The organism is Nonomuraea sp. NPDC049378, from assembly GCF_055586745.1.
Window position 1 is genome coordinate 259815 of sequence record NZ_JBVJHP010000005.1, and the last position, 55938, is coordinate 315752.

51 protein-coding genes and 3 pseudogenes (1 of these 54 cut by a window edge) are annotated in these 55938 nt (G+C 71.0%); 25 read left to right on the top strand and 29 right to left on the bottom strand.

Annotated elements, in window-relative coordinates; translation table 11 throughout:
- Positions 1-132: 132 nt before the first annotated feature.
- Positions 133-1491 (bottom strand): S8 family serine peptidase, encoded by a 1359-nt coding sequence (locus ACZ6SA_RS13300; RefSeq protein ID WP_347647322.1) that lies wholly within the window; start codon positions 1489-1491, stop codon positions 133-135.
- A gap of 240 nt (positions 1492-1731) precedes the next feature.
- Between ACZ6SA_RS13300 and ACZ6SA_RS13305 the strand changes: the two genes are divergently transcribed.
- The 5 genes from ACZ6SA_RS13305 to ACZ6SA_RS13325 all read left to right on the top strand — a co-directional run bounded on the left by ACZ6SA_RS13305 (position 1732) and on the right by ACZ6SA_RS13325 (position 8101).
- The gene (locus tag ACZ6SA_RS13305; RefSeq protein ID WP_465828059.1) at positions 1732-3714 is read left to right on the top strand and encodes a spermine/spermidine synthase domain-containing protein; all 1983 of its coding nucleotides are present in this window, start codon (positions 1732-1734) and stop codon (positions 3712-3714) included.
- 130 nt (positions 3715-3844) lie between these two features.
- Entirely contained in the window at positions 3845-4087 is a 243-nt protein-coding gene (locus ACZ6SA_RS13310) for a hypothetical protein (RefSeq protein WP_347647324.1), read from the top strand.
- Positions 4084-6186, top strand: coding sequence for a hypothetical protein (locus tag ACZ6SA_RS13315; RefSeq protein WP_465828060.1), 2103 nt, complete (start codon positions 4084-4086; stop codon positions 6184-6186). Before ACZ6SA_RS13310 ends, ACZ6SA_RS13315 begins: the two co-directional genes overlap by 4 nt.
- A gap of 9 nt (positions 6187-6195) precedes the next feature.
- The gene (locus ACZ6SA_RS13320) at positions 6196-6774 is read left to right on the top strand and encodes a hypothetical protein (RefSeq protein WP_465828062.1); all 579 of its coding nucleotides are present in this window, start codon (positions 6196-6198) and stop codon (positions 6772-6774) included.
- A 109-nt stretch (positions 6775-6883) separates the two neighbouring features.
- Complete coding sequence (locus ACZ6SA_RS13325) at positions 6884-8101, top strand: cytochrome P450 family protein (RefSeq protein WP_465828063.1); 1218 nt, start codon at positions 6884-6886, stop codon at positions 8099-8101.
- A 19-nt stretch (positions 8102-8120) separates the two neighbouring features.
- On the opposite strand, the gene ACZ6SA_RS13330 is transcribed toward ACZ6SA_RS13325, so the two are convergent.
- Both ACZ6SA_RS13330 and ACZ6SA_RS13335 read right to left on the bottom strand, forming a co-directional pair.
- Positions 8121-9527 carry an LCP family protein gene (locus tag ACZ6SA_RS13330; protein WP_465828064.1) on the bottom strand — a complete coding sequence of 469 codons (1407 nt, stop codon included), beginning with the start codon at positions 9525-9527 and terminating at the stop codon, positions 8121-8123.
- Between the two features lie 310 nt (positions 9528-9837).
- Positions 9838-10860 (bottom strand): neutral zinc metallopeptidase, encoded by a 1023-nt coding sequence (locus ACZ6SA_RS13335; RefSeq protein WP_465828066.1) that lies wholly within the window; start codon positions 10858-10860, stop codon positions 9838-9840.
- 619 nt (positions 10861-11479) lie between these two features.
- Between ACZ6SA_RS13335 and ACZ6SA_RS13340 the strand changes: the two genes are divergently transcribed.
- Positions 11480-12349, top strand: coding sequence for a LysR family transcriptional regulator (locus ACZ6SA_RS13340; protein WP_347647331.1), 870 nt, complete (start codon positions 11480-11482; stop codon positions 12347-12349).
- A 341-nt stretch (positions 12350-12690) separates the two neighbouring features.
- Here ACZ6SA_RS13340 and ACZ6SA_RS13345 read toward each other — a convergent pair whose 3' ends face one another.
- Together ACZ6SA_RS13345 and ACZ6SA_RS13350 are read right to left on the bottom strand one after the other, a co-directional pair.
- Positions 12691-14037 (bottom strand): sensor histidine kinase, encoded by a 1347-nt coding sequence (locus tag ACZ6SA_RS13345; RefSeq protein ID WP_347647332.1) that lies wholly within the window; start codon positions 14035-14037, stop codon positions 12691-12693.
- Positions 14030-14704, bottom strand: coding sequence for a response regulator transcription factor (locus ACZ6SA_RS13350; RefSeq protein WP_347619003.1), 675 nt, complete (start codon positions 14702-14704; stop codon positions 14030-14032). Before ACZ6SA_RS13350 ends, ACZ6SA_RS13345 begins: the two co-directional genes overlap by 8 nt.
- 126 nt (positions 14705-14830) lie before the next feature.
- Between ACZ6SA_RS13350 and ACZ6SA_RS13355 the strand changes: the two genes are divergently transcribed.
- Genes ACZ6SA_RS13355 through ACZ6SA_RS13365 form a run of 3 tightly spaced genes read left to right on the top strand, consistent with a single transcriptional unit; the run spans position 14831 to position 17962 of the window.
- The gene (locus tag ACZ6SA_RS13355; protein WP_465828067.1) at positions 14831-15997 is read left to right on the top strand and encodes a LolA family protein; all 1167 of its coding nucleotides are present in this window, start codon (positions 14831-14833) and stop codon (positions 15995-15997) included.
- Entirely contained in the window at positions 15994-16980 is a 987-nt protein-coding gene (locus ACZ6SA_RS13360; protein ID WP_465828068.1) for an ABC transporter ATP-binding protein, read from the top strand. The genes ACZ6SA_RS13355 and ACZ6SA_RS13360 overlap by 4 nt, the downstream gene beginning before the upstream one ends.
- Positions 16967-17962, top strand: a complete 996-nt coding sequence (locus tag ACZ6SA_RS13365; protein WP_465828070.1) for an ABC transporter permease — start codon at positions 16967-16969, stop codon at positions 17960-17962. Before ACZ6SA_RS13360 ends, ACZ6SA_RS13365 begins: the two co-directional genes overlap by 14 nt.
- A 113-nt stretch (positions 17963-18075) precedes the next feature.
- On the opposite strand, the gene ACZ6SA_RS13370 is transcribed toward ACZ6SA_RS13365, so the two are convergent.
- Together ACZ6SA_RS13370 and ACZ6SA_RS13375 are read right to left on the bottom strand one after the other, a co-directional pair.
- Positions 18076-18804, bottom strand: coding sequence for a YcnI family copper-binding membrane protein (locus tag ACZ6SA_RS13370; RefSeq protein WP_465828071.1), 729 nt, complete (start codon positions 18802-18804; stop codon positions 18076-18078).
- A gap of 43 nt (positions 18805-18847) precedes the next feature.
- A complete protein-coding gene (locus ACZ6SA_RS13375; RefSeq protein ID WP_347647338.1) occupies positions 18848-19387 on the bottom strand; it encodes an MFS transporter in 540 nt (179 codons plus the stop codon).
- Between the two features lie 130 nt (positions 19388-19517).
- Between ACZ6SA_RS13375 and ACZ6SA_RS13380 the strand changes: the two genes are divergently transcribed.
- Positions 19518-19991 carry a hypothetical protein gene (locus ACZ6SA_RS13380; RefSeq protein ID WP_347647339.1) on the top strand — a complete coding sequence of 158 codons (474 nt, stop codon included), beginning with the start codon at positions 19518-19520 and terminating at the stop codon, positions 19989-19991.
- Here ACZ6SA_RS13380 and ACZ6SA_RS13385 read toward each other — a convergent pair.
- The 3 genes from ACZ6SA_RS13385 to ACZ6SA_RS13395 are packed head-to-tail and all read right to left on the bottom strand — an operon-like array spanning position 19988 to position 22345.
- Entirely contained in the window at positions 19988-20737 is a 750-nt protein-coding gene (locus ACZ6SA_RS13385) for an ABC transporter ATP-binding protein (RefSeq protein ID WP_347647340.1), read from the bottom strand. The two genes, ACZ6SA_RS13380 and ACZ6SA_RS13385, sit on opposite strands and share 4 nt — an antisense overlap.
- A 2-nt stretch (positions 20738-20739) precedes the next feature.
- Entirely contained in the window at positions 20740-21528 is a 789-nt protein-coding gene (locus ACZ6SA_RS13390; RefSeq protein ID WP_465828073.1) for an ABC transporter permease, read from the bottom strand.
- On the bottom strand, positions 21521-22345 hold the full coding sequence (locus tag ACZ6SA_RS13395) for an ABC transporter permease (protein WP_465828074.1): 825 nt from the start codon (positions 22343-22345) through the stop codon (positions 21521-21523). Before ACZ6SA_RS13395 ends, ACZ6SA_RS13390 begins: the two co-directional genes overlap by 8 nt.
- Before the next feature lie 157 nt (positions 22346-22502).
- On the opposite strand from ACZ6SA_RS13395, the gene ACZ6SA_RS13400 reads away from it, so the two are divergent.
- The 3 genes from ACZ6SA_RS13400 to ACZ6SA_RS13410 all read left to right on the top strand — a co-directional run bounded on the left by ACZ6SA_RS13400 (position 22503) and on the right by ACZ6SA_RS13410 (position 26152).
- Positions 22503-23480, top strand: coding sequence for an alpha/beta hydrolase (locus tag ACZ6SA_RS13400; RefSeq protein ID WP_347647344.1), 978 nt, complete (start codon positions 22503-22505; stop codon positions 23478-23480).
- A gap of 95 nt (positions 23481-23575) precedes the next feature.
- The gene (locus ACZ6SA_RS13405) at positions 23576-24412 is read left to right on the top strand and encodes a siderophore-interacting protein (RefSeq protein WP_465828076.1); all 837 of its coding nucleotides are present in this window, start codon (positions 23576-23578) and stop codon (positions 24410-24412) included.
- A gap of 192 nt (positions 24413-24604) precedes the next feature.
- Positions 24605-26152, top strand: a complete 1548-nt coding sequence (locus ACZ6SA_RS13410; protein WP_465828077.1) for a serine/threonine-protein kinase — start codon at positions 24605-24607, stop codon at positions 26150-26152.
- Between the two features lie 100 nt (positions 26153-26252).
- On the opposite strand, the gene aceA is transcribed toward ACZ6SA_RS13410, so the two are convergent.
- Positions 26253-27536: an isocitrate lyase gene (gene aceA / locus ACZ6SA_RS13415; RefSeq protein WP_443155047.1), complete on the bottom strand. Its 1284-nt coding sequence runs from the start codon at positions 27534-27536 to the stop codon at positions 26253-26255.
- Positions 27537-27796: 260 nt separating this feature from the next.
- Positions 27797-29734 (bottom strand): ligand-binding sensor domain-containing protein, encoded by a 1938-nt coding sequence (locus ACZ6SA_RS13420; RefSeq protein WP_347647348.1) that lies wholly within the window; start codon positions 29732-29734, stop codon positions 27797-27799.
- Positions 29735-30129: 395 nt separating this feature from the next.
- On the opposite strand from ACZ6SA_RS13420, the gene ACZ6SA_RS13425 reads away from it, so the two are divergent.
- The 5 genes from ACZ6SA_RS13425 (at position 30130) to ACZ6SA_RS13445 (ending at position 36672) form a co-directional block, all read left to right on the top strand.
- On the top strand, positions 30130-32124 hold the full coding sequence (locus ACZ6SA_RS13425) for a YncE family protein (RefSeq protein WP_465828078.1): 1995 nt from the start codon (positions 30130-30132) through the stop codon (positions 32122-32124).
- Positions 32125-32271: 147 nt separating this feature from the next.
- A complete protein-coding gene (locus ACZ6SA_RS13430; protein WP_443155044.1) occupies positions 32272-33744 on the top strand; it encodes a helix-turn-helix domain-containing protein in 1473 nt (490 codons plus the stop codon).
- Between the two features lie 33 nt (positions 33745-33777).
- On the top strand, positions 33778-34704 hold the full coding sequence (locus ACZ6SA_RS13435; RefSeq protein WP_347647350.1) for a glucosyl-3-phosphoglycerate synthase: 927 nt from the start codon (positions 33778-33780) through the stop codon (positions 34702-34704).
- Between the two features lie 76 nt (positions 34705-34780).
- Positions 34781-35989 carry an acyl-CoA dehydrogenase family protein gene (locus ACZ6SA_RS13440; RefSeq protein WP_465828080.1) on the top strand — a complete coding sequence of 403 codons (1209 nt, stop codon included), beginning with the start codon at positions 34781-34783 and terminating at the stop codon, positions 35987-35989.
- Between the two features lie 518 nt (positions 35990-36507).
- Positions 36508-36672, top strand: a complete 165-nt coding sequence (locus tag ACZ6SA_RS13445; protein ID WP_347647352.1) for a hypothetical protein — start codon at positions 36508-36510, stop codon at positions 36670-36672.
- Between the two features lie 267 nt (positions 36673-36939).
- Here the strand turns inward: ACZ6SA_RS13445 and ACZ6SA_RS13450 are convergent, their stop codons facing one another.
- On the bottom strand, positions 36940-37416 hold the full coding sequence (locus tag ACZ6SA_RS13450) for a CHRD domain-containing protein (RefSeq protein ID WP_347647353.1): 477 nt from the start codon (positions 37414-37416) through the stop codon (positions 36940-36942).
- A gap of 164 nt (positions 37417-37580) precedes the next feature.
- Between ACZ6SA_RS13450 and ACZ6SA_RS13455 the strand changes: the two genes are divergently transcribed.
- Entirely contained in the window at positions 37581-37844 is a 264-nt protein-coding gene (locus ACZ6SA_RS13455) for a transposase (protein ID WP_347647354.1), read from the top strand.
- 203 nt (positions 37845-38047) lie between these two features.
- Here ACZ6SA_RS13455 and ACZ6SA_RS13460 read toward each other — a convergent pair whose 3' ends face one another.
- The 3 genes and pseudogenes from ACZ6SA_RS13460 to ACZ6SA_RS13470 form a co-directional block, all read right to left on the bottom strand.
- Positions 38048-38338, bottom strand: a complete 291-nt coding sequence (locus tag ACZ6SA_RS13460) for a hypothetical protein (RefSeq protein ID WP_465828211.1) — start codon at positions 38336-38338, stop codon at positions 38048-38050.
- Positions 38339-38445: 107 nt separating this feature from the next.
- Positions 38446-38631, bottom strand: a pseudogene (locus ACZ6SA_RS13465) (helix-turn-helix domain-containing protein); the annotation flags it as partial.
- Between the two features lie 575 nt (positions 38632-39206).
- A pseudogene (locus ACZ6SA_RS13470) lies at positions 39207-40192 on the bottom strand (IS5 family transposase).
- 172 nt (positions 40193-40364) lie between these two features.
- Between ACZ6SA_RS13470 and ACZ6SA_RS13475 the strand changes: the two are divergent.
- Positions 40365-41468 (top strand): annotated as a pseudogene (locus ACZ6SA_RS13475) (IS701 family transposase); the annotation flags it as partial.
- Positions 41469-41953: 485 nt separating this feature from the next.
- Here the strand turns inward: ACZ6SA_RS13475 and ACZ6SA_RS13480 are convergent.
- On the bottom strand, positions 41954-42127 hold the full coding sequence (locus ACZ6SA_RS13480) for a UTRA domain-containing protein (RefSeq protein WP_465828081.1): 174 nt from the start codon (positions 42125-42127) through the stop codon (positions 41954-41956).
- Between the two features lie 231 nt (positions 42128-42358).
- Positions 42359-42505 carry a hypothetical protein gene (locus tag ACZ6SA_RS13485; protein WP_465828082.1) on the bottom strand — a complete coding sequence of 49 codons (147 nt, stop codon included), beginning with the start codon at positions 42503-42505 and terminating at the stop codon, positions 42359-42361.
- Between the two features lie 29 nt (positions 42506-42534).
- Between ACZ6SA_RS13485 and ACZ6SA_RS13490 the strand changes: the two genes are divergently transcribed.
- Positions 42535-42858: a hypothetical protein gene (locus ACZ6SA_RS13490; protein ID WP_465828084.1), complete on the top strand. Its 324-nt coding sequence runs from the start codon at positions 42535-42537 to the stop codon at positions 42856-42858.
- 309 nt (positions 42859-43167) lie between these two features.
- On the opposite strand, the gene ACZ6SA_RS13495 is transcribed toward ACZ6SA_RS13490, so the two are convergent.
- The 4 genes from ACZ6SA_RS13495 to ACZ6SA_RS13510 form a co-directional block, all read right to left on the bottom strand.
- Entirely contained in the window at positions 43168-43743 is a 576-nt protein-coding gene (locus ACZ6SA_RS13495; protein ID WP_347647358.1) for a hypothetical protein, read from the bottom strand.
- Between the two features lie 580 nt (positions 43744-44323).
- On the bottom strand, positions 44324-44872 hold the full coding sequence (locus ACZ6SA_RS13500; protein ID WP_465828085.1) for a hypothetical protein: 549 nt from the start codon (positions 44870-44872) through the stop codon (positions 44324-44326).
- Between the two features lie 112 nt (positions 44873-44984).
- Entirely contained in the window at positions 44985-45605 is a 621-nt protein-coding gene (locus tag ACZ6SA_RS13505) for a TetR/AcrR family transcriptional regulator (protein ID WP_347647360.1), read from the bottom strand.
- 4 nt (positions 45606-45609) lie between these two features.
- Positions 45610-46593, bottom strand: a complete 984-nt coding sequence (locus ACZ6SA_RS13510; protein WP_347647361.1) for an aldo/keto reductase — start codon at positions 46591-46593, stop codon at positions 45610-45612.
- A 147-nt stretch (positions 46594-46740) separates the two neighbouring features.
- Between ACZ6SA_RS13510 and ACZ6SA_RS13515 the strand changes: the two genes are divergently transcribed.
- On the top strand, positions 46741-47271 hold the full coding sequence (locus tag ACZ6SA_RS13515) for a pyridoxamine 5'-phosphate oxidase family protein (protein WP_347647362.1): 531 nt from the start codon (positions 46741-46743) through the stop codon (positions 47269-47271).
- Between the two features lie 22 nt (positions 47272-47293).
- Here ACZ6SA_RS13515 and ACZ6SA_RS13520 read toward each other — a convergent pair whose 3' ends face one another.
- The 7 genes from ACZ6SA_RS13520 to ACZ6SA_RS13550 all read right to left on the bottom strand — a co-directional run bounded on the left by ACZ6SA_RS13520 (position 47294) and on the right by ACZ6SA_RS13550 (position 54552).
- Positions 47294-48286, bottom strand: coding sequence for a magnesium and cobalt transport protein CorA (locus ACZ6SA_RS13520; protein WP_347647363.1), 993 nt, complete (start codon positions 48284-48286; stop codon positions 47294-47296).
- Positions 48287-48304: 18 nt separating this feature from the next.
- Positions 48305-49309, bottom strand: a complete 1005-nt coding sequence (locus ACZ6SA_RS13525; RefSeq protein ID WP_347647364.1) for an NAD-dependent epimerase/dehydratase family protein — start codon at positions 49307-49309, stop codon at positions 48305-48307.
- Between the two features lie 89 nt (positions 49310-49398).
- Positions 49399-50070: a response regulator transcription factor gene (locus tag ACZ6SA_RS13530; protein WP_347647365.1), complete on the bottom strand. Its 672-nt coding sequence runs from the start codon at positions 50068-50070 to the stop codon at positions 49399-49401.
- Positions 50067-51452 carry a sensor histidine kinase gene (locus ACZ6SA_RS13535; protein ID WP_347647366.1) on the bottom strand — a complete coding sequence of 462 codons (1386 nt, stop codon included), beginning with the start codon at positions 51450-51452 and terminating at the stop codon, positions 50067-50069. Before ACZ6SA_RS13535 ends, ACZ6SA_RS13530 begins: the two co-directional genes overlap by 4 nt.
- On the bottom strand, positions 51436-52608 hold the full coding sequence (locus ACZ6SA_RS13540) for an acyltransferase family protein (RefSeq protein ID WP_465828088.1): 1173 nt from the start codon (positions 52606-52608) through the stop codon (positions 51436-51438). The genes ACZ6SA_RS13535 and ACZ6SA_RS13540 overlap by 17 nt, the downstream gene beginning before the upstream one ends.
- 37 nt (positions 52609-52645) lie before the next feature.
- Complete coding sequence (locus tag ACZ6SA_RS13545; protein ID WP_347647368.1) at positions 52646-53599, bottom strand: alpha/beta hydrolase; 954 nt, start codon at positions 53597-53599, stop codon at positions 52646-52648.
- A 140-nt stretch (positions 53600-53739) separates the two neighbouring features.
- Positions 53740-54552, bottom strand: coding sequence for a M23 family metallopeptidase (locus ACZ6SA_RS13550; RefSeq protein WP_347647369.1), 813 nt, complete (start codon positions 54550-54552; stop codon positions 53740-53742).
- Between the two features lie 238 nt (positions 54553-54790).
- Between ACZ6SA_RS13550 and ACZ6SA_RS13555 the strand changes: the two genes are divergently transcribed.
- The 3 genes in view from ACZ6SA_RS13555 to ACZ6SA_RS13565 are tightly spaced (each overlapping or abutting the next) and all read left to right on the top strand, a layout consistent with a single transcriptional unit that may run on beyond the window.
- Positions 54791-55327 carry a phosphoheptose isomerase gene (locus tag ACZ6SA_RS13555; protein WP_347647370.1) on the top strand — a complete coding sequence of 179 codons (537 nt, stop codon included), beginning with the start codon at positions 54791-54793 and terminating at the stop codon, positions 55325-55327.
- A complete protein-coding gene (locus ACZ6SA_RS13560; protein ID WP_465828090.1) occupies positions 55324-55629 on the top strand; it encodes a HypC/HybG/HupF family hydrogenase formation chaperone in 306 nt (101 codons plus the stop codon). The genes ACZ6SA_RS13555 and ACZ6SA_RS13560 overlap by 4 nt, the downstream gene beginning before the upstream one ends.
- Positions 55626-55938: the 5' portion of a D-sedoheptulose-7-phosphate isomerase gene (locus ACZ6SA_RS13565; RefSeq protein ID WP_443155025.1), read on the top strand. Its footprint extends 287 nt past the window's final position; only the first 313 of its 600 coding nucleotides appear in the window; the start codon lies at positions 55626-55628; the stop codon falls past the right edge of the window. The genes ACZ6SA_RS13560 and ACZ6SA_RS13565 overlap by 4 nt, the downstream gene beginning before the upstream one ends.

Here is a 55938-nt window from a genome sequence, read left to right on the forward strand (position 1 = left end):
GTGGGTAGGCGGGGTGGCGGCAGGCTGTGCGCCGGTGCGTTACCCCACCGCGGAACCACCGTCTCGCCAACGGGGGAGGGGGGGGGGGGGGCGGGGTGCCCCCCCCCCCCCCCCCCCCACGCCCGCGAGGGGTCAGGCCGCGCTTCTGGCGCGGCGCTGAAGGGCCGCGATGACACCCGCCGGGTCCACGATGCCGTAGCCGTAGCCGTAGTCGAACCCCACCTCGCTGCGGTCCTCCGCGGTGCGCCGCAGCAGCGCGCGCAGCTGGGCGGGCGACAGCCTGTCCGCCGGCCACATGGTGCGCACCGCCGCCACGAGCCCCGCCGCCACCGGCGCCGCCGCCGACGTGCCCGAGTCGGGCGAGCCGGGGCCCAGCGCCTGGGACCCGGAGAAATGCGTGTACGCGCAGAGGTCCGGCTTGCGGGCGGTCAGCCGTCCCGGCCCCTGCGAGGAGTAGCCCACCCGCTCGCCGTTGACGTCGATGCCGCCGATCGACAGGGCCTTCGGATGGGAGTTGGCGCCCACGATCGGCCGGGAGGGGAAGGCGCACCGGCCGTCGGGGCACTCGCGGCCGCAGTTGCCCGCCGCGAACAACACGTCCGCGCCCGCCCGGTCCAGGCCGGCCACCATCAGGTTGAACGGGTGGGCGGCGTTGTCGGAGTAGTTGCCGGGATGCCCGACGGGAAAGTCCCACTCGGGCGAGAACGATCCCCACGAGTTGCTCACCACCAGCGCCCTGGACCCCGCGGGCTGGGCGTCGAGCACGTTGCGCAGGTGCGCGAAGGCCGACACCGCGTCCGACAGCAGCCCGTCCATCGCCGAGCCGCCAGGCCGGGTGGACAGCAGCACCGGGATGTCGATGAGCGACGCGTGAGGGGCCGCGATGAGGGCGTCGAAGGCGCACATCGTGCCGTGGTCCACCTCGAACTCGCCCGGCGCGCCCGACACTCCCGGCGGGCTCCAGGAACGCTCGGCGTCCAGCGTGACGGCCCTGCCGAGCTGCCTGGCCGTGTGGGCGGCGTTGATGCCGTTGTCGAGCACGGCCAGCGCGACCCCGGCGCCGTCGAGGCCCTCGGCGTGCAGCCCGGGGACGTGCAGCAGGCGTTCGACGTCGTGCCAGTCGCCGGCCGGCGGATCGCCCCCGCACACCGGCGCCGACCCGATGACCGGATCGGCGAAGATGCCGACCACGTCGGTCCTGATGCCGGGAAGCAGTGTGACCCTGGAGGCCAGCTCGTCGTCGGAGATCGTCCCCCGGACCAGGACCGACGCGTCCTCGGCGGCCAGCGAGAAGTCGAGCGGCTGGTTGAGCGAGAGAGGGTCGCCGCCGGTCGAGGGGACGGGCCTCGGCACGGCCACGGGCACGAACGCCGAGTCGAGCTCGACTCCGGGCAGCCCGTCGGCGACGTCGGCCGTGCTGGCGGCCTGGCCGGGGTCGGCGACGGCCGCGACCAGGTCGGGAGAGGGACGGAGCTGGATCAGGACCCGCATGTGTCACCACCAACGTGTGTGGGGGAGCGAACGTCCCAACATTCCTGCATCCGCCCGCCCGCGTCCAGCGGATCGCACCGGTTTTGACCTGCGGAAATGCACTAATCGCCGCGAAGTGGACGACTTTTGTCCGCGGCTCGCCGGACTTCCGTGCCGGCGATCTTTTCACTACGGTGAGGCAGCATGACGCTGGAGGCCAGGAAACCGGTCGACGACGGGGAGAAGACTCACTGACTGGCGGTGCGGCCGAGGCTCATCCTCGCCAGCGCCTTCATGCTCTTCCTCGAGCTGGCACTGATCAGGTGGACCGGATCCAACATCGTCCACCTCAGCTACTTCACGAACTTCGTGCTGCTCGGCTCGTTCCTCGGCATCGGGCTCGGCTTCCTGCGCGTCGGCCGGTCGCGGCGGCAGCCCTACTACTCACCCGTCGTGCTCGCCCTCCTGGTCGTGGTCGTGCTGACCTTCCCGGTGACCGTCGACAGGAACACCGAGGGCGTCCTCTACTGGACGAGCCTGTCCACCAGCGGCCCGCCCGCGTGGCTGATCCTGCCGGTGATCTTCTGCGCCGCGGCGCTGGTGCTCATGGGCCCCGCCGAGCTCGTCGGACGCTGCTTCCCCGAACTGCCGCGCCTGGAGGCGTACCGCTACGACCTGATCGGCAGCCTCACCGGCATCGCCGCGTTCACCGCGCTGTCCTTCCTGAGCGCGCCGCCGGTGTTCTGGGGGCTGATCGCCGCGGCCTGCTACGCGCTGCTGCTGGTGCCCCGGCCACGCGTCCTCTACGCGGGGCTGGTGGTCGTGCCCTCGCTGGCCGTCGTCGGGCTGCTGCTGGCCGAGACGCTGACCGCCGGGGCCATCTGGTCGCCCTACTACAAGGTCACGTTCAGGCAGCTCCAGCAGCTGGGCGTCGCCGTCACCGACATCGCGGTCAACGGCATCCCGCACCAGCAGGCCGTGCCCGCCGCCGCCCGGTTGCAGTGGGAGCGCCAGTACGGCCTGCCGTACGAACGGACCACGAAACCGCCCAAGGACGTGCTCATCGTCGGCGCCGGCAGCGGCACCGACGTGGCGATCGCGCTGTCCAAGGGCGCCGCCCGCGTCGACGCCGTCGAGATCGACCCCAAACTGCGCGAGCTCGGCGGCTCCGTCCACCCCGACCGGCCCTACGACGACCCGCGCGTCACCACCCACATCACCGACGGCCGTGCCTTCCTGGAACGCACCGGCGAGAAGTACGACCTCATCCTGTTCGCCCTGCCCGACTCGCTCACCCTCGTCTCCGGAGCCAGCTCGCTGCGCCTGGAGAGCTACCTGTTCACCGAAGAGGCCATGCAGGCCGCCCGCGAGCACCTGAAGCCGGGCGGCGCCTTCTCGATGTACAACTACTACCGCGAGAGCTGGCTCGTCGACCGCCTCGCGGCCACCATGCAGAGCGCCTTCGGCCACAAGCCGTGCGTCGACGTCGTCAGCACCGCCGGCCAGCAGGCCGTCATCACCGCCGGCCTGAGCGAGGCCGACCAGCGCTGCGGCACCGCCTGGGCCGGTGCCGCCCCCGGCACCCCGGCCCCCGCCGACGACGACCGCCCGTTCCTCTACCTCAAGGACGCGACGATCCCGCCGATCTACATCATCACGCTCGGCCTGATCCTCATCGTCAGCCTCCTCGCCGTCCGCGTCGTCGCGGGCCCCTATGACCGGATGCGGCCGTACGCCGACCTGTTCCTGCTGGGCGTGGCGTTCATGCTGCTGGAGACGAAGAGCGTGACCGGTTTCGCGCTGCTGTTCGGCACGACGTGGGTGGTCAACGCCATCGTCTTCGCCGGCGTGCTCGTCGCGGTCCTCGCCGCCGTCGAGGTGACCCGCCGCTTCCGCACCCCGCCGCTGCCCGTCATGTACGGCGTGCTGCTCGCCGGACTGCTGCTGGCCTGGCTGGTGCCGAACGCGTGGCTGCTGTCCCTGCCGCTGCCGCTGCGCGCGGTGGCCGCGGTGACCGTGGCCTTCCTGCCGATCTTCGCCGCGAACATCGTCTTCGCCAAGCGGTTCGCCGACACCGCCGACGCCACCACGTCCTTCGGCGCCAACCTGCTGGGCGCCATGGTGGGCGGCTGCCTGGAGTACGCCGCGCTGATCATCGGGTACAAGGGCCTGCTGATCGTGGCGGCCCTGCTCTACATCGGGGCGCTGGTGCTGCTGCCGAGGAAGAAGGCCGCGCTGGTGTGACCAGAGGGGCGCGCGGTTCACGCCATAGACGTTCGGCATGGTCCGCGCTCCCGCCGACGCCCTTGCGGTTGACTGGCGTGGAGAGGCGCGGCGAGTGCCGCCCGCTCTTCGGGAGCCTCGGAGGAGCGAGATGCCTGAGCCCGATCGCGAGGCGGTGCAGGCGGCCGTTGCCCGCATCCAGCGGCTGTCCGACGAGCACTGGTGGACCCTGCACCAGGTCTGCGGGCTGATGCGCGACAACGCGTGGGTGGGTCCGACCGGGCGCAGGTTCGGCGAGGAGGTGCACGCGGCCGAGCGCGGGCTGCGGGAGATGCTCGCCAAGGCCGTCGCCGACGCCAGGCGGAAACTGAGCGGCCTCCCGGAGCGGCCGTGAGCCCCGACCCTGACTTCACGGGCGTCAAGCGGCCCCAGTTCGACACGATGGCCACCCAGCACACCGCCGCCGCCGAACGGCTCGCCGACCTCGCCACCCGGCTGCACGGCGAGCTGACGGCCGCGGGCCTGGACACCATGCCCGCCACCCGCATCCGCGAGCTGGCCAGGCAGGCCCAGACCCAGGCCGAGGATTTGCGGCGGCGCCGGCAACTGGTCGACGAGCTCGAACGCAAGAAGGTCGTCTTCGGCGCCTCCACCGCCGCCGGCACGTTCCTGCCGCTGCCCGACAGGCTGGAGACCGGCCAGGCGATGCTGGACGGCACCGCCGCCGCGGACGCGGCCATCGCCGCCTACACCAGGCCGCCGCGGGGCAAGGTGCTGCCCGAGCAGCTCGCGGTCGTGCAGCGGTACGCCGCCAAGGCACACGACCCGGCCTTCGCCAAGGCGTTCATGAGCAGGCTCGGCGCCAGGGGCGTGACCGACCTGGCCCACGCCATCCGGCTGGAGCAGGCCTCCTGGGAGCGCGCGGGAGACCATGACGGGGCCAAACGGGCGGCCGCCCAGGGCGATCACGTCCTGCGGATCCTGAGCACGACGCTGGCCGCGGCCACCGACCCGGCCGGTCCCGCCTACCTGGGCGCCGGCTTCCTCCAGCGGCTCAAGGCCGCGGGCCGCACCTCCAGAGGCATCCACAGCGTGACGGGAGGGCGGCCCACCGCCTACCACGACCTGGCCGACGTGCTCGGCGCCCACCCCGGCGAGCCGCCGTACTCGGCCGAGTTCATGCGCACGGTCGGACGCGACATGATCGCGCTCGACCGCGAGGTCCACGACGCCCTCAAGAACGGCGACGGCACGAAGGTCATGGACGACATGCGCACCTTCGTCCCCGACCTGCTGCGGGCCGCCGCCTCCAGCCCCGCCGCGGCCCAGGCGCTCCTCGACCACACGCCCGCCGGCCGCACCTCCACCAACCTCAACTACCTGCTGCACGACCGGGTGGCCTGGTGGACCGACAACCCCAACTCCACGACGGACGACCGCGACGCCAGGGCGCTCGGCGCGGCGATGGAAGCCGCGATGAAAGGCTCCGACCCGGTCTCGCTCCGGCTGACCGCGGAGACCCTCAAGATCCTCGGAGCCGACCTGCCCGGCCTCTACGCCCGCAACTCCGTCGAGAAACTCCAGCTCGCCGACCAGGCGGGATTCGACCAGCGCGCCTCCCTGCGGCCCGCGCTCGGCACCATCCTGTCCGCCCACATCGACGCTCTCGGCCGGATCATCGACGGCCGCAACGTGCTCAAGTCCGGCGTCGGCGCCACCCTGAAGGACCAGTCGGTCAACCGGCGCGACATCGACTACGCGCTGCTCCTCGCGACCAGCGACGACGCCGTGTTCGGCCAGATCGCCAGGGCACAGGCCGAGCACACGCGCGTGGAGATCGACCGGATCTTCCCGCTCACCGACAAGGGGCCGCGGCTGGCCGACCCCATCGCCCGGGAGAGCAAGACCTTCGGCCACCTCCTCGGCGCCCGCGAGCAGGCCCTCTACTCGGTGGGCAGGGCCAACGAGGCCGCGGCCAAGGAGCTCGAGTCCATGGTGCGCTCCGCCATCGGCATCGTGCCCGTGCCCGGCAAGGAGTTCGCCGGCAAGCTGGCGGAGCAGGCGTTCAAGGGCATGCGCCTGGAGGGCTTCGCCAAGGAGGTGGCGGGCGAGGCAGGCGGACGGCCGGGGACGTACGCGTTCGACAAGGGGGCGAGCTGGATCGCCGGATTCTTCAAGAACGGCAAGATGCTGGACGAGTCCTACGCCACGGCGACGGAGAACCGGGAGCTGGTCAACCGGTTGATGGAGCAGATGGTGGCCACGGCCACGGTCGCCCACGGCCAGCACGACGGCCAGGGCCTCGAGGGACGGTCGTTCACGGACAAGAACGCCGCCATGAAACCGATAGTGGAAATGACGCCGGAGCAGTACGAAGCTTTCCTGAACTGGGCGGCAGATCACTCCGGGTTCAACAGCCACAAGGCCTTCTCCGAAGGCATCATGAATGATGGAGCCGAGGAGGCTCGCCGGTCCTATCGGATTTCTGACTGAAGGATAACCGTGATCAGCAGGCGGCAACTCGCCGTTTCGGCGCTCTTGACGATGGTCGCCGTTTCCTCGTGCTCCGGCGGTGATTCGAATGCGGTTCCGAACGACCTCCGTCCGGTCGTCGACCAGCCTCCGTACTGGTGCGAATTCGTCTCGCGGGAGTCCTATCGCCGCGTCAGCGGCGACACGAGGACGTATAGCGAGCGGAAGGACGGGCCGTGGCGTGATGACGGTGGTTGCCTGGTCGAAGGGGGTAAGAACGGCGATCCCGTCGGCGTGTGGTGGTCGAGGACCGATGACAGCGTCAAGCGACTCGAGCTCACCCGCGAGAACTGGGCCATGGCCGAGCCCACCGACTTGCCCGCGGATCTCGGAGAGGGGTTCGCCGCCTACGCGGGCAACGACATGCTGGGCGGACGGCCCTACTACGTGATTTCCCGCTTTGCCTGCGGTGACACGGATCCCTGGATTCGCATCGATCTCAAAAAGGTGGCCAAGGGGCGTGATGCCATCAAGGACCTGACGGAACTGATGCGGGTCGCGCAGCGTCGTTATGGCGTGCTGCACGATTGTGTCCCGGGTCCTGTCTAGTCGTTCGGGGCAGGTGTCGCGGCGGCGGCTCGACGTTATGCGCGCCCTGGTCGAAGGCGCGCGGCCGGGGTAGACCGGTGACAGGAGCGGGCCGACCTGTGGGGGATGGATGCTTGAGGAGATGCTGCCCGACGACGACGGCGTGCTGGCCGACCCCTATCCCGCCTACGCCCGGTTGCGGGAGTCGGGTGTGCCCCACCGCGTGACGCTGCGCAGCGGCCTGTACGGCTGGCTCGTGACCCGCTACGACGACGCCCGTGCCGCGCTGGCCGATCCCCGGCTCAGCAAGGACCCGCGCAACGCGCCGCCCGACTGGCAGGAGGCGGGCCGCGGGCGGCCGCTGGAGGACCGTTCGGGGCTGGGCACCCACCTGCTCACCACGGACCCGCCCGAGCACACCCGGCTGCGCCGCCTGGTCGCCCGCTACTTCACGCCGGCCAGGCTGGCGGCCCTGCGGCCGCGGGTCGAGGAACGGGCCGGCGCGCTCATCGACGGGTTCCGCGCGAGGGATCGAGCCGAGCTGATGGGGGACCTCGCCTCGCCGTTGCAGTTCGCCACGATCTGCGACGTGCTCGGCGTGCCGGCCGGCGACCGTACGGACTTCCAGCGCTGGACCACGGCCGTCGTGAGTTCGGGGGAGGGGCGGGACGGCGAGGCCAGGCCCGAGGCGCTGCGCCGTCTGGGCGCGTACGTGGGCGAGCTGGCGGCCGCCAAGCGGCGCGAGCCGGGGGACGACGTCATCAGCGCGATCACGGTGGCCGCGGAGGAGCAGGATCGGCTGTCCGAGAGGGAGATGCTGTCGATGATCTTCCTGCTCCTCGTGGCGGGCTACGAGACGACCGTCGGTCTCGTCGGGCTGGGCACGTACACGTTGCTGCGGCATCCCGACCAGCTCCGCCGGCTGCGGGAACGGCCGGAGCTGATCGACCGGGCGGTGGAGGAACTGCTGCGGCACGACAGTCCGGTCGAGTTGGCGACGTGGCGTTTCGCGCTGGAGCCGCTGAAGATCGGCGGGGTGGTGGTTCCCGCCGGGCAGCCGATCCTGGTGGCGCTGGGAGCGGCCAACCGCGACCCGCGCCGCTTCCCCGGCCCGGACCGGCCCGACCTCGCCCGGGAGGACAACGCCCACCTGAGCTTCGGCCACGGTCCGCACTACTGCCTCGGGGCGATGCTCGCGCGCATCGTCGGCAGGGCCGCCCTGGCCGCCGTCACGGGCCGCCTGACCGGGCTGGCCCTGGCGGTGCCGCCCGAGACGCTGAGCTGGCGCGCCAGCCTGACGGTACGCGGCCCGCAGCGGCTCCCGGTGACCTTCGACGCCGTCACCTGAGCCGCGCCCGCCCGGTCTCTCAAAGGCCGCAGAGTTCCTCGAGGGACTTGGCGTCGTCCCCTTTGCGCTTCTGGCTGTTCCTCGTCGGCGTCTGCGTCGGCTGGGCGGCCTGGGTCTTCACCGAGCTGGACGTGGTGGTCGGCGAGGCGCCGACATGGGCCGTCTGCGCCTGCTTGGCCGGCCGGAGCGAGGAGGCGATCGCCTTGCGCGCCGCGGTGCGGATCTTCGCCCACTCGGGGTTGCCGGGCCAGAACTGTGGCGGCACGAACTGCAGGCTGGTGATCTTGGCGTCCTTGACCTTGACGGCCAGCTCCACCAGCGGCTGAACGAGGTGCTTCGGGATGTTGGTGCGCGCCAGCCGCTTGGCCGCACCGGCGATCTTGGTGAAGTTGGTGAGGATCACGGCGGGCGTGGCCTGCTGGGCGAAGGCGCCGATGACGCAGCGCTGGCGGCCCATGCGGGAGAAGTCGTCGCTGTTAACCCTGGACCGGCCGTACCAGAGGGCCTCCTCGCCGCTGAGCCGCCGGTAGCCGGCCTTGATCGTGCCCGCGGTGCCGTAGTGGCCGCCCCACTTGACGTCCTGCTCGACCCGGATCTTGAGGCCGCCGATGGCGTCGACCAGGTCCGCGAAGCCGTACATGTTCATCATCGCGTAGTAGTCGATCTTCAGGCCGAGCGTGTGGCCGATGGCGTCCATGAGGGCCCGCGGGCCCTTGTTCTTGCCGCCCATGATCTCGGGATGGTCGTTGGCGTACTGCCACACCTCGTTGAGCAGGCCGCCGTTGGGAAGCTCGGCCAGGTAGCCGTTCGGGAACTGGTCGTGCAGCGGCGACGAGGCGGGGAAGCGTACGTGCTGCAGGTTGCGCGGGAGGCTGAACAGGACGGTGGCGCCGCTCTTGATGTCCACGCTGGCCACCGTCATGCTGTCGGTCCGCACGCCGGTACGGTTGCTCGCCGCGTCGCCGCCGATCAGCAGGAAGTTCACCCGTTCCCTGCCGTGCCAGGGGTCCTCGCCCTCCTTGGCCGCCGGTGGCACGTCGGAGTCGTCCGACGAGGGGAAGATGCCGTTGATGGTGCTGCGGAACGTCATCACGGTGTTGGCGGTGAGGGCGAACGGCGACATGACGGCCACGCACAGCACGCCGACCACGATGCCGGTGATCATCTGGCCCTGCTGGTTGAGCTTGCTCGGGCCGAGCGCGATGTACGAGGTCACCAGCAGCGCGAACCACGCCAGCGCGGCGAGCGAGGCGAGGACGACGATCGTCACCAGCATGCCGTCGCCGACGAGCGCGGCGGCGTTCCCCAGGTTGCCGGCGATGCTCAGCCCGTAGGCCAGGGCGGCGAGCACCAGCACCGCGTACACGCTGACGAGCACCAGCCCGATACGACGCTGCCCGGCCCGCAGGTGTGCGGCGCCGGGCACGATGGCGGACAGTGCGGTCCACCCGAGGACGGAGGCGGGGGTCAGCGGCTTGGCGAAGCGCGGCGGGACATTGCGCGGTGTGGAGCCGGAGCCGCGAGGGGAAGCGGGGCGTGGGCGGCGAGCGGGGCGCCGTTTCCTGCCTCCTGGCACGGTTGCTTCCCCATCCCGATTGCGCACACCCGGCTCCCTACTCGCCTACCAGGCAAAACTGACGTTTGCCCCCCAATGGCCACAAGATTGCCAGGATTCTAGTCCCCATACCTGGACAACAACGACATGTGCCCAACCTGAGATGAATTCCTCGTTGACTTCAGGAGGTCGTTGAGGACGACGCCATCCACGTGTTGCACTGGTACGCCTTGTTCTTCGTCCAGCCCTGCCTGAACCAGCGGTGGTTGTTGATCGGCTTGCCGTGGTCGCGCGGATAGCCCGGATGGTCGCCCACCTGGCCGTAGAACGCGAACAGCCGGCTCCGGTTGGACGTGCTCACCGGGTACGACGACGCGACCGAGCGCATCCACATGCCGCCGAAGCACGTGGCCTGCAGCTCCAGCCGCCTGCTGAGGGCGAGCTTGGCGTTCTTGTTCGAGGTGTCCAGGGTCGAGCGCCACCACGAGTTCATCAGGCCCGTGATGTTCTGCACGTGGTGACCGTACTCGTGGGCCATCATGCTGATGATCCCGCCGTGCCAGGAGATGATCTGCCCGTAGCCGCGGGCGTTGCCGTTACCCCTGGCCATGGCCGAGGTGGAGGCGTAGATCGTGTTGTTCTGCGGGCAGTAGTACGGAACGATGTTCCCCGGCGACGGGTAGTCGCCGCACGCGCCCCTGCCCCGTCTGGCGGCGATGGCGTAACCCGGCGGGCTGAACGTGATGCCCTGCTTCTCCAGGATGGGCTTCCACGCCCGGTCCATGCACTTGCCGGTCTTCAGGATGAGCGCCTTGAGCTGGCTGTGGCTGAAGATGCTCGCGTTGCCCGCCGGGCATCTGAGCCTGGGCAGGATGCCCGCACGGTACATGGTGTTGTTCTTCAGGCTCGTGTTGAGCGTGACGGTCCGCCGCGGCTCCTGCTCCGCCTCCTCCGTCTCCCGTTCCGTCGGCCGGCTCGTGGGCTCGCTGGTGCTGGGCTCCTCGGTCGGCTCCTGGCTGCGCGTGCGCTCGGGGAACGGCTCGTCGTCGGTGGCGCGTTCCGAGGGCTCGTACGTCGGGATCGCGATCGGCCTCGAGGTCTCCGACCGCGACGTGCCCTTGAAGAACGCCGCCCCCACGACGATCAGCACGAACAGCGCCGCCACCGAGCCGAGCACGGCGCCGATCACCCCGACGGCGCCCATGCCGGACTTCTTGCGCGGCGGCGGGTGCGGCCAGCGCAGCGTCGGCGGCAGGGGAGGCGGTGGCGGGGGCGGGGGCGGAGAGGGCTGCTGCCGGTGCGGCGGCTGCCCGTACGGTGGCTGGTGCCCGTACGGGGGCTGCTCGCCGTACGGGGGCTGCTGCCCGTACTGCTGGCCTCCCTGCGGCGGGCTCTGGTAAGGGGGGCCCTGAGGAGAGCGCTGAGGAGAGCGCTGAGGGGAGCGCTGGGGGGAGTGCTGCGGGGGATGCTGAGGCGGCGGTGGCGCTTGCGGCGGCGGGTACGGGCCGCCCCCCTGCGGCTGCGGCTGGCGGTAGCCCGGTGGCGGCCACGGCAAGGACGGTGGCCGTTGTGGCTGCCCTGGCCCTTGTGGCGGGGGTGGATACTGCCCGTTCCCTGTCACCGTGTCTCCCCGTTCACGTGGTTGTCTGCTTTCAGTGGCTTTGCGCCGCGACTTGGCGGACCTTTGCCAAATTTGGGGCAAAAGCATACTGATTTCTCACCCGTCACGGATGTAGCGGTACTCGGTTACGGTCCGAAATCATTCGAGGTGATCTCCGCTATCTTTCGGTCCCGACGGCGGGTGGTGTCCTAGCTTCTTTGGCATGAATCTCCAGCAGCTCCGCTATGTGGTCGCGACTGCGGAGCACCGCACCATGACCGACGCGGCAAGATCGCTCTACATCGCGCAACCCGCGCTCTCCCGCGCGATTCGGGATCTGGAACGAGAGCTCGGCATGACGCTCTTCGCTCGCTCCGGCCGCGGCGTGGTCGTCACCGCGCAGGGTCGCCGGGTGGTCAAGCTGGCAAGGGAGGCACTCGACGCGGTTCACGAGATCGAGGGACTGGCCAACCAGGCCGGGACCACCGAGGCCGAGCTCCGCATCGCCGCCACACCCAGCCTCGAACCCGGTCTCGCAGGGCGGTTGTTGCCCGCCTACGCGGCTCACCACCCGGGAGTGCGCGTGCACATCGTCCGCTGCGACGGCCGTGACGGCGTCGTCAGCGCCATCAGGGATCAGCGGGCCGATCTAGGGCTCACCGATCTCCCCGTGCCCACCGACCTCATCACCCATCCGCTCGAACGCCAGGAGATCGTGCTGATCTCCCCGCCCGGGCTCGACCTCCCCAACCCCGTGCCGATGGGCAAGCTGAACGGCATGCGCCTGGCGCTGCCCGCCCGCGGCAGCCTGCGCCGCAGGGAACTCGACGCGATGTTCGGCAAGTTCGCCGTGACGCCCGTCGTCGTGCTCGAAACCGACGAGCGCAACGGCTGGCTCAACGCGGTACGCGCCGGCCAGGCATCCCTGCTGTGGTATCGCGGCATGGCCGAGCAGGCCGGTCGCGCCGGCCTGGTGGTGCGCTCGCTCGACCCCGCCGTGCGCCGGGTCATCGCGGTCGTCCACGCCCGCCGCCGGCTGCCGCTCATCGCTCAAGACTTCCTGACCACCGCAGAGAAGGGGACCGCCGCCTGACCACTTTCGGAACGCTCCATTTCCCTCCACGTCCATCCGACAGGGCCCGGATCATCCGAGCCCGGGGGCCCGGCGAGCACACCGCGCCATTGCAGGGCCCCTGCAGGCCGCAGACGACGTCGTCGCCGGCCCTTGACCCCCCAGCACCTCCCGGAACCCCCGCCGGCGTGTGCCTTCCTGGCACGTGACAGACGCCGTCCAGGCAGTCCCCGGCGAAGCCCGCCTGAAGCGAGCGTCCTCGCGTACGACGCGGCGCAGGGCTCCGGCAGGACCACCCGCGTCGCCTGACACGCGCACCCGGCCCGCCAGGGCCGCGGCCGCTCAGGTCCGGCCGGCCAGGCCTAGCGGGACACCGGCAGCCGTACCACGGCCCGCAACCCCGGGCCGGCGTCCTCCAGCGAGACCGTGCCGCCATGCGCCCGCACGGTCTCGCGGACGATCGCCAGCCCGAGGCCGGCGCCGCCCTCGTCGCGGCTGCGCCCGGAATCGAGCCTGGTGAAGCGGTTGAACACCCGATCGCGGTCCTGCTCCGAGATGCCGGGGCCGTCGTCGGTCACCGTCAGCACGCCGTCGGCGGTCAGTGCCACCTCGATCTTGGAGGTGGTGTGGCGTACCGCGTTGTCCATCAGATTCGTCAGCACCCGGCTCAGGTCGAGGGCGTCGCCGCGCACCACGACCGGGTCGCACACCGTCAGCCGCGCCTCGCCGTACCGGTCGACGACCTGGCGCACCACCTCGTCGAGGTCGACCGGCTCGCGCCTGGCGGGCACGCCGCCGCGCTCGTCCAGGCGGGCCAGCGCCAGCAGGTCCTCGGCCAGCCTGGACAGCCGCAACGTGTCCTCGAGCACGCCCTCGGCGGTCTCCTGCCAGTCCTGGCCGTCCGGATGTCCGAGCGCCACCTCCAGCTGCAGCCGGATGCTGGCCAGCGGGCTGCGCAACTCGTGCGCGGCGTCGGCGACCAGCGCTCGCTGGCGCTGCTCCGCCTCCTCCAGCCTGGCCAGCATGTCGTTGAGCGTGGTGGCCAGCGAGTGCACCTCGTCCCGCGACTGCGGCACCGGCAGCCGCCGCGACCTGGCCGTGTGCGTGACCTCCGAGGCGCCCCTGCGCAGGGCGGCGATCGGCTGCAGCGTCCGGCCGATCATCAGCCAGCTCGCCACCGCGAGCAGCACGACCAGCGCGGGCGTGCCGACGAACAGCACCCTGGCCGCCGTGCCGAGGCTCGTCTGGATCTCGCTGACGGGCCTGGCCGCCACCACGGTCTGGCCGCGGTCCGCGCGCAGCACGATCACCCGCAGGAACCCCGGGATCGCGTACGGCCGCCCGTCCAGCAGCGTGGCCTGCCCGTCCGCCAGCACCTTCTCCCTGGCCTCCGCGTCGAGCAGCGGCACCAGCCGGTCCGCTCCGTACGTCACGTGCGTGATCCGCTCGCGGTCGTCGATGACCTGCACGATCGTGCCGTCGTGGGTCGTGATCGGGCTGGTGAGCGTCCCGGCGTCGGCCGCCACGCGCACGGCCTGCGCCTGCGCCCTGGTCGACTCGTCCACGGTGTCGATCAGGGCCCGGTCGAGCACGCTGAGCAGCACCGACGCCGAGACCGCGAGCGCCAGCGCCAGCACCGCGGCGGCCGCCACCGTGAGGCGGAAGCGCAGCCCCTGCCGCCGCCACCAGTCCAGCGGCGAGTCAGCCACCGTCGCCCGCCAGCCGGTAGCCGGCGCCGCGCACGGTCTGCAGTGCGTTCCTGCCGAAGGGGGCGTCGATCTTGCGCCGCAGGTAGCCGACGTACACCTCGACCACGTTGGGGTCGGTGTCGAAGGTGTCCCACACGTGCTCGAGGATCTCCGACTTCGACACCACCTCGTCGCGCCTGCGCATCAGGAATTCGAGCAGCGCGAACTCCCTGGGCGTCAGCTCGACCGGCCGCTCTCCCCGCTCGACCCTGCGCCGCGCCGGGTCGAGCGACAGGTCGCCCGCCACGAGCACCGACGGCCGCCGCCCCGAGTCGCGCCGCAGCAGCGCCCGCAACCTCGCCACCAGCACCACGTACGAGAACGGCTTGGTCAGATAGTCGTCGGCGCCCAGGTCGAGCCCGTCGGCCATGTCGTACTCGCCGTCCTTGGCCGACAACATGAGAATGGGCACCCAGTTCTCCTCGGCGCGCAGCCGCTTGCACACGTTGTAGCCCGACAACCTCGGCAGCATGATGTCGAGCACCACGACGTCGTAGTCGCCGTGCCGGGCGGCGTGCAGTCCCTCCTCGCCGTCGTGGGCGAGGTCCACGGCGAACCCCTCCGCCTGGAGCCCCCGCTGGAGCGCGGCGGCCATCCGCCGCTCGTCCTCGACGACAAGCACTCTCATGTGGCGATTCTCCTGTCCTCGGCTGAGACGGCGCTGAGAAGGCTGAGAGCCGTCTCAGAAAGTCTCAGGTCCGCCTAAGGATGCATGACGCAGGCTCTGAGCATCGACATACGGTAAAGGAGTGAGATGCGCAGAGGAACGTACGTGAGGTGGGGGGTCCCGGTCGCGGTCGCGGCCGTCATCGGAGCCGCGATCGGCGCCGGCCCCGTGATCGCCGCCGTGAGCGGCGATCCCGTGCTGCCGGAGCGCTCGGCCCAGCAGCTGCTGGCCGACGCGGCGGCGGCCAACAGCAAGGCGGGCGGCGTGCCGCCGATGTCCGGCACCGTCCAGCAGACGGCGTCGCTCGGCCTGCCCGCGCTGCCGCAGACCGCCGACACCTCGCCGCTCAGCCTGCTGTCCGGCTCGCACGAGGTGAAGGTCTGGTACGGCGCCCACGACAAGATGCGGGTGGCCATCCCGACCCAGCTGAACGAGACCAACCTCATCCTCAACGGAAAGCAGGGCTGGTACTGGGACAGCTCGACCAACACCGCCACCAGGCTGACGGTCAAGGAGGGCGCCAGTCAGGAGCACGGCCAGGAGCACAGGACGCCGATGCCCCAGCCGAGCGACCTGACGCCGCAGCAGGTGGCGGAGCGGCTGCTGGCGGACGCCGAGAAGTACACCGACGTCCGGGTGATCAACACGGCGGAGGTGGCGGGCCGCCCGGCCTACCAGCTCGTGCTGGCGCCCAAGGCGGAGGGCTCGCTGGTCCAGGAGGTGCGCATCGCGCTCGACGGCGAGACGTACGTGCCGCTCCAGGTCCAGGTGTACGCCAAGGGTTCGGCTGAGCCGGCGTTCCAGGTGGGCTTCACGCAGGTGACGTTCACGCCGCCGGCGCCCGAGAACTTCGCCTTCACCCCGCCCGCGGGCGCCAAGGTGGAGGAGAAGACGCTCGGCGAGCGGTCCGGCGAGCACGCGGAGGAGCGGGCCGAGAAGGCCGAGGACGTCAAGGACCGCGTGAAGGTCGTCGGCGACGGCTGGGCGAGCGTGGCGGTCCTGCCGTTCGACCAGAGGGACCTGGCGGCCGAGGCCGCGCAGGCGCCGGAGGACGGCGAGCGGTTCGGCGGCGACGCCGACCCGGGCGCGCTGCTCGACAGCGTGCTCAGGTCCGCCACCCCGGTGAGCGGCCCGTGGGGCTCCGGCAAGCTGATCAGGACCAAGCTCGTCACCGCCCTGCTGACCGACGACGGCCGCCTCCTGGTCGGCCCGGTCACCCCGGAGGAGATCACCAAGGCGGCGGGCATCAGGTGACCGCCGTCACGCAGGAAGCGGGGGCGCCTCTCGGGGCGGCCCCGCCCCCGGGGGACGGCTCCGGGGAGAGCGCCATCGTCACGCGCGGCCTGACGAAGCGTTTTCGCGGGGGCCAGGTGGCCGTGGACGCGCTCGACCTGGCCGTGCCCCGCGGCTCGGTGTTCGGCTTCCTCGGGCCGAACGGCTCGGGCAAGACCACCACGATCCGCATGCTGCTCGGCCTGGTCGCGCCGACGGCCGGCGACTCCTCCGTGCTCGGCCTGCCCCTGGCCCAGGCGCTGCCCAGGGTCGGCGCCGTGGTCGAGGGCCCGGCCTTCTACCCGTACCTGTCGGGTGAGGCCAACCTGCGGCGCTTCGACGCCGCCGACCCGACCGCCCGCGGCGGCTCCGCCGGGCGGCGCATCGCCGAGGCGCTGGAACGCGTGGGCCTGTCGGCCGCCGCGGGCAAGCGCTACCGCAACTACTCGCTGGGCATGCGCCAGCGCCTGGCCATCGCCGCCGCCCTGCTCGGCCCGCGCGAGCTGCTCATCCTGGACGAGCCGACCAACGGCCTCGATCCGCAGGGCACGCGCGAGGTCCGCTCGCTGGTCAAGGAGATCGCCGCGGACGGCACCACGGTCTTCGTCTCCTCCCACCTGCTGGCCGAGGTCGAGCAGATGTGCACGCACGCCGCGATCATGCGGACCGGCAGGCTCGTGGCGCAGGGCACGATCGCCTCGCTCCGCAGCGGCCTGGTCGTCCGCGTCCGGGTGGAGACGCCGGACGCCGACGACGCGGCGCGGGTGCTCGGCGCGCTGGGCCTGGCCGACGTGCGGCGGTCCGGCGCGGAGGTCACGGCCGAGCTGGACGGGCGCCCGCCGGAGCAGATCAACGCCGCGCTGGTGGGGGAGGGCGTGGCCGTGCGCGGGCTGGCGGTGATCCGGCCCAGCCTCGAGGACGTGTTCGTCGGACTGACAGGGGAGGGCTTCGATGTCGACGGCTGAATCGACCGCCGAGTCGACCGCCGAGTCGACCGCCGAGGCGGCGACCCGGACGGCGGCCGGGTCGCCGGCCAGGCGCACGCCCGGGCTCGTGCCGGTGAAGGAGACCCTGCGCAGCGCCGAACGCCGGCCGCGGCATCCCGATGAGCCGGGCACGCCGCCCGCCCGGACGCCGTGGTCGTTCTGGCGGCTGCTCCGCTCGGAGCTGGGGCTGACCTTCCGCCGCCCGCGCAACCTGCTGATGCTGGCCGCGCTGGGTGTCGTGCCGGTGGTCATCGGCGTCGCGCTGCGGGTCGTGGCCGGCGAGGACGGCATGGGCGGGATCATCGAGGACGTCGCGGGCAACAGCCTCATGCTGACGTTCGTCTCGTTCTCGTTCCTCGTGCTGCTGCTGATGCCGGTCGTCGTCAGCGTGGTGGCGGGCGACTCGATCGCGGGGGAGGCGGGGGCGGGAACGCTGCGCTACCTGCTGGCCGCGCCGGCCGGGCGCACCCGGCTGCTGGCCGTCAAATATCTCAACGCGGTCGTCTTCGCGTACGCCGTCACCGCGGTGGTGGCGCTGTCGGCGCTGGCGACCGGGCTCGCTCTCTTCCCCGCCGGTGACGTGACGCTGCTGTCGGGCACCACGATCCCGATGGGCGAGGGGCTGCTGCGCATCCTCATCGCCGTCGGTTACGTGGGCGCGGGCATGGCCGCCCTGGCCGCCGTCGCGCTGGCCCTGTCGACCTTCACCGAGGTGTCCATCGGGGCCATCGCCGCCACCATCGTGCTGATCATCGTCTGTCAGGTGCTGCGCGCGATCCCGGAACTCGGCTCGATCACGCCGTACCTGCTGCCGACGCGGTTCACGAACTTCGACGCGGTGCTGCGCAGCCCCATCGACACGGCGGCGCTGGGGGAGGGGCTGCTGGCGTTCGGGGCGTACATCGTGTTGTTCGGCTCGATCGCCTGGGCCAGGTTCTCCGGCAAGGACATCACCTCCTGAGGCCCGCGCCCGGCCCGGCCGCTCGCGCGGGCCGGGCCGGAGCACGTGCGCCGGGCGGCCCGCGGAGAACGGCCGGCCGGTCCGCGGGCGGAGGGGACCCGCGGACGGGGCCGCTAGGCGGTGGGGCGGCGGCGCAGGCCGAGGAACCCGATCACCACGCCGGCCACGCCGGCCACCAGACCCGCGCCGCCCAGCAGGCGGGCCGTCCCGTCAGACGGCGACGCGGCCGCCACGGGGGCGACCGACGGCGTGGCGGCGGCCCCAGCGGTGGATGCCGCCGCGGACGGCGAGGCGGAGGCCGCCCCGTCGCCGGCTGCGGGCACGAGCTTGAGCAGCGGGGCGGGGTGCTCGGCCTCGGTGCCGTCGGCCTTGGGGGCCTCGGACCAGTCGACGACCTCGCCGCCCGAGTAGGTCTGCTTCGTCGGGAACATCAGGGAGTCGGTGCCGGTGGGCAGCTGACCCATGGACACCTCGAACTCCTGGAACTGGCCGGGCTCGATCTTGCCGCCTGACCACACGACCTTGGTGACGGCCTCCTCGAGGTCGCCGTATTCGGTCTTGACCGGCGCGGGCAGCTTGCCCTCGCTGACCTTGACGTCCCACCCGGGCACGGGCTTGACCGACACGAAGGCCAGCGGGTGGTCGGTGGGGAAGGAGACCTCGATCTTGGTGGTCGAGGCGTCGTCGCGCTCGTTCGGCACCCGGAAGGCGACCTTGGTGAACGAGCCCTGCTCGGCGGTGCCGGGCTGGACGGTGACGTGGGCCAGCGCGGGCAGGGCGAGGCCGGCGGTGAGAGCGGTGGCGGCGGCGAGCACGGTCGCCGCACGGCGTGCGAAGGACATGCGGAATCTCCACTTGGTCGGAAGGTGGTAAGGCGTCAGACGGTCAGGCGGGAAGTGGAGGACCACGCCTGGCCACGCAGTGCCGGAAGCCCGGCTGGAGCGGCACCACCCGGCTGCGGACGATCGGTGCGGCGGGCCGCGCGGAGGGCGCGGCGGCGGGGGCGAGCAGCAGCACGAGCCTGCGGCCGATGCGGCGCAGCAGCGACCAGATGGCTGCCTCGCCACGCGAGAGCCACAGGCCGGTGATCAGTGTAGCCGTCAGGTGCGTGAGCAGCATGCCGGTGCCGACGGCCAGGCCGCCCTGGGCGTGGCCGTGCACCGAGACGTAGGAGGCGCCCTCGCCCGCGAACAGCTCGTGCAGCCCGAGTTGCGCGCCGACGAGCACGAGGTTGATCGTCGGGGCCGAGCGCTCCCTGCCGCACAGCGCCAGCCCCAGCGCGGACACGCCCGCGAGCCCGAGCGCGGCGGTCCACGGCGCCGGGGCCGCGCCGCCGCCCAGCACGTGGGCCAGGGCGGCGAGGGTCACGCAGACGGCGGCGAAGGCGGCCGTCCGCGCGAGCCTGAGGGGAAGTCGCGCGCGCATGAGTGTGCCCCATGTTCTCACGGGGCAGGGGCCTATGAGGCCCTGAGGCCGAAGCTGTGCAATGCCTGGGCCGAATATGGCTTTTGTCGCTAGGGTCGTGCCCACCACGTCGACATTGAGGTGAGATACGTTGCGGCACTTAGCTGGATTGCTCATCGGGCTGGTGGTGACGGCGGCTGTGCTGGCCGGCGGGGGATGGGCCGTCCAGCAGGCGGCCGGAAGCTCCGTGGCGACCGCACCCGACAGCCAGACGTTGTGGATCGCGCTGGGCTCGATGGCCGCGGTCGGGCTGGTGGTCGGCCTCGTGGTGGCGGGCCGGGTCTCGCCGCTGGCGACGTTCTTGCCGTCGATGGTGCTGCTGGCCTGGACGGTCGTCTACGCGCTCGACGTGAACAGGGCGCTGTCGTTCATCCCGGCCGAACCCTCGATGCACCAGCTCGTCAGGGAGGCCGGCGCCGGCGCCAGGACGCTGCTGACGACCGGAGTGTTCGCCCTCCTCGGCGTGGCCCTGTTCATCCCCGTGCTGATGCCGTCGCGCTGGTCGAGGCAGGACGACGACCTGGACGAGGAGTACGAGACCACGCCGGAGAGCAGCTACTACTAGCCGGCGCCGCTGCCGGTGTAGAGGCGGGCGACCACGTCCTCGATGCTGGACTGGTCGGGGGCCGTGGCCATCAGGTCGTCGAGCGTCCCGTCGAACGCCAGCCGGCCGTGGTCGATCAGCATGACCCGGCGGCACAGGCGCTCGATGTCGCCGAGGTCATGCGTGGTCAGCAGCACGGTCGTGCCGCGTTCGGCGTTGAGCCGCTTGAGGAAGTCGCGGATGCCGGCCTTGCTGACCACGTCGAGCCCGATCGTCGGCTCGTCGAGCACGAGCACGTCGGGCGCGTGCAGCAGCGCCGCCGTGAGGTCGCCGCGCATGCGCTGCCCGAGGCTGAGCTGGCGCACCGGCGTGCGGATGAACGCGCCGAGGTCGAGCGTGTCGGCCAGCTCGGCGAGCCTCGAACGGAACGCGTTGCGATCTACTTTGTAAAGGTGCCGGATCAGCTCGAAGCTGTCGGCCAGCGGCAGATCCCACCACAACGTCGTACGCTGCCCGAACACCACGCCGATCCGCCGGGCCAGAGTCGTGCGCCTGCGCGACGGATCCAGGCCCGCCACCCGCACGGTGCCCGAGGTCGGCGTGAGGATGCCGCACAACATCTTGATCGTGGTGGACTTGCCGGCGCCGTTGGGGCCGAGGTAGCCGACGAACTCTCCCGGCGACACGGTGAACGACAGGTCGCGCACGGCGTGCACGAGCTTTCTCCTCACCTTGAACGAGCGCCCTGCCCGATCAAGTTCGATCATGGTCAACTCCCCGTGGATCGGTAGTGCCTGATGCCCTGCCGCCAGGCCAGCGCGGCCGCCAGGGCGAGGGCCAGCGCGGCGGCCGGCCCGAGAAAACGCATGAACTCGGGCGTGCCGAGGGGGTCGCCCCTGTCAAGGACGTACAGGCCCGGCTGCCAGTTGACGAAGGCCATCGGCAGCGCGTACGTCACGCCTCTGACCAGGTCGCGGCCGTAGATGCTGAACGGGTACTGGGTGAGCTGCTGGCCGCCGTAGGTGAAGGCGTTGGCCAGCTCCGGCGCGTCCGTGAGCACGAACTGCACCGCGCCGGCCAGCGTCCAGAGCGCGGCGAAGATGGCGAACCCGGTGACCACCATGACGGGGATCATCCAGGCGCGCCGCCACTCGAGGCCGAGCGCCGCGACGGCGTAGCCGAGCACGAGTCCCGCCTGCAGGACGCGGCCGATCCTGTTGGCGTTGAACCGGTCGGCGGTGAGCTGCAGCCACGTGCTCACCGGTCTGATGAGGAACGTGTCGAAGGTGCCGGCCTTGATGTGCTGGCTGACCCGGTCGATGTTGCTGACGAACATGTCGCTGAGGGCGAAGGACACGCCCGCGGCGCCGTACAGGAAAAGCACCTCGTCGCGGGAGAATCCGGCGAGGGTGGTGGTGTTGGCGAAGATGATCAGGACCACGGCGAGTTCGAGCCCGGTCGTGACGAAGCCGAGCACGGTCATCAGCGCGAACGAGGCGGGATATGCGGCGGCGGCGCGGGTCCAGGTCCAGGCCAGCCGGACGTAGGTGCTAACCACCCTGGATCACCACCTTGCGGCGGATCGCCCTGGTGGCCAGCGCGCCGAGCCCGAGCAGGACCGCCGCCCAGAACGCCTGGAACGCGAGCGTCTCCATGACGGGGGCCTTGCCGAGGTAGAGGTCGGTGGGCAACTGGACCATGGCGGCCCACGGCAGGGACCTGGCGACGTCGGCCAGCCAGCCGGGGAAGATGTGCAGGGGCACCATCATGCCGCTGAAGAAGGTGGTGAGCACCATCGACAGCACGGCCACGCCGCGGTCGTCGATGAGCCAGCAGACCGACAGCGCGATCAGGTAGCGCCAGCCGAAGCTGACGACGACGGCGAGCGCGAAGCCGGTCATGAAGGCCGCCCACCTGCCGGGGTCGCCGGGGACGACGACGCCGAACACGGCCGCGCCGACCAGCATGGGCGGGATGCCGCGGACGAGGAAGAGGTAGGCGGCCCTGCCGGCGTCCTCGGCGAGGGTCCAGGCCTGGAGCGGGGCGGGGCGGACGAGGTCGAGCGCGATGTCGCCGCTGCGGATGCGTTCGGGTATGCCGAGGCCGCCGCCGAACAGCTGCATCGGCGCGATGAACGCCTGGGTGACGAAGCAGTACGTGATGGCGTCGGCGACGTCGTAGCCGGCCAGGCCGGGGCGGGCCTGCCACAGCGCGATGAGGATGTAGGCGCGCAGGATGCCGAACACGCTGTTGGTGAAGGCGCCGGCGAGCGCGGCCGCGAGGTAGGTGGCGTGTTTTCTGAAGCCGTACCGGACGAGCCGGGCATAGAGCGGTATGGTTTGGCACCTCCGGGGGGTGATGGCACGGTGACACACCGTGCCCGGACCCGTGCACGGGTCTGCTGGTGAGAAGCAGGAAATTATCCGTCGCGGCCCGGGTGGCCCGCAACGCGTTTTAGCGCTGCGGGGATCTGTTGCTTACTGGCCGGTAGGAGCGGGTGAGAGGGGGAAGGGGACGTACTGGAGGACCGATATGCGGATCGACGGGGACGTAGTTCCTGAATACCCTCTGAGCTGGCAGGCCCGCGCGCTCACCGGTTTCATGCGCGGCACGTTGAAGCCCGCGTCCCTCCTGTTCATGCGCCATCCGCTGGCGCTGGTCTGCGCGGCCAGGCTCGGGGATCTCGCGCGGCTCGTGCAGATGCCGTATCCCGAGCATGTCGCGATCGCGCCGGCGACGCTCTCGTCGTGCGGCGGCGAGTGGGTGCGCGGCGGGGAGGGGCTCGACGAGCGCAAGGTGGTGCTCTACTTCCACGGCGGCGGATACTTCTCGTGCTCGCCGGGCACGCACCGGCCGATCACGTGGCGACTCTCGGCGGCGGCGGGGCGCCCGGTGCTGGCGCTCGACTACCGGCAGGGGCCCGTGCACACGCTGGCCGACTCGCTGGCGGACGCGATGGGCGCCTACGACTGCCTGCTGCGGCGCGGCCACGAGGCCGGGGACATCGTGCTCGCGGGCGACTCGGCGGGCGGTCACCTGACCCTGGCGACTCTGCTCGCGCTGCGCGACCAGGGGCTGCCGCTGCCCGCGGCGGCGATCTGCCTGTCGCCGTGGACGGACCTGACCGACGCTCCGCGCCACGCGAACCGCTGGCAGGACCCCATGCTGCCGGCCGGCCGGGTGCGCTGGCTGGCCCGCAGATGGACCGCGGGGCTTGATCCGCGGGATCCGCTGGTGTCGCCGGTGCACGGCGACTTCACGGCGCTGCCGCCTCTCATGATCGTGACGGGGTCGACGGAGGTGCTGCGCGACGAGGGCAAGCGTGTCGCCGAGCGGGCGCGCCAGGCCGGGGTGCCGGTCAGGTACGAGGAATGGGACCGCATGCCGCACGTCTTCCCGATCCTGGCGGACGTGCTGCCGGAGGCGCGGCTGGCATTCCGGCACATGGCGACGTTCCTGGGGGCGGTGGCCGGCCGGCCGGGTTCGCTGGGGGATACGGCGGCGGCTTGAATAGTGCGTGTCCCTTTTCCGGCGATCGGCATGCGGCGGCAGATCGACACCATGTAAGGTTAGGTATGCCTAACATGAGTCAGGGGGCTGTGCGAATGGCTGAAAAGCCCACAGATCATCATAAAGGCGTCGTCCTGCGGACCGAGTGGATCTCGCGGCACATGGTCCGCGTCGTGCTCGGGGGCGACGGGTTGTCCGGCTTCGCCACCACGGGGCTCACCGACCACTACGTGAAGCTGGTCTTCCCGTACGACGACGTGGACTATCCCGAGCCGTTCAGCGTGAAGGCGTGCCGCGAGACCATGCCGCGCGAGCACTGGCCACGGCTGCGCACCTACACCGTGCGCGCCTGGGACCCCGACGCGCGCGAGCTGACCCTCGACTTCGTCGTGCACGGTGACGAAGGGCTGGCCGGGCCGTGGGCCGCCGCGGCGAAACCGGGCGACGTCCTGCTCATGCTCGGCCCCGGCGGCGGCTACGCGCCCGACTCCGAGGCGGGCTGGCACCTCCTCGTGGGCGACGAGAGCGCGCTGCCCGCGATCGCGGCCTCGCTCCAGGCGCTGCCCGAAGGGGCGCTCGCGCACGTCCTGGTGGAGGTGGACGGGCCCGGCGACGAGCAGAAGCTCGACACCGCCGCCGACGCGCGGATCCTGTGGCTGTATCGGAGCGACCGTCCCGTGGGCCACGCGCTGGTGCGGGCGGTGCGGGAGCTGGACTTCCCCGAGGGCGACGTGCACGCGTTCGTGCACGGGGAGGCGGGGTTCGTCAAGCAGCTCCGCCGGCACCTGCGGCTCGAGCGGGGCGTCCCGCTGGACCGGCTCTCCATCTCCGGCTACTGGCGCGCGGGGGTGGACGACGAGGGCTGGCGGGCGGTCAAGAAGGACTGGAACCGCCAGGTCGAGGCGGAAGAGGCGGCTGCGATCGCCTCCTGATCACCAGGGGCACGACGCCACTCCCGTCACACGGCTTCCTCACCTCGGAGGAACGAACGCCTTACCTCTGATACCGCTTGCGCAAGACATGCGGAAAGCCTGCCTGGATGCGGTCACAGTGTGCTGTGCCGTGTTCCAGACAGGAAGGGCGAAACCCGGATGGCGCGTGGTGCGAGCGACCTGCCTGCCGGCGTGCGACCGCTTACGGTGGGCGACCCGGTCATCATCGGGCGATACCTGCTGCTGGGCCGCCTCGGCGCGGGCGGGATGGGAATCGTCTATCTGGCCGAACACCCTCGGGGTGGCCTGGTGGCGCTCAAGACACCACATACGGTGCATCTCAACGATGCCACGTTACGCGCCCGCTTCGCCGAGGAAGTGGCCTTCTCGCGCAGACTGGTGCCGTTCTGCACGGCGGCCGTCGTCGAGGACGGCGCCGACCAGGGCCGGCCCTACCTGGTCACCGAGTACATCCCGGGCCCCGCGCTCTCCCAGGTCGTCCTGGCGCGGGGACCGCTGACGCCGGACCGCGCCTACGGTGTGGCGCTCGGCGTCGCCGCCGCGCTGGTCGCGGTCCACGAGGCCGGGCTCGTGCACCGGGACCTCAAGCCGGGCAACGTGCTGCTGTCCACGAAAGGGCCGCGGGTCATCGACTTCGGCATCGCCCGCGACGTCGACACGCTGTCCGCCCACACGCAGGCCGGGCAGGTCATGGGCAGTCCCGGGTGGGTGGCGCCGGAACGGCTGACGGGCCGGCCGGCGGGCATGGGCGCGCTGCCGGCGTCCGACGTGTTCGCGTGGGGGTGTCTGGTGGCGTTCGCCGCCACGGGGCACCACCCGTTCGGGAGCGGGGAGGCGGATGTGCTGACCCGGCGCATCCTGTTCGAGCCGCCGCGGATCGAGGGCGTGCCCGCCCTGCTGCGGCCCGCCGTCGAGGCGGCGCTGGCCAAGGATCCCGCCGGCCGGCCCGGGGCCGCCGACCTGCTGCGGGTGTTGCTGGCCGCCGGCGGCGTGGGCGATCCGTGGGATCTGCGCCAGGCGGTCGACGAGGTGCTGGCAGAGATCTGGACCCCCGTGCCGTACCCGCCAGGAGGGGGGCGGGCAGGGCACGGGGGCGCCGGGACAGGGCCCGGCGCGCTCGCCGCCGAGGCAGGGCTGGAACGGTCCCGCAGGCGCCGGAGGGCGAGGGCCGGAGCGAGCCTGTCGCACGCCAGCTTCGCCGCGCTGGCCACGGTCTCGATCGCGGCCATCACCGTGATCGCGGCGTCCGGGGCGGACGGCGCGCCCGTCGGGGGCGGCTCGCTGCTGTCCGGTGACCCGCCGGCCGCCGTGCGCTCGGAGGTCAGCGGCGCGTCCACCGCGCGCCCCGCCGCCACCCCGGCAGGGCGCGTGCCGCCCACCCGCACCGCGCCGGCGACGGCGCCCGCCACGCCCACGGTGTTCGTCACGCGCACCCGTACGAAGGAGGACGTGCGCAGCCCGTCGCCCCATCGGCGGGACACGTTCCGGCCGCCGGGCGGCCACCCGTCCGGCGTCGCCAGGCCGGAGGAGCCCCGCGAGGACGGCCCCGGCGCGTGCGCGGACCCGGCCGGCAGGAGGCGCGGCCCCATGGCCAGGCGGGACTGCCCGCGGCCGTCATCGTCGATCACCACGATCCCCCAGGACGGGCCCGGCGAGTCTCCGGGTCCCTCCACGCCCGGCCAGGACACCCCGACGCCGACGCCCACAGGCCCCTCATGAGGAAAGGCCGCGCCAGTGCCGGGGAGGACTGGCGCGGCCTTTCCTTCGAGACGCCGGGGAACCCTCGCATGCCCTGGAGGTGGCCGGCGCGTTCAGACGCTCAGCGGGCGAACTGCTCCTCCTCGGTGGAGCCCTTGAGCGCGGTCGTCGAGGAGTCGGGGGCCACGGCCGTGCTGACCAGGTCGAAGTAGCCGGTGCCGACCTCGCGCTGGTGCCGGGTCGCGGTGTAGCCGCGCGCCTCGGCGGCGAACTCCGCCTCCTGCAACTCCACGTACGCCGGCATGCCGTCGCCGGCGTACCCCTGGGCCAGGTCGAACATGGAGTGGTTGAGGGAGTGGAATCCGGCGAGCGTGATGAACTGGAACTTGTACCCCATGTGCCCCAGTTCCCGCTGGAACTTGGCGATCGTGGAGTCGTCCAGGTGCTTCTTCCAGTTGAAGGACGGCGAGCAGTTGTAGGCGAGCATCTGCTCCGGGTGCTCGGCCTTGATCGCCTCGGCGAACTCGCGGGCCACCTGCAGGTCGGGCGTGCCGGTCTCCATCCAGAGCAGGTCGGAGTACGGCGCGTACGCCAGGCCGCGCGCGATGCACGCCTCCAGGCCGTTCCTGACCCGGTAGAAGCCCTCCGCGGTGCGCTCGCCGGTGGTGAAGGCCTGGTCGCGCGGGTCCACGTCACTGGTCAGCAGCGTCGCGGCCTGGGCGTCGGTCCGCGCGATGATCAGTGAGGGGACGCCGCAGACGTCGGCGGCGAGGCGGGCGGCGTTGAGCGTCTTGATGTGCTGGCCGGTGGGGATCAGCACCTTGCCGCCGAGGTGGCCGCACTTCTTCTCGGAGGCGAGCTGGTCCTCCCAGTGCACGCCGGCGGCGCCGGCCGCGATCATGCCCTTCATCAGCTCGAAGGCGTTCAGCACCCCGCCGAACCCGGCCTCGGCGTCGGCCACGATCGGCGCCAGCCAGTGCGGGCTCTCGACACCCTCCGACCAGGTGATCTGGTCGGCCCGCAGCAGCGCGTTGTTGATCCGGCGCACGACGGCCGGCACGGAGTTGGCCGGGTAGAGGCTCTGGTCCGGGTACGTCTGCCCGCCCAGGTTGGCGTCGGCCGCCACCTGCCAGCCGGACAGGTAGATCGCCTTCAGGCCCGCTCTCACCTGCTGGACGGCCTGGTTGCCGGTCAGCGCGCCGAGGGCGGCGACATAGTCCTCGGTGCGCAGCAGGCCCCACAGCCGTTCGGCGCCGAGCCGGGCCAGCGTGTGCTCCTCCTGGACGCTGCCGCGCAGCCGGATCACGTCGCCGGCGTTGTAGGTGCGCTCGATGCCCGCCCAGCGCGGGTCTCCGTCCCATTCGTCCTGCAGCTGCTCCGCAGCTCCCTTGAGGCGATCCGTCATGATCACTCCTTCGTCGTCCCCTGGGGCTTACGCCGAGTCTCTGCCCCCGGACACCCGGTCGAAAGTCGGTAACAACGATAAGATTCGAGGAAATCTCCAGAATATGCACTACTTGCCAGTATTCTGCGGAGAAGAATTCACGAGTTTTCGCCGAACCGGTCTCCTCGTGATCGTTCGCCGTCTCCGGTGTCGCGGCGGACACGAGAACGGCCACCACGCGCCCGGTCAGAGCCGGATCACGTGGTGGCCGATGGCCGATGTCACCCCTTGCCGCTGATGGCGATGCGCACCAGGTTGCGGCCCTTGACTCCGTACAGGGCGCGGCGGGACGGGTCGAGGGCCAGCTTGGGCTCGCCGCCGAACCACTGACCCGCCAGCCCGGTCACGATGGCCTTCGCGGTGAACCTCGCCAGGTCGATCTTGTACACCTTGTCGCCGTCGCCGCAGTACGCCACCCGGCCCACGACGAACAGGTCCCCGCCCTTCGCGCCGACCTGGAGCGTACGGGTGACCTTCCGGGTCCGCAGGTCGAACTCGAAGACCACGCCCGTGCTCGCCATGCCGTACACGTGCCTCGGGCCGAGCGCGAGCGCGGAGAGGTAGCGGGCGCCGGGGACGGGCTCGACCTCCCACAACAACGCGCGCGCCGACAGGTCGTAGGCGGCCAGGCGCGCGGTGGAGGTGACCGGCGGCAGGCCGAGGCCCTCCTGGGTGAGCGTGCCGAGATAGGCGATGCCCTTCCGGGTGACGACCGAGTAGACCGTCTGGCGCTCGACGGCGGGGCGCTGGGTGACGTACTCGCCGGTGCGCGGGGAGTAGAAGGACAGCGCGCCGTTCATGTGCCCGGGCTCGGGCTGGGTCGGCATCACGAGCACGCCGGTCCGGTCGTCGTAGGCGAGGTCGCGCGGCCGGTCCTGCTGGTTGCCGGTGCGCGCGAGCAGCTTGGCCTCGGCGTCGCCGGCGCGGTGGGAGTAGAGCGCGGCCTGCGTGTAGACGCCGAGATAGGTGGTGCCCGCGACGGTGAGCATGGTCTTGGGCTCGCCGGGGATGGACAGCCGGGTGACCGCGCCGGTGGCCAGGTCGTGGATGTCGGCGCCGCTCTTGCCGCCGACGTAGACGCGCTCGCCGTCGGAGTGCACCGACATCGGCTCTTCCGCCGCCGCGCGGAAACCGCGCTGCACCAGGTTGCGGTACTCCAGCGCGCCGCTCGCCGGATCGTAGACGAACACCGCGTTGTCCTGCACGCCGTAGATCCGGCCCTCATGGGCCAGGATGCGGTGGGTGGCGGCCTCGAAGTACGGCACGCCGAGGACCTCCAGCTCGCCGGTGTCCAGCCGGCAGCGGTAGAAGGTGCCGGTGGGGCGCCCCGCGAAGTAGACGTGGCCGTCGTGGATGAGGACCGAGACGATGTACTTCTCGCCCGGGGCCGTGGCCTTGACGACCCTGTGGTCGGACGGGTCGGCCTTGTTCAGGATGATCAGCTCGGCGAGCGAGTTCATGCCTCCGGCGATGTGGGTGTCGGAGACGCTCATGCTCGACACCCAGTCGCGGTCGGCCAGCTCCGACGGCAGCAGGTCGCGCCGCTCGCCGGTGGCCCGGTCGATCGCGATGAGATGGGCGTTGGCGCCGACGCCGGCGTAGACGTGCGTGTCGTCGGCCTGGATGGCGCGTACGTACGCCTCGCCCGGCACGGCCTCGCCCAGGTCGCGGACGGTTCCGGTGGCGGGGTCGTACTCCTTGACCTTGCCCGGCTCCGAGGTGCCCAGATAGACCTTGCCGTCGGGCGCGGCGGCGAGCGTCCAGATGAAGTGGTCGGGGACGGAGGCGACCTTGGTGACCGAGCCGGCCACCGTGTCCAGCTTGTACAGGTCGGACTTGGCGTGGGTGCCGACGTAGACGTCGGTGCCGACCCTGCACATCGCCCATACCCCGATGCCCGTGGGGATGTCGAAATGGGCGGTGACCGAATCCTCGGCCAGGTCGTAGGCGCCGACCACGTTGGGCGACAGCCCGCGCGATCCGGCGTAGAGCACGCCGCCGACGAACTCGGCGTTGCCGAGAGGGCTGGCGACGCTGGCGGGGCCCAGGTCGGTGAGCGTGCCTTCGGCGGGTGGGGCGGCGTGGACGGCTGTGGCCGGCAGGCCGGAGGCCACCGTGGCGACGGCGGCAGCCTGCAGGAATCGACGGCGGGGGATCATGTGCGGCTCCCTGGTGCGGTTTCGCCGCACGTTATAACGGCCTGGGCCGTAATGTCCAGATCGTAAACGTGCCCCGCGGCTCGCGCCCCGCGGCCTCGATCCCGGGCCGGTGCGAAGGCCGGGGCGGATCGGAACCGGCCGGCCCGGTCCGGAAGGCGTGACCCTTTCCGGGCCGGAGGGGCGAGCCCGATCCGGCCGCCGGGATCGGTTCGGGCCGTCGGATGGAGATTCGGCCGAGACCGTTATCAAGCGTGTCCGGGGAAGCCGAGGATCGTGCATCGGGTCCGTGCGGACCATGTCGTGCGGGTCGGCGGCGGTCGGCCCGTTGACGGGAGATGCTCACAAGGTTACGGTCTGGACCAAAATAAGGCACAAATGAACGAGAGGCCCTGGGCATGCTCCGATCCCTGCTCGTCGTCGTGGCGGGCCTGTTACCCGCTCTCGTCTCACCCGCCGCCGCCTCGGCAGCCCCCTACGCCGCCCCCTCGCGGTGCGGCGGGCAGGCGGTCACCACGTACGGACCGGCCTCGGTGACCGGGGCCGTCGTCGGGGCCGCCGTCCACGAGGGCCGCGCCTACGTCGTCACCCGCGGCCCCAAGCCGCCCGTGCTCGCCGAGATCGACCTGAGCACCCGCGAGGTGGCCAGGAGCGTGACGCTCCCCGACGGCCCGGCCGACGGCGAGCCCGAGGGCGGCTGGGCCGTCGCCGTGTCCGGCGGCAAGGTCTACGTCGGCACCTATCCCGTACCCGACCTGTACGCCTTCGACATCGCCACAGGAAAGGTCGAGCACCTGCACTCCTTCGGCGGCGCCGGCGGCTTCGTCTGGAGCCTGGCCGCGGCCCCCGACGGCACCCTCTACGCGGGCACCTCCCCCGACGGGCGCGTGTGGGAGTACGTCCCGGAGACCGGCGCGGTCCGCCGCTACGACGTGCCGGCTCAGGGCGAGCACAACGTGCGCGCGGTGGCGGCCGACGACCGCTACGTCTACGCGGGCCTGCTGGAGAAGCAGCTGCTCGTGCGGATCGACCGCGAGAGCGGCGCCGTACGGCAGCTCGCGGCCGGCGGAGCCGCGATCGGCGTCGTCGCGCTCAACGGTGACCGGGTCCTGGCCGCCGCCGGCGGCGAGCTGATCGACGTCCGCAAGGACGGCACGGACCTGCGGCGGATCACCGTCGAGTCCGGGCTCCTGGACGCGCTGACCACCGCCGCGGACGGCTCCGTCCACGCCGCCTCCCGCCCCGACGGGACCGTCTACCGCTACCGGACCGGCGACACGGCGCTCACCAGGGTCATCGCCCCGCCGTCCTACGGCGACGAGACCCGCCTGCTCCACGTGACCGGCGAGAACACGCTGCTGTCCGTCGCCGGCAGCGGCGGGTTGTGGTCGCTCGACGCGGGCACCGGCGCGGCCGAGTTCACCGACCTGATCGACGCGGGCCTGCCGCCCGGCGCCGAGCGCACGCAGAGCATGCTGCTCGTCCCCGGCCGCGCCGTGTACGCCGGCGGGCACTTCGCCATGGAGATCCGCGACCTGCGCACCGGCGAGCGGCGCAGGATCCGGGTGCCGGGCGAGCCCAAGGCCATGGTCGGCAACGGGAACAAGGTCTACGCCGCCATGTACCCCACCGGCGAGATCATCTCCGTCGACGTGCGCACGGACGAGGTCCGCAGCCTCGGCTACCTGGGCCACGACCAGAAGCGGCCCTGGGACATCGAGTACGACCCCCGCTCCGGCAAGCTCCTGGTCGCGACCGCGTCGTTGTCGGCGAGCATCAGCGGCGCGCTGTCGGTGGTCGATCCGCACACCGGCGAGACGGACGTGTACCAGGGGGTCATCCCCGGCCAGAGCCTCATGAGCCTGACGCTCGACGCCGAGCGGGGCGTGGTCTACCTGGCCGGCGACGTGTTCGGCACCAGCGCGCCGTCCGCCTCCATAGCCGCCTTCGACCTCGCCCGCCGTACCGTCCTGTGGCAGGACGAGCCGGTGCCGGGCCAGCGCACCTTCCAGGACGTCAAGCTGCACGGCGGGCTGTTGTACGCGTCGTACAAGCGCGACTCGGGAGCCTGGATCGCCTGGGACCCCGAGACCCGGCAGGTCGTCCGGCAGGGCACGCTGTCCGGCTACGGCGAGCTGACCGTGCACCGGGGCCGCCTGTTCGCCTCGGTCTTCCGGGGTGGCGGCAACGCGTACGAGCTCGACGCCGAGCGCGGGGCCACGCTGCTGGCCACCGGGATGGGCGACGAGTGGCACACCAACCCGCAACTCCACTTCGAGCCCGGATCCTGGAACGCCTGGGCGATCGCGGGCCGCGACCTGGCACGGATCCGGCTGGACCCGCGCTGCCCGCCCGTGACCGTCCCCGCTCCCGGGGCCAAGGTTCCGGCCTGAACCGGAACGTTGCATGGGCGCCCGCCGGCGGATCGGCGCCGGGCCGATCCGCCGGCGCGGAAGGCGTGCGTGAGCCGCCCGCGCCGGGCTCGCGGCAGCAAGGCGAAGGCTAGAAAATGGCTCGTTTTTCTGCCTAAGATGCCGCATATGGGGCCGTTGCTCGGTGAAGAACCGCTGTCTTTGACGCAGGAGCTGGATCTGATCGCCTTCGGCCAGCGCCTCCGCCACCTGCGTAAACAGCGCGGCCTCACGCTGTCCGACCTGGGATCGCGCGTCGGCAGGGCGCCCAGCCAGCTGTCACTGCTGGAGAACGGCAAGCGCGAGCCCAAACTGTCGCTGCTCAAGTCGCTGGCCTCCGCCCTCGGCGTCCCCGTCGAGGAACTGCTGCGCCGCCAGCCGCCCAACCGCCGCGCCCAGCTCGAGATCGCGCTGGAGGAGGCCCAGCGCGACCCCATCTACGCGGGGCTCGGCCTGCCGCGGCTGAAGGTCTCCGCGCGCGTGCCGAACGACGTGCTCGAACACCTCCTCGGCCTGTACGGCGAGCTGCGCGCCCGGCAGGCCCGCGGCACCGCCACCCCGGAGGAGGCCAGGGTCGCCAACGCCGAGCTGCGCCGCCGCCAGCGGGAGGTGGGCAACTACTTCCCCGACATCGAGAAGGCCGCCGCCCAGGCGCTCGACGCCGTCGGCTACCGTACGGGCGCCCTGTCGCAGAGCATGATCCAGGGGCTGGTCACGCACTTCGGGTACACCGTGCACACCGCCCAGGACCTGCCGCGCTCCGTGCGCTCCATCACCGACCTCCGCCACCGCCGCATCTACGTCAAACACGAGCAGCTCGGCATGCACACCCCGCGCACGATCCTGCTCCAGACGCTCGGCCACCTCGCACTAGGCCACGACAAACCCCGCGACTTCGCCGACTTCCTGCGCCAGCGCACCGAGGCCAACTATTTCGCCGCCGCCGTGCTCGTCCCCGAGCGGGCCGCCGCGCCCTACCTCCAGGAGGCCAAGTCGCAGCGGGCGGTGTCGGTGGAGGACCTGCGCGACGTGTTCGCGGTGTCGTACGAGATGGCCGCCCACCGCTTCACCAACCTGGCCACCCACCACCTGGGCCTCGTCTGCCACTTCGTGCGCAACGACGCCGGAGGCATCATCTACAAGGCGTACGAGAACGACGGCATCGTCTTCCCCGCCGACGAGCAGGGGGCCATCGAGGGGCAGCGCATGTGCCTGCAGTGGTCGGGGCGGCAGGTGTTCGCCTCACCCGACCGGTTCTCGGTGTACTACCAGTACTCCGACTCGCCCACCGGGACCTACTTCTGCGTGGCCCACGTCGATCCGTCGCGCGAGCGGGACTTCGCCATCACGCTGGGGGTGCCGTACAAGGAGTCGCGCTGGTTCCGGGGGCGCGAGACCACCAACCGCACCCGTTCCGGCTGTCCCACCGGTGACTGCTGCCGCCGCCCGCCCGCCGGGCTGGCCGAACGGTGGGAGGGGTACGCCTGGCCGTCCGCCCGCGCCAACTCCCATGTCCTGGCCGCGCTGCCGCCGGGGTCGTTCCCCGGCGTGGACGAGGCGGACGTCTACACCTTCCTGGAGCGCCACGCCACCACCCCCTAAGCTGAAATGTGGGGATACGGGGGGAGGGGTCGCATGCTGCCTGAGGTGCGTGGATGGTTGCGACGCCGTACTTCGTGCGTCACGGACTGGCCGCTCGGGGACCTGGTGGCCGCCAAGGGTGCGACCACGGTGAGCGTGGTGCTCCCGGCTCGCGACGAGCGGGAGACCGTGGGGGAGATCGTCACGGTGATCCGGCGGGAGCTGGGCGCGCTCGTCGACGAGGTCGTGGTCATCGACTCGCGTTCCACCGATGACACGGCCCTGGTGGCCGCGCGGGCCGGCGCCACGGTGCACGCTCAGGACGAGATCCTGCCGCAGCTCAAGCCGCTCGACGGCAAGGGGGAGGCGCTCTGGAAGTCGCTGGCGGTCACGTCGGGGGACGTGCTGGTGTTCGCCGACGCCGATATCCGGAAATTTCATCCTTCACTGGTTTTCGGGCTGCTCGGACCGATCCTCGCCGACCCGAGCGTGGTGTACGCCAAGGCCTGTTATGACCGTCCCCTGAACGGGTCCTCGAACGGCGGCGGCCGCGTCACCGAACTGGTCGCCCGCCCGCTGATCAACCTCCACTGGCCGCGGCTGGCCGGGTTCGTGCAGCCGCTGGCCGGCGAGTACGCCGGCCGGCGCTCCGCCCTGGAGCGGGTGCCGTTCCTGACCGGGTACGGCGTGGAGCTCGGGCTGCTGATCGACCTGCTCGAGCTGGCAGGTCTGGACGCGTTCGCGCAGGTGGACCTGGGCTCGCGGGAGCACGCACCGCAGTCGACGGAGGCCCTGGGAGGGATGGCGTCCCAGATCATGCTGGCCGCGTGGTCACGGCTGGAACGCCAGGGCAAGATCGAGGCGTGCCACGTGCCGTCGCTCCGGCTGGCCCAGTTCCGCAGGGCGGCGGACGGGCACGACGTCCTGCTGACCGACATCGGCATCGCCGAACGCCCGCCGATGATCACGATGGCGGCCTGAGCCCCTGATCGACGGCTTCCTGATCGGTCTACCCGCCGGTAGGGTGTTACCGCCGGTAACGAGCAAGGGGTCCCGCATGAGCGCTTTCTGTCCCGAGCCCAGCGACGACGTGGCCGAGGTACGCGACTGGGTGCACGCGTTCGCCCGCGACGTGATCCGCCCGGCGGGCGCCGAATGGGACGAGCGCGAGGAAACCCCGTGGCCGGTCATCCAGGAGGCGGCCAAGATCGGGCTCTACTCGCTCGACTTCTTCGCCACCCAGTGGTTCGAGGAGAGCGGGCTGGCGCTGCCGGTGGCGTTCGAGGAGGTCTTCTGGGGCGACGCGGGCATCGGCCTGTCCATCGTCGGCACCGGGCTGGCGGCCGCGGCCCTGGCCGGCAACGGCACGCCCGAACAGGTGGGGGAGTGGCTGCCGCAGATGTTCGGCTCGGAGAGCGACGTCAAGCTGGGCGCCTTCTGCGCGTCGGAGCCCGACGCCGGGTCCGACGTCGGCGCCATCCGCACCCGCGCCGTGCCCGACGGTGACGACTGGGTGCTGGACGGCGTCAAGGCGTGGGTCACGAACGGCGGCATCGCCAACGTGCATGTGGTCGTCGCCTCGGTCGACCCGTCACTCGGCACCCGCGGCCAGGCCTCCTTCGTCGTCCCCCCGGGCACGCCCGGCCTGTCGATGGGGCAGAAGTTCCGCAAGCACGGAATCCGCGCCTCGCACACGGCCGAGGTCGTGCTCGACCGCGTCCGCGTACCGGGCTCGTGCCTGCTGGGCGGCAAGGAGAAGCTGGAGGCCCGGCTGAGCCGGGTGCGCAACGGGGAGCGGGCGGGGGAGCAGGCGGCGATGCGCACGTTCGAGACCACCCGCCCGGCCGTCGCCGCGATGGCCGTGGGCATCGCGCGGGCGGCCTTCGAGTACGCCAGGGACTACGCGCGCGAGAGGGAGCAGTTCGGCCGCAGGATCGGATCGAACCAGGCGATCGCCTTCCTGCTGGCCGACATGGCCACCCGCGTCGACGTCGCCCGCCTGCTGACCTGGCGGGCCGCCTGGATGGCCAGGAACGGCAGGCCCTTCGAGCAGGCGGAGGGCTCGATGTCGAAACTGGTGGCGGGAGAGACGGCGGTGTGGGTGACCGAGCAGGCCGTCCAGATCCTGGGCGGCGCCGGCTACACGCGCGACCATCCGGTCGAGCGCTTCCACCGCGACGCCAAGATCTTCACCATCTTCGAGGGCACGTCGGAGATCCAGCGCCTCATCATCGGCCGGGCGGTCACCGGCCTGCCGGTCCACTGAGAACGCCGCACGTCGAAGGGATGGCGTGTCCGCAGGACCATCATCGCGGCACACCGCCCCTGACCGATCCCTCGCCGCTGTGTGACTTGCAGTTCTGTCTCAGTTCTGTCTCAGCGGCTTCGGGTGGCCGGAACTGTCGGTCAATGGCCTCGCGGACGCGGTCGTGCGACGAAGGCAGCATGTGAGCGCAGACACGGAGAGTAAGTGCCGGGTCGGCGTGGCCCTAGTACTCGGAGAGATCCTTGATCGTCACACCACCTGCCAGAGTGACGCTGGCGAAGTAGTGACGGAGCTGGTGTGTGCCCTGCTGCCGGGTGGTGAGGTACCGCCGACGGAAGGGTGTACGGCCGTGGGGCGTGGGCGTCGATCGCGGAAGTGCGTGGTGCGAAGCCGCGCGAGATTCAGGAGGCCTGGGTCATGAGTCGTTCGAGACGACTCTGATCTACCTGCATTCTCGGGACCAACTGGAAAGAGAATCTTCCCAGTTGGTGGCGTCGGCGATCGAGTAGGAGGTTGGCGTGCCCAGGTCGAGATCGAGCGCGCTGGACAAGGCGGCGTGGATGCACCACTGCGGCGCGATCAACCTGGGCACGTGGACGGGCCGCGCGGTGTGCGGTGGGTGCCGGTTCAGTGTGGACCATGCCGAAAATGTCGAGCAGTACCGGCTCGTCCGCGCTTGGTGATCAGGGTATGGGGATTCTTCGCATGCGTCGCGCGTCTGCGCATTCGAAACGCTGGTCACGCTAGATTCACAAGTCCCAGCTGCACACTGACGCGTGAGCGCTTCGCATTGGATAGGTCCGAATGTTGATCTTGTTAGCGTCAATCTTAGACGTTTCCGCTGGTAACGACATAATGACAAGGCCTGAGAGCCGGTGAACCGTCGCGTCACCGGCTCTCTGCTACGCCCCCGCTCATCCGTTCTCAGCGCCACGCACGTGACGCCCGCCTCAGTAGAGCTGGCCGCGGATGGCGCCGTCCGGGAACTCCTCGTTGTGGACGTTGGCGTAGAACTGCCTCGGACTGTGGGCGATGGCCTTCAATTCGCCGAAGGTCAGAGTGGTATCGGCGTTGTCGGCCGTCTGGCGTTTCATGGCGCGGATGCACTCGCTCGCGAAGCCTTCGCTGGGCGCCTTCAGCGTCACCACGATCGGACCCGCCACCCCTTCCCTGCCTCTGTGGATGTGCGCCGCGGTCGCGGGCTCGATGTTGTGTGCGGTGATGACATAGCAGAGCGACGATCCGATCACCTTCCAGGCGAAGGTGCCGACACCGTCCGGATCGCCGGGGCCGGGAACCTCTTGTTCTCCGGTCATCTCGACGAACCGGAAGGGCGGCGGAGTGTGGCTCGTGGTCGCGCTGGCTGTACCGGGAAATACGGCCATTGCTGCGGCGAGTGCCGGAAGTAGGACGAATGACCTGATCAAGACAAGCCTCCTTGATAGCTATATGTAGTGATTGATTACGCTCTGTAGTCACTCTTTTCCGAGGTCTACCGGATCGAACCCCGCTGTGATGACCGGGTTTCCTAAAGAAAGCGTGATCACAACCGATTTATGGCTATATGCCCAATTCGGCGTAGCCTCCTGTCGTGAACGTCTGGCGCGGACCCTGCGGCATCGAAGTAGAGGTCATCGTGCTCGACCAGTCCCCACGCTTCCGCGTCACGCAGACAGTGTGTGGCCGCCGCTACCTGGTCGCCTACTGCTCCCGCGTCCAAGAGGTCGCCGAGCACGTCAACTTGGCCGACCTGTGCGAGGTCATCGACTTCTCGGCCAAGCGCGACAGAAGTGTTGCTGCTCGAACCGGGGCACTTTCTTGTACCGGTCGCGGACGACCTCGACCGGAGGGCTGAGTCCATGGAGTTAGGCCCGGCCAAGAGGGACGGGCCCTCCGCATACGACGGGGCGTGACCGACTATGCGGGCAGATCCCACGCGATGGGTGAATCAGCGCCAAGGCGTACCCACTGCCGTTCCGGCGTCACGGTGAAGGTGAACGCCGACATGTGCGGTCTGCCGGCGTCCAGCCACGTGCCCAGCGCCCGCTCCACCCGGCCTCACAGCCGATGCGGCCCGTACTGGTGGACCTCCCACTCGCTCGGCTCCGAGGGCCGGACGTCGGCGTGCGAGCCCGACTCCACGGCTGAGCGGACCTTGTGGGCTTGGGTGCGTTCGGCTCCGTCGTCGAACCGGGCGACGTGGTAGTGCGCGGATCGGACGAGTGCGGGCAGCAGGTGCGCGAGGTCGTCGTACCGGTCGGCGTGGTAGGCGCGGTTGACGGCGGCCGCGGCGTCGATGAGGCGGGGGAGTGCGACGTCGTCGTGGTCGGCGGTGCCGATGACGGGCATGCCGTTGAGCCCGATCGGGGGATGAGCGCGGCCCGCATTTCGGTGAGTACGGTGTCGTCGCCGGTGTCCACGGTGGGGCGCGGTGACCCCGCCGCGACGAACCAGACGGTGGTGACGCCGAGGACCTTCGCAATCTGGCGGTAGGTCTCCATGCGGGCGGATCCGCCCTGCTCGATCTTTTTGATGACAGGTACGGAGAGGCCCGCGCGTTCGGCGAGATCTTCTTGCGTGAGTCCGCGCCGCTTGCGCAGCTCCCGTAGTCTCGCGCCGGGCTCCGTGCTAGCGTCGTGCATGGCCCTGCGCCTCCTGAGTCTTCTACGCAAAGCTCAAGCTAAGTCGCGGGGCTCTTTCGTGCGAGACCTTCGGGAGTTAAGTTAAGGCCTCTTGATTTGCTGAGGGATTGTTAGGAGAAGTCTGGCCCAGGCGGTGTGGGGCTCGGCCAAGGAGGGCTCGAGGTCCATGGACCAGGCTCAACGGCATCGATTTCGTCCAACTTGGACAAGATCATATCTACTCGTCGTCGAATTTCCGCGTCAGGCACTATGCCTGCCTCAATGTCCTGCACGAGCAGTTCGATCCAGCGCTCCGCCGAAGTCAGTTCGCTGTGCTTCTGAGCTGCGACTGCTGCACGCTCTGGAGCTCGCAGTGCAGCTGCGCCTGCAGATACGGCGGTCGCGATGAAGGACACGATGATTACGGCAGTGCGGAATGCTGGGGAAAGATCCTCGTCGATCGCGACTGTCCCTCCGACTAATGCCGACCCAGCCGCAGCAATGACGGGAAGCCACTGGGCGAACCTAGACCATCGCTTCTGGTCTTTTGCGTGTCGGTCTCTTTGGGCCCTAGGGCCTGTACGGAGTTCGGATCTTTAGGCCGGCCGGAGGCTGCGGAGCCATAAGACGGCTCCTCGGAGATGAAGACCGGCCAGGTAACTGTCGGGGGTCTTGTCGAACCGGAAGGCCAGCCCACGCCACTCCTTGATCCGATTGACGCACCGTTCCACGGTGTTGCGCTCCTTGTAGAGATCCGGATCATGACGGACTGGCCGGCCGCCACGAGAACCACGCCTTTTGCGGTTGGCTGCCTGGTCGACCTTCTCCGGGATGACCGCCTTGACTCTGCGCTGGCGCAGGTAGGCGCGGTTGCCGTGGGAGGAGTACGCCTTGTCGGCGGCCACCGCGCCCGGCCTGGTACGCGGACGGCCGACCGGCAGGCGGATCCTGATGCGCTTCAGCACCGCGCGAAACTGCGGGCTGTCTCCCGCCTGACCGGGAGTGAGAACGAAGGACAGCGGACGGCATCGCCGGTCAGCCGACAGATGCACCTTGCTGGTCAGCCCGCCCCGCGAGCGACCCAGCTTGGCCACCTTCAGCCGGAACCTGTGCCCACGTCGCAGGCGCCGGCGCGCGTTCCCCTCTCCGTCGTCGGGGCCATCGTCACCGGCGTTTTGCCCCTTTGGCGTAGCCCCTTTTCCTGCTCGGCCGCCTTACTCAGCGCTGCGGCCAGCTCGCCGTCCAGCGCCATCCCAGCAGCGTGATGGTGGGCACGGGCCGTGGTGGAGTCCACGCTGACCACGTCGAGGTCTGCCTGACCACGGGCCGCAGCCTCAGCGATCATCGCCTGCATCAACTGCTCGAACACCCCGCTCACCGCCCACGAGCGGAACCGGTCATAGACCGTGGACCAGGGCCCGTACTCTGCGGCGGGCAGGTCCCGCCACGGGCTGCCGGTCCGAAACCGCCACATCACCGCGTTGAACTGCTGCCGCAGGTCCGGGATCGGGCCTCGCTCGCCCAGCGGCAAGTGAGGCTCGATCAAGGACCACTCCTCGTCAGTGAGGTCTCCACGCGCCATGGCGAAGACCTACCAGGATCGCGGATCGGAGCGCAGGAAATCCTCCTGATCTCAACTCCGTACAGGCTCTAATACTCCAGCCGCACTTCGAGGTTCGGGCTGGTCGAAGTCCCGAACGTGAGACGGCCATCGCCGAGACCATGGGGTTGTGACGCTCCAAGGTGATCGGACGATGGCCGTGTCGTCCACGGTAGCCCAGGCCGGTCCAGCATGTTGGGACGATGCACTGGATGAGTTGTTCTCCCAGGTGCTGGCACCGTTCTTCGGGCGGCGCGAGCCGCGGTTGCGGGCACGGGCCTGCCTGGAAGGGTTGCTGAGTGATCTGGAACGGAAGAACGGCTGGTCGCTGGCCGAGTACGCCGGGGACACCTGTCCCGATGGGATGCAGCGACTGTTCAACCACGCCCGGTGGGACGCCGACCAGGTCCGCGATGCGCTGCGAGCGCAGGTCGGCGAGCGATTCGGTGACCTGGCGGGGGTGCTGGTGATCGACGACACCGGGTTCGAGAAGAAGGGCGGCTGCTCGGCAGGGGTGCAGCGGCAGTACACCGGCACCGCCGGGAAGATCACCAATTGCCAGATCGGCGTGTTCGCCTCCTACAGCACACCCAGCGGGCGGCGGGTTCTGATCGACCGGGAGTTGTACCTGCCCGCGGCCTGGTTCGCTGCGCCGCACCGCCTGGCCGAGGCCGGAGTGCCGCCGGACACGGTCTTTGCGACCAAGCCCGAGCTGGCCTGGAAGATGATCGAGCGGGCCGCCGACGATGTGCTGCTCAGCTTCGGCTGGGTCACCGGCGACGAGGCCTACGGCGACAATCCGGTCCTGCGTGAGCGGTGCCGCAGCCGCGGCCTGAGCCAGGTCTTCGCGGTCTCGTGCGACCATCCGATCACCGTGGCCGGTGCCAAGACCCGCGCCGACCGGGCTGTCTCCGCCCTGCCCGCCTCAGCTTGGCAGCGCTACTCCTGCGGCCAGGGCGCCAAGGGGCACCGTTTCTACGACTGGGCCTGGATCACGCTCGGCGAGCACGGCGCCCATGACTGGCTGCTGGCCCGCCGCTCGATCAGCGACCCCTGCGAGGTGGCCTACTACCGGTGCTGGTCCACCGGCCCGGCCGCTCTGACCGCCCTGGTCCGCGTGGCAGGAGCCCGCTGGAGCATCGAGGAGTGCTTCCAGGCCACCAAGAACGAGGCAGGGCTCGACCACTACCAGGTCCGTAAGCACATCGCCTGGTACCGGTACGTCACCTTGGTCATGGTCGCCCACGCTCACCTGGCGTTCCTGTCCGACTCGACAACCGCTCCGCACCCCACACAGGGGGCCCACGGGCGGACAATCACCGCCGGAGCCCGCATACCCGGCCGGCCCCGACGAGTCCCACGACCTGATCTCGCTCACCGTCAACGAGATCCGTCGTCTCCACACTCGTCTCCATCGACGCCACCATCCCGCCGAGCATTATCTGCGCTGGTCACACTGGCGACGCTGTCACCAAGCCCGCGCCCGCCGCTGCCACTATCAACGCCAGCGCAGACTCCTCGATCCCTAAGTGCGGCTGGAGTACTAACGTGCTCCCTGGCCAGTTCCAGTGCCCTGCGGAGTGGCTCGATCGATGTGGGCGTGGTCGGCATGGCGGCTCCCTTGGACCGCTGTCTAACGCTTACGCCCCCGAGAACCATATGGAAGCACGTCTCCTCGAGTTCGTATAGGCCTTTATTGGATCGTTCCAGAATGCATGCATGCAGGTATGGGCCAATTGCTACTCAATGGGCCAAGGTGGTGGGAATCTGGGGCGAAGTGAGCGGCAGCAGCTGAAAGGGCTGACCGGTGTTGTTGTAGCTGATGCGGGTGATGTGCAGCAGGGGACTGCCGCGGCTGACCCTGAGTTTCGACGACTCTTCTTGGCTGGCTGGGCGGATGCGGGTGTGCAGGTCCACGACGCCGGACGGTCGCCGTGGCCGGCGTCGCCGGGTGGCTGTGGTACTCGGCTGCGCACTGGCGGCGTCACCGCCGCCTGCCGCTGCCCGGCCGTACGGACAAGCTCGACATCGAGCCGCCCGAGGTCGTCGTTGAGCAGGTGGAGTTGAACCCCGAGGTGCAGCAGATCATGAGGCGGTTCAACGAGCGGCTGGCCACCAAGGGCGGCCGGGCGCGCACATCGGCTACTTCTACGACCTGCAGCCCGCGCACTGGGCGTTCTTCACGAAGTCCGGCGGCATGCGGCACGGCATCATCGTCGGTGACTCCGAGGCGGGCAAGTTGCGGTCGGTGGAGACGCTGATCAGCCTGGCCCACCTGTCCGGCCAGATCGCCACGGTGGCTGCTCGACCCGCAGGGCGGCAGCATGCCGGACTGGAACGGCCGCACCCACCGCTGCGCCCTCGGCGAGGACGACTGCATGGGCGAGCTGGAGCTGTGGCACTGGGTGATGCGCCGCCGCGTGCGCCACCTCGCGCGGATCCCGTGGGTGGACGAGGACGGCGACAAGCGGACGGGCAAGACGCACCTGGCGTCCGGTGACCCCGACGCCGGCGGCATGACCGGGATCTTCTTCGTCCTGGATGGCCGCGATCATCGACGTGCTGGCCGATGCGGAGGGCATGGCGCTGGAGCTCGGGGAGCTGCTGCACCACGTGCTCAAGCGGCGGGTGGCGGCTCCACCGAGTGAGATCCACGCGCAGCTCAAGCGGCTCGTGAAGGACGGGCGGGTGTGGCCGGTCAAGGACGGAAGAGAGGCGTACGCCCTGCCTGAGAAGATCCTGGAGCGTCTGGAGGCGAAGTCGTCATCGCGGCCGGCGCGGCCCTGGTGGCGCTGGAGAGGCTCGACGGGGAGTGGTCGGCATCGCGCTGACCGTCGTCGTGGTCTGGATGTTCTCGGTCGCTACGTGGGGCCTGCCCGGAGGCTCGGTGCTGCTGGTGTCGGGCCTGGCGGTTCCGGTCGCATTCGGCCGTCGCGGTAGATGAGGCTGGCTGATCCTCAGGCGCAGGAAGACACCTTCCTCGCTCCACGTCCTTGGAGATAAATCTCCGGGGCAGTGACTTCCTCCTGCTGCCACGGAAGCCAGGTCTCGACTATTCGGGCTTGTTCCCCCGGGGCTGGCACGGACCAGAGGCGACCGTCGATCGTGTTGTGAAGACCGAACCTGATTCTCTCATCTTGCAATGCCGGGTCGTCTGGCAATGGGACCAAAAAGTCCACCTCGGTGCACGCGGGGATGGTAAAAGGCGAGAGGTACAGGACCAACCCCGGTCTCTCCCGCGGGAATATCCTGCCCTCCACGATCACGGGCACGGTGTTGCTGTTCTGCATCGTGTATGTGGTGGTGTAGCGGGGCTGCTCGTCCGCTACAGAACTCGTTGTTGCACTGTAGGCCGTTACACGATTTGCGAGCTGCTGCGCTGCCAGCGCTGCTTGCTGTTCGCTGATCTCTAGTGCGTTCAGGGCGATGAAGAGCGCTGGCACCGCCGCAACACCCGCCAGGACGGTGCCGACCGCAGTCCACACTTGAAGCGCCCGCCCTTCTCGTGGCTGGGCTTGCTTCGCTCTTCGCATGCGCGCTCGTTCGGCGGCACGAATGGTGGCCTTCGCGGTTGGCCGAGGATGCCGGGGACTGATACGCACGTGCACGGCCCGTCGAGGCGTCGAAGGCTCGGCGAGGCGGTGGAGGAAGCGGGCGAGGCGTCGGTGGATGGGCAGCATGCCCTCAATCGTGCCGCCCGCGTCAACCTGCGGGGCGTGTCCTTCTATGCGGCTCGACGGGGCCGTGGTCGGCATTGTGTTGACCGTCGTCGCGGCCTCGGCGTCTCGGCCGCCTCTAGGGTCTGGCAGGCGGCAGTGCGCTGGTGCTGTCTTAGCCATCTCATCCTTGATGCGCAAGACGCGTCTGACGCGTCATATGCTGCGTGACAAGTCATGGGGAAGCATGACAAATAACGGCTGAGGTTGAAGAGCGGCGGCTGGCTAACGGAGGGGCAATGGTGGCGGAGAAGCACCTGACTCCGGAGGACTTGGCGGAGCGGGTGGGTGTGCCCATCTCGACGGTGTATCAGTGGAACTCTCATCATCGGCCGGGCGGTCACCGGTCTGCCCGTGAGGTAAGGGTCGCGCGGGTCCGAGTGATGCGCCGATCGGGTCAGCTGATGCTGTTCACCCAGATGCCGATGGGAATGGACAGGGCAGCCGACAGGAGCAGGCCGCTGAGGAAGAAGGCCCACTCCCGTCGTCGAGCGGCGCGAATGGTCTGCTTGGTCTCGCCGACGAGGATGGTGCGGATGTCCTCGGCTTGGTCCTTGTTGAGTTCGAGGAGCCGCTGCTGGTGCTCGGCTTCGGCGAGAAGCGCGTCGCGGGTCGCGCGTTGGGCTTCGAGGTCACGCTGGAGCTCGACCATCAGGGCGGCCGCTTCCGTGAAGGACGCGTTGACGGCCTGGATGCGTCGCGTCAGGCGTTCGCCGGGATCCTCCACAGCCTCTGCGAGCCGGGAAGGCCGGCTGGTCGCCATGAGATACCCGAACACCACCACCCCGGCTGCTTCGATCGAGATCAGAGCGATCACGATGGGGGTCGGCACGGTGAAGTCAGGGTAGGTCTTGGTCAGTTGCCCGACGCCATAGCCTGCGCCGATGAAGGTGACGGCAGCCAGCGTGCCTATGGCGAGTCCGATGACGAAACGACGGCGGTCCACTAGATCATTTCATCGTGCCGGTGGGTGCCGATGTCGGCTTGTGACCAGATTGCTACGTTGCGACCATTCGTCTGCTGGTAGCGGCCGTCCACGGGCTCCCGCCGGTCCAGGTTCAGCTGGTGAGGGAGGCGCGGCCGTCGATGAGCGCGAGCGTGGCGGCGGCCGCGCGTTGAACCGCAAGCTCCACGCCCTGCTCGCCGGTGCCGAACATGCCCAGGTGCAGGAGTTCCGCGTGGCCGTGCGCGGTGGCTGCGACGGCCAGCCCGAGCGCCTCGGCGGCCACCGGATCATCCGCCGACAGGGCCATGGCCCCTGCCTGGAAGGCCTCCTTCACGGGACGGGACGCCTGTTCCAGCTCCGGTTCACCGGCCGTCGACCACATGCCGAACAGCGTCTCGAACAGCGCCCGGTGCTTTGCGGCGAACCGCACGTATCCCCTGGCCACAGCGACCAGCCGATCCTGCGGTGCGCTGCCGCCGTGTTCCGCGGTTACGGCTTCGACCAGAAGGTTTCCTGCGCGCACGCCGACCGCGAGCAGCAACTCGTCGCGATCGGTGAAGTGGCGGTAGGGCGCGCTGAGCGCGACACCCAGCTGCCTGCTCGCCTCCGCCATGGAAAAGGCCTGCACGCCCCGCTCGGCCACCAGCTCCATGGCGGTTTCGATGAGCGCGGCGCGCAGGTCGCCGTGGTGGTAGCGGTCACGCTTGGTCGTTCGGGACACCTGTCGGGGCATGCACTCAGATTAACGACAGCTCATCCAGCGCACGGATCTCGCTCTCGGTCAGCCGGAAGCTCATCGTGCCCGCCGCCTCGGCCGCCTGCCCGGGTCGGGAGGCGCCAGGGATGGCCACGACGGTGTCACCGTACCGGGTGATCAGCCAGTTGAGCGCCACCTGGGAGACCGTGGCGCCGTGCTCCTCACCGATGCGGCGCATGGCGTTGATGAGCGGAGCGGTGCGTGCGAGCCCTCGGTCGCTCAGCTGGCTACGGGAGAAGATCCTGCGCGCCGGTGGCGCAGACCTGGCCAGGCTCACGTTGTCGTGGTAACGCCCGGTGAGCACCCCGCCCTCCAGAGGCGAATACGCGATGAGCGTGACGCCCAGCTTTCGCGCGGCCTCCAGCACGCCGTCCCGCTCGATCTTCCGGTGCAGCAGGCTGATCCGCACCTGATTGGAGGCCAACGTGACGCCTTCGGCGGCCAGCACGCTGTGGGCGAGCACGAGCTGCCGGGCGGAGAAGTTGGAGACGCCGACCGCACCGATCGTTCCTTCCCTGAACAGTCTCGCCATGACCTTGAGCTGGGCGGTGATGCTCGACAGGCCCCCGCTGGGCGAATGGATCTGGTGCAGAGCGATGGGGTGGCCGCCCAGGTGCTTCAAGCGGTCACCGACGGTCGCGGCGATGCTGGCCGCGGTGCGCAGGTGCGGCGTCCACTTCGTCGCGACGCTGACCTGCCCGGGGGCGAGGCCACACTGCTGCAACGCGGTGGCGAGGGTCTCCTCCGAGCGGCCCCTGCCGTACATCTCGGCGGTGTCGAACCACGTCACCCCGTTGTCGAGGGCGGCGCGCACGACCGAGGTGGCCACCTCCTGGCCGATCGGGTTGATGATCAAGCGCGTGTAATTGGCTGTGCCGGCGAACTGCATGCACCCCAGTCCGATGGGGCTGATCTCGATGCCCGTCTCGCCGAGCTGCCGCACGTTGATGTGATTAGCATTCACATTGTGAAAGGCTATCACATTTCGACGTGATCAGCGGGTCCGGGGTTCGAGCCCTCCACGAGGAGGCTGTTGCGGTCACGCCGCGGACCGTCAGAAAGCCCCACGCACCACCGATGAGTTCTGCTCCTCGCGTCGGTCTCATCGTGCATGAGCGAACAAGCACCCAGCGCGACCACGAACCTCGACCGTTACGGAGACGCGGAGCTGCCGTGGAGCCGTGCGCGGGACGCGCTCGCCGCCGAGCCGAGCCCCGACGTCACGTACTTCCTCGGTACGTGCCGCCCCGACGGAACGCCGCACGCCGCGGGCGTCGGCGCGCAGTGGCTGGGCGGCGACCTCTACTTCACCAGCAGCCCGGCCGCCCGCAAGGCTCGTGACCTGGCGGAAAACCCGCGCTGCACGATCTCCGTCCGGCTTCCCGGCATCGATCTCGTCCTCAACGGCAGCGCGGCCAGAGTGAGCGATCCGCAGACGCTGGAGCAGGTCGCCGCCGGCTATCGCGCGGGCGGCTGGCCCGCGGAGGTCGAGGGTGACGCGCTCACGGCCCCGTTCAGCGCGCCCAGCGCCGGGCCGCCGCCCTGGCAGGTCTACCGGTTCGCCTTCCACACGGTGGTCGGCGTCGCGACCGAGGAACCGTACGGCGCGACCCGCTGGCGTTTCGAACCTCAGCAGCCGTAGCGCGGCGGGAGCGGGTGGCGCTTCACAGCCAGCCGCTCCTGCGCAGCAGCCGGTGGACGACGATCACGGCGACGACCATGAGGCACAGGCTCAGCGGGTAGCCGAGCGACCAGTGCAGTTCGGGCATGTGGTCGAAGTTCATGCCGTAGATCCCGGCGATCATGGTGGGGACCGCGATGACGGCCGCCCATGAGGAGATCTTGCGCATGTCGGCGTTCTGCTGCATGGCCACCTTGTTCTGGTCACGCCCGACCAGGGCCAGGTGAGCGCTCAAGGCGCTGGTGAGCAGTTCGTTGTGCTCGTCGACCTGGGAGTCCACGCGCAGCAGGTGGTCCAGGACGTCACGGAAGTGGTCGCGGGTGCCGTCGCACAACGACACCCGGCCCTTCACGATCTCCTCCAGCACGGGCACCAGCGGGTCCTGGGCGGTCCGGAACTCCAGGACCTCGCGCTTGAGCGAGTAGATGTCGGCGGTGACGTCGTCGCGCTCGCCGCTGAAGACGCGCCGTTCCAGCGCGATGAGGTCGAGCTCGACCTCGTGGGAGATCTCGGCGTAGGTGTCGACGACCTGGTCGCAGATCGCGTAGAGCACCCCGGCCGGGCCGGTCGACAGCAGGTCGGGATCGGCTTCGACCCGCCGGCGCACCCCGCCCAGCGGATTGGCCTGGCCGTGGCGGACGCTGATGACGAAGTCGCTCCCCAGGAAGAGGTTGATCTCGCCGACCTCGATGTCGGAGGTCTCCTCGACGTACAGCAGCGGCTTGAGCACCACGAACAGGGTGTCGTCGTAGCGCTCGAGCTTGGGCCGCTGATGGGCGTGGATCGCGTCCTCCACCGCCAGCGGGTGCAGCCGCACCTCACGGGTGATCAGATCGAACTCCTCCTGCGTGGGCTCGTGCAGGCCGATCCACAGGAAGCTGTCGCCTCTGGCCCGGGCGGCGCTGAAGGCTTCGCTGATGTCGCCGCTGACGGTCTCACGCACACCGCCGCGGTAGATGGCCTTGTCCACAATCATGGTGAGATTGTCGCGCGGTCACCGGCGTGCGGTCTCTCGGCCGAGGGCGTCGAGGAGCGCGCGCTCGCGCCCGGCGCTGAGGCCGGCGCGTCGTTCGCGGCCGAGGCCCTGCTCGCGTTCCCAGGCCAGCGTGGCGGACACCAGCTCGGCCCGGGGCCGATGGCGCAGCCCAGCCGCCTGCGCCGCGGCGCCGCTCCTGGCCGACCATCCTTCCCAGCCCGGTTCGACCAGCCACATCGGCAGCGACTCGGCACCCATGTACTGGGTCACGCCCTGCTCGAGCAGCCAGGCCGATCCGGCGGTGACGACCGGGCCGGTGTGCCCGCCGGCGGTGCGGCACAGCTCGATCCACTGGTCGAACGGGACGACGGGACCGACGGCGTTGTAGGTGCCGGTGGTGCCGCGCTCCGCCGCGTCGAGCAGCCAGGCGGCGAGGTCGCGTACGTCGATGACCTGCGTCGGCTCGTCCGGCGTGGCCGGAACCAGCATCGGCCCGTGCGGGTCGCGCGCGGCACGGGCCACCCAGTAGCCGGAGCGCCCGCTGTGGTCGCCCGGGCCGCCGATGAGACCGGCGCGGGCGATGAGGAGGCGGTCACCCACGGCGGCCGCCGACGCCTGCTCGCAGGCGACCTTCGCCTCGCCGTAGAGTGCGCGGTCGGCCTCGGCGCGGTCGGTCGGAGCCAGGAGGGGCGCGGACTCGTCCATGCCCGGCTCGGCGTGGGAGGCGTAGGCGTTGCCGGAGGAGACATAGGCCCAGTGGCGGGCCCGGCCGCCCAGCGCGGCGAGCGCCTCGCGCACGAAGCCCGGCTGCCACGACACCTCGATGACCGCGTCCCAGTCGCGGTCGAGCAGCGGCGCGTACGCCGAAGGGTCACGCCGGTCGGCGGTGACCAGGGCCGCGCCGTCGGCCACCGGCCCGCTCTCGCCGCGCGCCAGGCACGTCACCTTGTGCCCGCGCTCGATCGCCTGCCGGGAAACCTCCCGGCCCACCCACGCTGTCCCGCCCAGAACCACGATGTCCATCCCGCCACCCAAGCACCGCGAGCGTCCAGGCGCCCAGGCGGGTTCACCGACAGCGGACGGGGTTCGCTGTCAGCGCACGGTAGGCGCGCCTAGTAACCCGACGGGCGCACCAGCCCCGTCTCGTACGCGTAGACGGCCGCCTGGGTGCGGTCACGCAGCCCGAGCTTGACCAGGATCCTGCTCACATGGGTCTTGACGGTCTGCTCGGAGACGACCAGGCCCGCGGCGATCTCCGCGTTCGACAGGCCCTGGGCGATCAGCGACAACACCTCGGTCTCGCGTTCCGTCAGGTCGCCCACGCGCTCCTTCAGCGGGGCGCGCGGCGCGCCGCTCACCCGGGAGAACTCGGCGATCAGGCGTTTGGTGACGTTCGGCGCGAGCAGGGCGTCCCCGGCCGCGACCACCCGCACCGCGTGGGCCAGGTCGGCCGCCGACGCCTCCTTGAGCAGGAAGCCGGAGGCACCCGCCCGCAGCGCCTCGTAGACGTAGTCGTCCAGGTCGAAGGTGGTCAGGACCAGGACCTTCGCGGTCGCGTCCGGCTGCCCGGCGATGCGGCGGGTCGCCTCGATGCCGCCCAGCTCGGGCATCCGCACGTCCATGAGCACCACGTCGGGCTCCAGCTCGGCGACCTTCGCGACGGCGTCGAGGCCGTTGACGGCCTGGCCGACGACCTCGATGCCGGGCTCGGCGTTGAGCAGCACGGTGAAACCCTGACGGACCATCACCTGGTCGTCGGCTATGAGCACGCGGATGCTGGTCATGGGGTGGCCTCGATGCCTTTCTCCGCGTCTTCACCCGTGTCCTTCTCCGTGCCGACCGGCAGGAACACGCTGACCTCGTAGCCGCCGTCCGGCGTGGGCCCCGCGACGAGGTCGCCGCCCAGCATGGCCGCGCGCTCGCGCATCCCCAGCAGCCCGTGACCCGCCCCGGGCGAGGACGGGACCGGCGCGCCGGGCGCGGCGTTGACGACCCTGAGGCCGAGGGCGTCGGGCCGGTAGGAGAGCCGGACCGTCACGGGCGTGTCCGGCGCGTGCCGCATGGCGTTGCTGAGCGCCTCCTGCACGATCCTGAACGCCGACAGCTCCACCCCGGGCGACAGCGGGCGCGGCGTGCCCGCGATCTCGGTGGTGAGGGCCACACCCGCGCCGCGCACGTTCGCGAACAACTCGTCGAGCCGGTCGAGCGTGGGCTGCGGCGCCTCCCCGGGCGGGTCCTGCGCGCGCAGGACGCCGAGGACCCGGCGGAGCTCGGTCAGCGCCTCCACGGCGTTCTCGCGGATGCCCGCGAGGTTCTCCTTCAGCTCGTCGGACGGGTTCGTCACCAGGTGCGGCGCCACCTGCGCCTGGATGGAGATCACCGCCATGTGGTGCGCGACCACGTCGTGCAGCTCGCGGGCGATCCTGCTGCGCTCCTCCAGCAGCGTGCGGCGGGCCCGCTCCTCGGCCGTCAGCTCCTCCTGCGCCTCCAGACGGGTACGGGTGGTCCTGAGCGCGCGCACCCCCGCCCCGACCGCGACCGCGGTCGCGTCGACCACCGGGGCCACCAGCACTCCGCCGCTCCCGTTGCTCAAGGGCAGGAACACGACGCAGAGCGCGACCGCCAGCGTGGTGATCGCCAGCGCCTGGGCCGCGACGCGGGGGCGCACCCGCAGTGCCAGCAGGAACATCACACCGGCCTGCAGCGCGATGCCGGAGCCCGTCCACGGGTACGCCACCGCGTCGTGGATCACGGGCCTGACGAGGGCCAGCTCGTGCGAGGTGATCATCCAGGGGAAACTCTCGGTCCACGGAAGGTAGGTCATTCCCGTACGCGCCCCGATGACCATGACGGCGATCGACGCCCACCAGGCGGGCAGCGGGCGGGACATCGCCAGCACGAGGGCCGCCGCGTGGATCATGGCGAGCAGCGGAACCGTCGGGTCGATGCCCTCCCCTTCGGGGAACAGGCCCATGACCAGCGCGTAGAGGATGACGAGGACGTGCGGGAGGCGGGACAACCCGCGCGGGCGCGACATGCGGGGAAGGGGGTCGGAGCGGGTCGTCCACAGGTCCGCGCGTACGGCGCCGAGGGCTCGTCGTAGCCTGCCCACCTCGTCCACGCCCTCTCTGCCCTCAACCCGCCCCCGGTCAGGATGATCCAGCATGCGGGCGCTCCGCAACCGGTCCGGCGGGCGATCGTGCCCGCTCGTGTCGGCGGAACGCCGCGCAGCACACCAGCAGCGCCACCGCGAACGCCGGAAGCCAGGCCACCCGGGCGAGCACCCAGTCCGGCCCGTCGGGGACGGTGTGCAGCCCGGTCCACGGCGTCGTGCCCGCGGCGAGCAGGGCGACCGAGGCGACCGCGATCATCGCGGTCTGGTGCCACAGGAAGATCGTCATCGCCGCCAGGTTCGCCAGCGCCACCGCGGCCCAGGCGGCGGGGCGGCGCAGCAGCCGCCGCAGCGGGCCGAGCAGCAGCAGGGCCGCGCCGCTCTGGGCGATCCCGAAGGTGACGGCCGCCAGCGAGGGCGGGTCGAGGTTGGACCGCGGCGCACCCGGCACGCCGACCATGGTGGCGGGGTAGCCGCCCCAGCCGACGAGCGCGACGGCGGCGGCCCCGCCGCCGAGCAGCAGCGCCCACCCGGTCGCGCGCCCTTTCAGGCGGTCACGGGCCCGGGCCGCCCCGATGCAGTACGGCACCAGCCACCCGGCCGCCACGCTGACCCACCACAGCGAGCCGCCCACGAGCCCGGCCGGCGGTTCCTCCGCGAGACCGCCGAACCTGACCAGGTCGGCGCCCGCGACCACGGCGAACGGCCAGGCCGGGTGCAGCCTCGACACCAGCGGGGTCGCCGCGGTCAGCGCCGCGAACACCAGCAGGAACCACATCGGCGACAGCACGAGCTTGACCAGCGCCTGCACGCTCTCCAGCCGCGCCCCGCCGGCCAGCATCACCAGGGCCACCACCGCCCACACCGCCAGCACGACCACCGCAGGCCGGAACAGCCGGGCCACCCGCCCGGCGAGCCACCGCCCGTACGGCATGCCCTCCGCACGGGCACGGACGTGGGACCGCGTCCCCACCAGCCCGCCCACCAGGAAGAAGACCGCCAGAGTCTGGAACACCCACGACAGCGGCGCGAGCTGCGGCATGTGCCGCAGCGGGCTGGCGACCCGCACGGTCCCGCTCTCCACGACCAGCGCGGTCACCATCCAGTGCCCGGCCACCACGCCGAGGATGGCCAGGGCGCGCAGGGCGTCGAGGGCGCGGTCGCGGCCGGCCGGGGTCGCGGCGTCGATCCGCGTGGCGAGGTCACGCATCCGTGCGGGTCGCGCGGACGCGGTCCGTGCGGTGAGGTCACGCATCGGCGCCGGCCGGCCCGGACACGATCCGCGCGATGCTCTCCAGCGCCTTCGATCCGGATGCCAGGTAGTCGCTGTGCCCGCCCCCGCCCGCCGCGAAGATCCGGGCGCCGAACCGGGGCGAGACCGGGTCGGCGCCGAGCCCCACCGTGACGAACGGTAACGCGACCGACACATGCGGCACGCCCGCGACCCAGTCTCCGGCCGTGCGCCCCGCCCACACCGTGGCCGGGGTACGCATCGCGGCGGCGTCGGGCACGCCCGCGCCTGGGCTGCCGGACAGGACGATGCCGGCGACGTCCAGCCCCGGCGCGGCCAGGCCGCACACCGCGGAGCCGTAGGAGTGGCACAGGAGCGTGATCCGGGCGTCCGGCCTGGCCGCGCGCAGCTCCCGTACGAAGGCGCGCAGGCGGGGAGCGGCCTCGGCGGCGCGGTGCGGGGTCACCGCCTGGAGGCTCACGCTGCTCGGCGTGGGGTAGCCGAGCCAGGCGACCACGGCCGACCGGTCGCCGAGCGCGTCATGGAGGCGCAGCGAGCCGCCGCGCAACATCCCGTACTTGTCCAGGTCGACGCCGGCGCCCGGGACCATCACGGCGATCCGCTCGGCGGCGGCCAGGTCGCCGAGAACCTCCACGGTCCTGCCGCCGTCCCGGCCGTCGAAGGCCAGGAACCGCCGCGCGGGATCGGCCATCTCCCGTAGCCGGGCGGCCCGCCACCGGTGGCCGTGCCGGGCGGCCGTCCGTTCGGCGGCCAGGATCTCCGCGCGGGCGGACGCGTACCGCCGGGCGAGCTCGGACGGGGTCGCGGCGGCCAGCGGGGCCACGAAGGCGGGGGCGGGCGCCGGAACCGCGCCTGGGCGGGTCACGCCGCTGATCGGTCCCGCCACCGAGGCGGTGACGAGCGCGGTGAGCAGGACGCGGCGCAGGCTGCCTCGCCGGCGGGTCGCCATGGGCGGTGATCCTTCCGTGCCGGAGACGTACTCGGGCCTCGAAGGTATGGATCACCGCGGCTAGCCGGCGTCCCGCTGCGGGGTGCACCTCCGGCGTAGCTCTGACGTATTACGGGGTGCAGACTCCGCGCGCGTGCCGGTCAGCGCGCCGGTGACAGCAAGGGCTGCCGCTTGCTCGGGACGCGCCGGCGGGTGGTGCCGTCAGGAAGGGTCTCCTCGAAGGTGAACGGGAGCCCGGCCGCGATGGACGGGTGCGCGTTGTCCATGAGCTGGAAGTGCAGATGCGGCTCGCTGGAGTTGCCCGAGTTGCCGCACTGCCCGATCAGCTGCCCGGCCTCGACCCGCTCACCCTTGCGGACCTGGACCGAGCCGCGCTTGAGGTGGGCGAACGCGGCGTACACGCCGTCGCCGAGGTCGAGGACCACGTGGTTGCCGAGCACGCCGCCCGGGCCGGCCAGCTCGCGTACGACTCCCTCGGCCATGGTGTAGGCCAGCGCGGGCCAGGAGTTGCGGCTCAGGTGGTCGCGCCAGAAGTCCCTGGCGGCGACGACGGTGCCGGCGGCGGGCGCGTAGATCGGGCGGCCGAAGCCGGGGAACGTCTCGGGGCGGCTCATCAACGGCGCGCGCACCACGGCCTTCCACTCGGTGTCCTCGTCCGGCCAGTTCACCAGGTCCACCGCGTACGTCTGGCCGTAGGCGTGCAGGCCGTGGCTGGGCACCTTGTCGGCCGGGCTGTTGACCGCCAGCCAGCGTCCCCGCACGGGGCTGGCGACCGGGATCGGCGCGCGTTCGACGGAGCCCGCGGGCAGGAACATCGAGGCGAAGCCGGCCAGGAACAGGATCACGCCCGCCACGCTGAGCAGGGGGACGTGGTGGACGAACTCGCCGATCGCCAGGAGCAGGCCGATGATGATCATCGGCATCCGGATCCGGGCGAGGATGACCGGGAACATGACGTCCTCTCGGTGGGGGATCACGTCTGCCGCCGCCACGCGGGCGGCGGCAGGAGAGCTACCCACGTCGCGGGCACACAGTCGTACGGGCCCTCGGCGGCGGCCCAGCAGGCGGGACCAAGTGGAGAAACTTGCCGGGACCTTGCCGGACCCCTGGCGGGAAACGCCGCGCCGGCCGCGCGGGACCACGGTGGAATGGGCGGTGTCGTGGTACGCGGGGGGAAGGCGGGGTGGCGGGATGGCCGGAGTGCTCGATCGGATCCGCGCCGGCCGGGAGTCCGCCGGTCTGGCGCTGGTGGCCGACGCCGGCGCCGTCGTCGAGGCCGCGGCCGCCATGGCCGGGCGGTTCCGGCGGGGGAGCAGGCTGCTGACCTTCGGCCGGGGCGCGGCGGCGGCCGACGCGGCGCACGTGGCGGTGGAGTTCAGCCACCCGGTGATCGTCGGCAAGCCCGCGCTTCCCGCGCACTGCCTGGGCGGCGAGCCCGGCCTGCTGCCGGTGCTGGGGCGGCCGGGTGACATCGCCGTGGGCGTGCTCCCGGCCGCGGGCGACTTCGCCGCCGCTCTCGAGCTGGACATGCTGACCGTCGCCCTGGTCGCGAACGCGACCCGCGACACGCCTGCCACAGCGGCGGGCGCGCCGGCGGGTGTCGCGGCCGAGCACGTGCTGGCCGCGCACAGCGATGATCCGCTGATCGTGCGGGAGATCCACATCACGGTGTACCACCTGCTGTGGGAGCTGGCGCACGTGTTCCTGGAGTCGGAGGAGGGCACGTGACCGGCGGTGGCGACGAAGGGGCGGCACCGTTCTGCGACTCGTGCGTGACGTGCGGCGACGTCGCCGTGCGCGTACGCGTCGCCGGCCTGCTGCCCGGCGGGCTGGCGCTGGTCGGCACGGGCGCAGGCACGGGCACAGGCACGGGCACGGGCAGCACAGGTACGGGTACAGGCGGCGCGGGCACAGAGGCGGACGCGGGTACGGAGGAGATCAGCGTGGCGCTGGTCGAGGCGCGCGTCGGCGACACCGTGCTGGTGCACGCGGGCGAGGCGATCGCCGTGGTGGAAAGGGCAGGCGCATGACCGAGACGATGTACCCGTTCCTGCGGCGCGACCCGCTGGACGTGCGGGCGTCCACCGAGGAGAAGGCCCGCGAGAGCCTGGAGCTGCGGCGCCGGGTCCTCGACGAGCTGTCGACGCCGCTGGCGGTGGCCGCGGCGGAGCTGGCGGCCGCGTTCCGCGCCGGCGGGCGGCTGTTCGCCTTCGGCAACGGCGGCAGCAGCACGGACGCGCAGTCGGTGGCCGACCTCTGCACCGCCCACGGCCTGCCGGCGGTGTCGCTGACCGGCGACACGGCGCTCGTGACGGCGCTCGGCAACGACGTCGGGTTCG

Excerpts from the sequence above, each read along its gene's own strand:
- ACZ6SA_RS13520 (WP_347647363.1), bottom strand. The coding sequence starts at position 48,286 with ATGATTGTGGACAAGGCCATCTACCGCGGCGGTGTGCGTGAGACCGTC.
- ACZ6SA_RS13300 (WP_347647322.1), bottom strand. The coding sequence starts at position 1,491 with ATGCGGGTCCTGATCCAGCTCCGTCCCTCTCCCGACCTGGTCGCGGCC.
- ACZ6SA_RS13375 (WP_347647338.1), bottom strand. The coding sequence starts at position 19,387 with ATGCGCGCGCGACTTCCCCTCAGGCTCGCGCGGACGGCCGCCTTCGCC.
- ACZ6SA_RS13545 (WP_347647368.1), bottom strand. The coding sequence starts at position 53,599 with ATGGCGACCCGCCGGCGAGGCAGCCTGCGCCGCGTCCTGCTCACCGCG.
- aceA (WP_443155047.1), bottom strand. The coding sequence starts at position 27,536 with ATGACGGATCGCCTCAAGGGAGCTGCGGAGCAGCTGCAGGACGAATGG.
- ACZ6SA_RS13550 (WP_347647369.1), bottom strand. The coding sequence starts at position 54,552 with ATGTTCCCGGTCATCCTCGCCCGGATCCGGATGCCGATGATCATCATC.
- ACZ6SA_RS13335 (WP_465828066.1), bottom strand. The coding sequence starts at position 10,860 with ATGGGCGCCGTCGGGGTGATCGGCGCCGTGCTCGGCTCGGTGGCGGCG.
- ACZ6SA_RS13435 (WP_347647350.1), top strand. The coding sequence starts at position 33,778 with ATGCTGCCTGAGGTGCGTGGATGGTTGCGACGCCGTACTTCGTGCGTC.
- ACZ6SA_RS13430 (WP_443155044.1), top strand. The coding sequence starts at position 32,272 with ATGGGGCCGTTGCTCGGTGAAGAACCGCTGTCTTTGACGCAGGAGCTG.
- ACZ6SA_RS13555 (WP_347647370.1), top strand. The coding sequence starts at position 54,791 with ATGGCCGGAGTGCTCGATCGGATCCGCGCCGGCCGGGAGTCCGCCGGT.
- ACZ6SA_RS13385 (WP_347647340.1), bottom strand. The coding sequence starts at position 20,737 with ATGATCGAACTTGATCGGGCAGGGCGCTCGTTCAAGGTGAGGAGAAAG.
- ACZ6SA_RS13505 (WP_347647360.1), bottom strand. The coding sequence starts at position 45,605 with ATGCCCCGACAGGTGTCCCGAACGACCAAGCGTGACCGCTACCACCAC.
- ACZ6SA_RS13340 (WP_347647331.1), top strand. The coding sequence starts at position 11,480 with ATGAATCTCCAGCAGCTCCGCTATGTGGTCGCGACTGCGGAGCACCGC.
- ACZ6SA_RS13405 (WP_465828076.1), top strand. The coding sequence starts at position 23,576 with ATGGCTGAAAAGCCCACAGATCATCATAAAGGCGTCGTCCTGCGGACC.
- ACZ6SA_RS13355 (WP_465828067.1), top strand. The coding sequence starts at position 14,831 with ATGCGCAGAGGAACGTACGTGAGGTGGGGGGTCCCGGTCGCGGTCGCG.
- ACZ6SA_RS13325 (WP_465828063.1), top strand. The coding sequence starts at position 6,884 with ATGCTTGAGGAGATGCTGCCCGACGACGACGGCGTGCTGGCCGACCCC.
- ACZ6SA_RS13460 (WP_465828211.1), bottom strand. The coding sequence starts at position 38,338 with ATGCCCGTCATCGGCACCGCCGACCACGACGACGTCGCACTCCCCCGC.
- ACZ6SA_RS13535 (WP_347647366.1), bottom strand. The coding sequence starts at position 51,452 with ATGCTGGATCATCCTGACCGGGGGCGGGTTGAGGGCAGAGAGGGCGTG.
- ACZ6SA_RS13310 (WP_347647324.1), top strand. The coding sequence starts at position 3,845 with ATGCCTGAGCCCGATCGCGAGGCGGTGCAGGCGGCCGTTGCCCGCATC.
- ACZ6SA_RS13540 (WP_465828088.1), bottom strand. The coding sequence starts at position 52,608 with ATGCGTGACCTCGCCACGCGGATCGACGCCGCGACCCCGGCCGGCCGC.
- ACZ6SA_RS13350 (WP_347619003.1), bottom strand. The coding sequence starts at position 14,704 with ATGAGAGTGCTTGTCGTCGAGGACGAGCGGCGGATGGCCGCCGCGCTC.
- ACZ6SA_RS13490 (WP_465828084.1), top strand. The coding sequence starts at position 42,535 with ATGCCGGACTGGAACGGCCGCACCCACCGCTGCGCCCTCGGCGAGGAC.
- ACZ6SA_RS13530 (WP_347647365.1), bottom strand. The coding sequence starts at position 50,070 with ATGACCAGCATCCGCGTGCTCATAGCCGACGACCAGGTGATGGTCCGT.
- ACZ6SA_RS13440 (WP_465828080.1), top strand. The coding sequence starts at position 34,781 with ATGAGCGCTTTCTGTCCCGAGCCCAGCGACGACGTGGCCGAGGTACGC.
- ACZ6SA_RS13425 (WP_465828078.1), top strand. The coding sequence starts at position 30,130 with ATGCTCCGATCCCTGCTCGTCGTCGTGGCGGGCCTGTTACCCGCTCTC.
- ACZ6SA_RS13495 (WP_347647358.1), bottom strand. The coding sequence starts at position 43,743 with ATGCGAAGAGCGAAGCAAGCCCAGCCACGAGAAGGGCGGGCGCTTCAA.
- ACZ6SA_RS13525 (WP_347647364.1), bottom strand. The coding sequence starts at position 49,309 with ATGGACATCGTGGTTCTGGGCGGGACAGCGTGGGTGGGCCGGGAGGTT.
- ACZ6SA_RS13400 (WP_347647344.1), top strand. The coding sequence starts at position 22,503 with ATGCGGATCGACGGGGACGTAGTTCCTGAATACCCTCTGAGCTGGCAG.
- ACZ6SA_RS13515 (WP_347647362.1), top strand. The coding sequence starts at position 46,741 with ATGAGCGAACAAGCACCCAGCGCGACCACGAACCTCGACCGTTACGGA.
- ACZ6SA_RS13370 (WP_465828071.1), bottom strand. The coding sequence starts at position 18,804 with ATGTCCTTCGCACGCCGTGCGGCGACCGTGCTCGCCGCCGCCACCGCT.
- ACZ6SA_RS13365 (WP_465828070.1), top strand. The coding sequence starts at position 16,967 with ATGTCGACGGCTGAATCGACCGCCGAGTCGACCGCCGAGTCGACCGCC.
- ACZ6SA_RS13420 (WP_347647348.1), bottom strand. The coding sequence starts at position 29,734 with ATGATCCCCCGCCGTCGATTCCTGCAGGCTGCCGCCGTCGCCACGGTG.